The 56,493-nt window shown below is 66.4% G+C and carries 54 protein-coding genes (1 of these 54 only partly in view); 31 read left to right on the top strand and 23 right to left on the bottom strand.

Features of this window, described 5'->3' with window-relative positions:
- A protein-coding gene (astD, locus tag VGO20_RS21675; protein ID WP_327504468.1) for a succinylglutamate-semialdehyde dehydrogenase crosses the window boundary here: on the top strand, positions 1-193 show its final stretch. Its footprint begins 1,286 nt before the window's first position; only the last 193 of its 1,479 coding nucleotides appear in the window; the start codon falls outside the window, past its left edge; its stop codon occupies positions 191-193.
- The gene (gene astB, locus VGO20_RS21670) at positions 190-1,536 is read left to right on the top strand and encodes an N-succinylarginine dihydrolase (protein WP_327504467.1); all 1,347 of its coding nucleotides are present in this window, start codon (positions 190-192) and stop codon (positions 1,534-1,536) included. The genes astD and astB overlap by 4 nt, the downstream gene beginning before the upstream one ends.
- 55 nt (positions 1,537-1,591) lie before the next feature.
- On the opposite strand, the gene VGO20_RS21665 is transcribed toward astB, so the two are convergent.
- From VGO20_RS21665 to VGO20_RS21630, 8 genes are all read right to left on the bottom strand, one after another.
- Positions 1,592-2,086 carry an Lrp/AsnC family transcriptional regulator gene (locus tag VGO20_RS21665; protein ID WP_327504466.1) on the bottom strand — a complete coding sequence of 165 codons (495 nt, stop codon included), beginning with the start codon at positions 2,084-2,086 and terminating at the stop codon, positions 1,592-1,594.
- Between the two features lie 5 nt (positions 2,087-2,091).
- Positions 2,092-3,225 (bottom strand): succinylglutamate desuccinylase/aspartoacylase family protein, encoded by a 1,134-nt coding sequence (locus VGO20_RS21660; protein ID WP_327504465.1) that lies wholly within the window; start codon positions 3,223-3,225, stop codon positions 2,092-2,094.
- Positions 3,226-3,383: 158 nt separating this feature from the next.
- Positions 3,384-5,597, bottom strand: coding sequence for an anthranilate synthase component I (locus VGO20_RS21655; RefSeq protein ID WP_327504464.1), 2,214 nt, complete (start codon positions 5,595-5,597; stop codon positions 3,384-3,386).
- Between the two features lie 37 nt (positions 5,598-5,634).
- Positions 5,635-6,642, bottom strand: a complete 1,008-nt coding sequence (ilvC, locus tag VGO20_RS21650; RefSeq protein WP_327504463.1) for a ketol-acid reductoisomerase — start codon at positions 6,640-6,642, stop codon at positions 5,635-5,637.
- Positions 6,643-6,714: 72 nt separating this feature from the next.
- Positions 6,715-7,017, bottom strand: a complete 303-nt coding sequence (locus VGO20_RS21645; protein ID WP_327504462.1) for a hypothetical protein — start codon at positions 7,015-7,017, stop codon at positions 6,715-6,717.
- Positions 7,018-7,500: 483 nt separating this feature from the next.
- The gene (locus VGO20_RS21640) at positions 7,501-8,775 is read right to left on the bottom strand and encodes a TRAP transporter large permease (protein WP_327504461.1); all 1,275 of its coding nucleotides are present in this window, start codon (positions 8,773-8,775) and stop codon (positions 7,501-7,503) included.
- Positions 8,776-8,785: 10 nt separating this feature from the next.
- Positions 8,786-9,328 carry a TRAP transporter small permease gene (locus VGO20_RS21635; protein WP_327504460.1) on the bottom strand — a complete coding sequence of 181 codons (543 nt, stop codon included), beginning with the start codon at positions 9,326-9,328 and terminating at the stop codon, positions 8,786-8,788.
- A 121-nt stretch (positions 9,329-9,449) separates the two neighbouring features.
- On the bottom strand, positions 9,450-10,424 hold the full coding sequence (locus tag VGO20_RS21630) for a TRAP transporter substrate-binding protein (RefSeq protein WP_327504459.1): 975 nt from the start codon (positions 10,422-10,424) through the stop codon (positions 9,450-9,452).
- 558 nt (positions 10,425-10,982) lie between these two features.
- Here VGO20_RS21630 and VGO20_RS21625 point away from each other — a divergent pair.
- From VGO20_RS21625 to VGO20_RS21615, 3 genes are all read left to right on the top strand, one after another.
- Positions 10,983-12,074: an SDR family oxidoreductase gene (locus VGO20_RS21625; RefSeq protein WP_327504458.1), complete on the top strand. Its 1,092-nt coding sequence runs from the start codon at positions 10,983-10,985 to the stop codon at positions 12,072-12,074.
- Positions 12,075-12,168: 94 nt separating this feature from the next.
- Complete coding sequence (ilvD, locus tag VGO20_RS21620; RefSeq protein ID WP_327504457.1) at positions 12,169-14,022, top strand: dihydroxy-acid dehydratase; 1,854 nt, start codon at positions 12,169-12,171, stop codon at positions 14,020-14,022.
- Between the two features lie 525 nt (positions 14,023-14,547).
- Positions 14,548-15,714 carry a zinc-dependent alcohol dehydrogenase gene (locus tag VGO20_RS21615; protein WP_327504456.1) on the top strand — a complete coding sequence of 389 codons (1,167 nt, stop codon included), beginning with the start codon at positions 14,548-14,550 and terminating at the stop codon, positions 15,712-15,714.
- 54 nt (positions 15,715-15,768) lie between these two features.
- Here the strand turns inward: VGO20_RS21615 and VGO20_RS21610 are convergent, their stop codons facing one another.
- The 6 genes from VGO20_RS21610 to VGO20_RS21585 all read right to left on the bottom strand — a co-directional run bounded on the left by VGO20_RS21610 (position 15,769) and on the right by VGO20_RS21585 (position 21,003).
- Positions 15,769-16,416, bottom strand: a complete 648-nt coding sequence (locus VGO20_RS21610; RefSeq protein ID WP_327504455.1) for a hypothetical protein — start codon at positions 16,414-16,416, stop codon at positions 15,769-15,771.
- 131 nt (positions 16,417-16,547) lie between these two features.
- Positions 16,548-17,180 (bottom strand): hypothetical protein, encoded by a 633-nt coding sequence (locus VGO20_RS21605; protein ID WP_327504454.1) that lies wholly within the window; start codon positions 17,178-17,180, stop codon positions 16,548-16,550.
- A gap of 14 nt (positions 17,181-17,194) precedes the next feature.
- Positions 17,195-18,160, bottom strand: coding sequence for an enoyl-CoA hydratase-related protein (locus VGO20_RS21600; protein ID WP_327504453.1), 966 nt, complete (start codon positions 18,158-18,160; stop codon positions 17,195-17,197).
- A 5-nt stretch (positions 18,161-18,165) separates the two neighbouring features.
- Positions 18,166-18,753 (bottom strand): gamma carbonic anhydrase family protein, encoded by a 588-nt coding sequence (locus tag VGO20_RS21595; RefSeq protein ID WP_327504452.1) that lies wholly within the window; start codon positions 18,751-18,753, stop codon positions 18,166-18,168.
- Positions 18,750-19,790 (bottom strand): acyl-CoA dehydrogenase family protein, encoded by a 1,041-nt coding sequence (locus tag VGO20_RS21590; protein ID WP_327504451.1) that lies wholly within the window; start codon positions 19,788-19,790, stop codon positions 18,750-18,752. The genes VGO20_RS21595 and VGO20_RS21590 overlap by 4 nt, the downstream gene beginning before the upstream one ends.
- A 22-nt stretch (positions 19,791-19,812) precedes the next feature.
- A complete protein-coding gene (locus VGO20_RS21585; protein WP_327504450.1) occupies positions 19,813-21,003 on the bottom strand; it encodes an acyl-CoA dehydrogenase family protein in 1,191 nt (396 codons plus the stop codon).
- Between the two features lie 265 nt (positions 21,004-21,268).
- On the opposite strand from VGO20_RS21585, the gene VGO20_RS21580 reads away from it, so the two are divergent.
- The 10 genes from VGO20_RS21580 to VGO20_RS21535 all read left to right on the top strand — a co-directional run bounded on the left by VGO20_RS21580 (position 21,269) and on the right by VGO20_RS21535 (position 31,060).
- Positions 21,269-22,027 carry an SDR family NAD(P)-dependent oxidoreductase gene (locus VGO20_RS21580; RefSeq protein ID WP_327504449.1) on the top strand — a complete coding sequence of 253 codons (759 nt, stop codon included), beginning with the start codon at positions 21,269-21,271 and terminating at the stop codon, positions 22,025-22,027.
- A 73-nt stretch (positions 22,028-22,100) separates the two neighbouring features.
- Entirely contained in the window at positions 22,101-23,666 is a 1,566-nt protein-coding gene (locus VGO20_RS21575) for an acyl-CoA synthetase (protein ID WP_327504448.1), read from the top strand.
- Between the two features lie 325 nt (positions 23,667-23,991).
- Positions 23,992-25,587 (top strand): class I adenylate-forming enzyme family protein, encoded by a 1,596-nt coding sequence (locus VGO20_RS21570; RefSeq protein WP_327504447.1) that lies wholly within the window; start codon positions 23,992-23,994, stop codon positions 25,585-25,587.
- A 31-nt stretch (positions 25,588-25,618) separates the two neighbouring features.
- A complete protein-coding gene (locus tag VGO20_RS21565; RefSeq protein ID WP_327504446.1) occupies positions 25,619-26,545 on the top strand; it encodes a fatty acid desaturase family protein in 927 nt (308 codons plus the stop codon).
- A gap of 77 nt (positions 26,546-26,622) precedes the next feature.
- Positions 26,623-26,901 carry an acyl carrier protein gene (locus VGO20_RS21560; protein WP_327504445.1) on the top strand — a complete coding sequence of 93 codons (279 nt, stop codon included), beginning with the start codon at positions 26,623-26,625 and terminating at the stop codon, positions 26,899-26,901.
- A complete protein-coding gene (locus VGO20_RS21555) occupies positions 26,898-27,791 on the top strand; it encodes an alpha/beta fold hydrolase (RefSeq protein WP_327504444.1) in 894 nt (297 codons plus the stop codon). The genes VGO20_RS21560 and VGO20_RS21555 overlap by 4 nt, the downstream gene beginning before the upstream one ends.
- Positions 27,792-27,802: 11 nt before the next feature.
- A complete protein-coding gene (locus VGO20_RS21550; RefSeq protein ID WP_327504443.1) occupies positions 27,803-28,771 on the top strand; it encodes an alpha/beta fold hydrolase in 969 nt (322 codons plus the stop codon).
- A 57-nt stretch (positions 28,772-28,828) separates the two neighbouring features.
- Positions 28,829-29,578: a 4'-phosphopantetheinyl transferase family protein gene (locus tag VGO20_RS21545; RefSeq protein WP_327504442.1), complete on the top strand. Its 750-nt coding sequence runs from the start codon at positions 28,829-28,831 to the stop codon at positions 29,576-29,578.
- Between the two features lie 72 nt (positions 29,579-29,650).
- Positions 29,651-30,181, top strand: coding sequence for a hypothetical protein (locus VGO20_RS21540; RefSeq protein ID WP_327504441.1), 531 nt, complete (start codon positions 29,651-29,653; stop codon positions 30,179-30,181).
- Positions 30,182-30,238: 57 nt separating this feature from the next.
- The gene (locus tag VGO20_RS21535) at positions 30,239-31,060 is read left to right on the top strand and encodes an IS5 family transposase (RefSeq protein WP_327504440.1); all 822 of its coding nucleotides are present in this window, start codon (positions 30,239-30,241) and stop codon (positions 31,058-31,060) included.
- Here the strand turns inward: VGO20_RS21535 and aroA are convergent.
- The 3 genes from aroA to VGO20_RS21520 are packed head-to-tail and all read right to left on the bottom strand — an operon-like array spanning position 31,050 to position 34,064.
- Complete coding sequence (gene aroA, locus VGO20_RS21530) at positions 31,050-32,297, bottom strand: 3-phosphoshikimate 1-carboxyvinyltransferase (RefSeq protein WP_327504439.1); 1,248 nt, start codon at positions 32,295-32,297, stop codon at positions 31,050-31,052. The genes VGO20_RS21535 and aroA overlap by 11 nt on opposite strands.
- Positions 32,298-32,310: 13 nt before the next feature.
- A complete protein-coding gene (locus VGO20_RS21525) occupies positions 32,311-33,678 on the bottom strand; it encodes a 3-phosphoshikimate 1-carboxyvinyltransferase (protein WP_327504438.1) in 1,368 nt (455 codons plus the stop codon).
- An 11-nt stretch (positions 33,679-33,689) separates the two neighbouring features.
- A complete protein-coding gene (locus VGO20_RS21520) occupies positions 33,690-34,064 on the bottom strand; it encodes a RidA family protein (RefSeq protein WP_327504437.1) in 375 nt (124 codons plus the stop codon).
- A 672-nt stretch (positions 34,065-34,736) separates the two neighbouring features.
- On the opposite strand from VGO20_RS21520, the gene VGO20_RS21515 reads away from it, so the two are divergent.
- Both VGO20_RS21515 and VGO20_RS21510 read left to right on the top strand, forming a co-directional pair.
- A complete protein-coding gene (locus VGO20_RS21515) occupies positions 34,737-35,678 on the top strand; it encodes a DMT family transporter (protein WP_327504436.1) in 942 nt (313 codons plus the stop codon).
- Between the two features lie 66 nt (positions 35,679-35,744).
- Positions 35,745-36,632 carry a LysR substrate-binding domain-containing protein gene (locus tag VGO20_RS21510; RefSeq protein ID WP_327504435.1) on the top strand — a complete coding sequence of 296 codons (888 nt, stop codon included), beginning with the start codon at positions 35,745-35,747 and terminating at the stop codon, positions 36,630-36,632.
- 57 nt (positions 36,633-36,689) lie between these two features.
- Here the strand turns inward: VGO20_RS21510 and VGO20_RS21505 are convergent, their stop codons facing one another.
- The 3 genes from VGO20_RS21505 to VGO20_RS21495 all read right to left on the bottom strand — a co-directional run bounded on the left by VGO20_RS21505 (position 36,690) and on the right by VGO20_RS21495 (position 38,991).
- Entirely contained in the window at positions 36,690-37,913 is a 1,224-nt protein-coding gene (locus VGO20_RS21505; RefSeq protein ID WP_327504434.1) for an NAD(P)/FAD-dependent oxidoreductase, read from the bottom strand.
- A 14-nt stretch (positions 37,914-37,927) separates the two neighbouring features.
- Entirely contained in the window at positions 37,928-38,251 is a 324-nt protein-coding gene (locus tag VGO20_RS21500; RefSeq protein WP_327504433.1) for a 2Fe-2S iron-sulfur cluster-binding protein, read from the bottom strand.
- Positions 38,252-38,436: 185 nt separating this feature from the next.
- Positions 38,437-38,991: a cupin domain-containing protein gene (locus VGO20_RS21495; protein ID WP_327504432.1), complete on the bottom strand. Its 555-nt coding sequence runs from the start codon at positions 38,989-38,991 to the stop codon at positions 38,437-38,439.
- A 441-nt stretch (positions 38,992-39,432) separates the two neighbouring features.
- On the opposite strand from VGO20_RS21495, the gene VGO20_RS21490 reads away from it, so the two are divergent.
- From VGO20_RS21490 to VGO20_RS21435, 12 genes are all read left to right on the top strand, one after another.
- On the top strand, positions 39,433-41,028 hold the full coding sequence (locus tag VGO20_RS21490; protein WP_327504430.1) for an amino acid adenylation domain-containing protein: 1,596 nt from the start codon (positions 39,433-39,435) through the stop codon (positions 41,026-41,028).
- The gene (locus VGO20_RS21485) at positions 41,025-41,285 is read left to right on the top strand and encodes an acyl carrier protein (protein ID WP_327504429.1); all 261 of its coding nucleotides are present in this window, start codon (positions 41,025-41,027) and stop codon (positions 41,283-41,285) included. Before VGO20_RS21490 ends, VGO20_RS21485 begins: the two co-directional genes overlap by 4 nt.
- 32 nt (positions 41,286-41,317) lie before the next feature.
- On the top strand, positions 41,318-42,226 hold the full coding sequence (locus tag VGO20_RS21480; protein ID WP_327504428.1) for a chlorinating enzyme: 909 nt from the start codon (positions 41,318-41,320) through the stop codon (positions 42,224-42,226).
- A gap of 18 nt (positions 42,227-42,244) precedes the next feature.
- Positions 42,245-43,024, top strand: a complete 780-nt coding sequence (locus VGO20_RS21475) for a thioesterase II family protein (protein WP_327504427.1) — start codon at positions 42,245-42,247, stop codon at positions 43,022-43,024.
- 10 nt (positions 43,025-43,034) lie between these two features.
- Positions 43,035-43,718, top strand: coding sequence for an RraA family protein (locus VGO20_RS21470; RefSeq protein ID WP_327504426.1), 684 nt, complete (start codon positions 43,035-43,037; stop codon positions 43,716-43,718).
- 14 nt (positions 43,719-43,732) lie between these two features.
- Positions 43,733-44,710, top strand: a complete 978-nt coding sequence (locus tag VGO20_RS21465) for a branched-chain amino acid transaminase (protein ID WP_327504425.1) — start codon at positions 43,733-43,735, stop codon at positions 44,708-44,710.
- The gene (locus tag VGO20_RS21460) at positions 44,707-45,504 is read left to right on the top strand and encodes a thioesterase II family protein (protein ID WP_327504424.1); all 798 of its coding nucleotides are present in this window, start codon (positions 44,707-44,709) and stop codon (positions 45,502-45,504) included. The genes VGO20_RS21465 and VGO20_RS21460 overlap by 4 nt, the downstream gene beginning before the upstream one ends.
- Before the next feature lie 12 nt (positions 45,505-45,516).
- Positions 45,517-46,827, top strand: coding sequence for a 2-isopropylmalate synthase (locus VGO20_RS21455; RefSeq protein WP_327504423.1), 1,311 nt, complete (start codon positions 45,517-45,519; stop codon positions 46,825-46,827).
- 97 nt (positions 46,828-46,924) lie between these two features.
- Positions 46,925-48,286 carry an LLM class flavin-dependent oxidoreductase gene (locus VGO20_RS21450; RefSeq protein ID WP_327504422.1) on the top strand — a complete coding sequence of 454 codons (1,362 nt, stop codon included), beginning with the start codon at positions 46,925-46,927 and terminating at the stop codon, positions 48,284-48,286.
- Positions 48,287-48,389: 103 nt separating this feature from the next.
- Entirely contained in the window at positions 48,390-49,592 is a 1,203-nt protein-coding gene (locus VGO20_RS21445) for a ThiF family adenylyltransferase (RefSeq protein ID WP_327504421.1), read from the top strand.
- A gap of 270 nt (positions 49,593-49,862) precedes the next feature.
- Positions 49,863-51,185, top strand: a complete 1,323-nt coding sequence (locus VGO20_RS21440; protein WP_327504420.1) for a cation:proton antiporter — start codon at positions 49,863-49,865, stop codon at positions 51,183-51,185.
- Entirely contained in the window at positions 51,175-51,669 is a 495-nt protein-coding gene (locus VGO20_RS21435; protein ID WP_327504419.1) for a GNAT family N-acetyltransferase, read from the top strand. Before VGO20_RS21440 ends, VGO20_RS21435 begins: the two co-directional genes overlap by 11 nt.
- Before the next feature lie 60 nt (positions 51,670-51,729).
- On the opposite strand, the gene VGO20_RS21430 is transcribed toward VGO20_RS21435, so the two are convergent.
- Complete coding sequence (locus VGO20_RS21430; protein WP_327504418.1) at positions 51,730-52,743, bottom strand: alpha-ketoacid dehydrogenase subunit beta; 1,014 nt, start codon at positions 52,741-52,743, stop codon at positions 51,730-51,732.
- A gap of 2 nt (positions 52,744-52,745) precedes the next feature.
- Positions 52,746-53,978, bottom strand: coding sequence for a thiamine pyrophosphate-dependent enzyme (locus VGO20_RS21425; protein ID WP_327504417.1), 1,233 nt, complete (start codon positions 53,976-53,978; stop codon positions 52,746-52,748).
- A gap of 151 nt (positions 53,979-54,129) precedes the next feature.
- Between VGO20_RS21425 and VGO20_RS21420 the strand changes: the two genes are divergently transcribed.
- Positions 54,130-54,594, top strand: coding sequence for an Lrp/AsnC family transcriptional regulator (locus tag VGO20_RS21420; protein ID WP_327504416.1), 465 nt, complete (start codon positions 54,130-54,132; stop codon positions 54,592-54,594).
- A gap of 506 nt (positions 54,595-55,100) precedes the next feature.
- On the top strand, positions 55,101-55,952 hold the full coding sequence (locus tag VGO20_RS21415; RefSeq protein ID WP_327504415.1) for a LuxR family transcriptional regulator: 852 nt from the start codon (positions 55,101-55,103) through the stop codon (positions 55,950-55,952).
- A gap of 16 nt (positions 55,953-55,968) precedes the next feature.
- On the opposite strand, the gene VGO20_RS21410 is transcribed toward VGO20_RS21415, so the two are convergent.
- On the bottom strand, positions 55,969-56,493 hold a 525-nt coding region (locus VGO20_RS21410), incomplete at its 5' end, for a putative sulfate exporter family transporter (RefSeq protein WP_327504414.1).

The raw sequence follows: 56,493 nt of genomic DNA, 5'->3' as shown, positions 1-56,493 counted from the left end.
CCGCGCCGGGATCGTGAACTGGAACCGGCCGCTGACCGGGGCTTCGAGCGCGGCTCCCTTCGGCGGGATCGGCGCCAGCGGCAATCACCGGCCGTCCGCCTACTATGCGGCCGACTACTGCGCCCACCCCGTCGCCTCGCTGGAGGCCGGGTCCCTGCCATCCCCGGCGGCCATGAAAGGAGTGCGCCCGTGACCGCGCAGGAGGTGAACTTCGACGGATTGTCCGGCCCGACCCACAACTACGCGGGCCTGTCCTACGGCAACGTCGCTTCGGCAGGGAACGCGCGCAGCGTCTCCAACCCGCGCGCGGCGGCGCGCCAGGGGCTGGCGAAGATGAAGGCGCTGGCCGACCGGGGCTTCGCGCAGGCCGTGTTGCCGCCGCATGAGCGGCCCTTCGTGCCGGTATTGCGCGCCTTGGGCTTTGCCGGTGCCGATGCGGCGGTGGTCGAGGCGGCGTGGCGGGCCGATCCGAATCTGGTGCTGGCATGTTCTTCGGCTTCCGCGATGTGGGCCGCGAACGCCGCGACCGTGTCGCCCGCCGCCGACACGGCCGACGGGCGGCTGCATGTCACGCCTGCCAACCTCGCGGCGATGGTCCATCGGGCGATCGAGGCGCCGGTGACGGCGCGGATCCTGCGGTCGGTCTTCGCGGACGAGCGCCGCTTCGCGCATCATCCGCCGTTGCCGGCCCTGGAAGCCTTCGGGGACGAGGGGGCCGCGAACCACACGCGCCTGTGCGCCGGCCATGGTGACCCGGGGGTCGAGCTGTTCGTCTACGGCCGGCGCGCCTTCGGCGCTGGGCAGTCCAAGCCGAAGCGCTTCCCGGCCCGCCAGACGCTGGAGGCCTCGGCCGCGGTCGCGCGGCGCCACGGCATCGGGGCGGAACGCGCGGTGTTCGCCCAGCAGAACCCGGACCTGATCGATGCCGGCGCCTTCCACAACGACGTCGTCGCGATCGGCAACGGCCCCGTGCTGTTCCACTACGAGGGGGCCTTCGTCGATACGCCCGGCGTCGTCGAGGAGGTGCGGCGCAAGCTCGCGGACCAGGCCGAACTGACCGTCGTCGAGGTGCCGGCGGCGGCGGTGCCGGTGGAGGCGGCGATCCGCAGCTACCTCTTCAATTCCCAGCTCCTGACCCTGCCGGACGGGACCGGCATGGTCCTGGTCCTGCCGGAGGAGAGCAGGGAGGAGCCGAGCGTCGCAGCCTATCTGGAAGGGCTGCTGGCATCGGGCGGTCCGATCCGCGAGGCCTTGCATTTCGACCTGCGCCAGAGCATGCGCAATGGCGGCGGCCCGGCCTGCCTGCGCCTGCGGGTCGTGCTGAACGAGGCGGACCGGGCGGCGGCGAACGGAGCCGTGTTCCTGGACGACGCGTTGCATGCCCGGCTCGCCGGCTGGATCGACCGGCACTACCGCGACCGGCTGGAAGCCGACGACCTGCGCGACCCGGCGCTGCTGACGGAGGGCCGGGTCGCGCTGGACGAGTTGACGGGCATCCTGGAACTGGGGCCGGTCTACGATTTCCAGCGGGAATGACGGGACCGTTCGACGGCTTCCCGTCCTGGCGCGGCGGATACGCGGCGGGGTCGTGCTACGCCTCCGGCTCGACCAGCTTGTCCAGCGGATATCCCGCGAAAGCCTTCGTCCGCTCCAGTACGACGTGCCCGACGAACTTGGCGACGCCGAGCCCGGAGTCGATGATCCGTTCCGACAGCTCGTAATAGTGCCGGATGTCACGACAGACGATGCTGAGCGTGTAGTCGAAGGGGCCGCTGATCTTGTACGCGGCGACGATCTCGGGAATGGCGCGGATCGCCTCGGCAAATCGGCGGAAATCCTCCGGCCGGTGGTTCTCCAGCGTCACTTCGGCGAAGACCCGCACGTTGGAGCAGATGAGGTCCAGGTCGATGTCGGTACGGTAGCGGCGGATGCAGCCCGACGCTTCCAGCCGCTTCACCCGCTCCAGGCAGGGGCTCGGCGAAAGGTTGACCAGGCGGGCGAGCGCAAGGTTGGTGATCCGCGCCTGGGTCTGCAGCGCCTGGAGGATCTTGAGATTGGTCCGGTCGAGCCGGAACGTGCCGGCCATCGTGCTCAGTCCGTAAGCAGTTTGCCCGAGCGGCCCGCCAGCGGGACCGCGCCCGCCACCTTGCACACGACGTCCCCCGGCCGGGCGAGGCGCGTCGCCACGCGCGCGAACAGGATGCCGTCGGTGCGGCTCGCAAGCGCCGAGCGCGCGCCCGTCATGGGCTCCGTGACGTGGCCGACCACGTCGCCCGCCCGGATTTTCGCCCCCGGCTCGGCAACGAAGCTCAGCACGCCGGCGACCGGCGAGCGCACCGTGTCGACGCCTTCGAGGGGGCTGGCCTCGCACCGGGCATCGGGTAGCGGTCCCGGATCGCCGGCCACCGCGCCGCGCCGCTGCAGGAAACGGAACAGGTTCAGCGCATCCGCTTCGGCCAGATCGTCGCGCACGTCGCTTTCGCCGCGCAGCTCGACCGTTGCCGACAGGCAGCCTTGCGCAATGGGCTGCCGGGGGCCGAAGCGCTTCGACAAGGCGACCCAAGGCCTGGAGAACGCCTCGTCGAAGGGGTCGCCGCCCGACACCTCGGCCAGCAGCACGGCTTCCGCCCCGAGCTGGCGGGTGAGGTCGTCGGCGTCGGGCCAGCAGGCGGTGCTGGTGTAGACATGCATGACGGCCTGATTGTCGCAATGCAGGTCGAGCACGATGTCGGCACCGAGCCCGAGCCCGTAGAGCGTCCGGCGTAGATGCTCGCCCTCGTCCACGGCGTCGCCGCCGGCCGCCTCCCAGCAGGCGCGCAGCGCCTCGCGCACCAGGACGACGTTGGCGGCGGCGTCGCTGCCGAGCCGGCCGTCCAGCCAGGCGGCGGCCGCTTCGTCGTGGTTGGGGAAGTGGCGGTTGAAATTGCGCCCGTTCGCCAGTTCGAAACGCCCGACGTGATGCGCCATCAGGTGCTGGTCGAGGCCGATCGGGTTGGCGACCGGCAGGACCGTGATCCCGCCCACGACCTTTCCCCGGGCATCCGCATCGTCCAGCAGCCGCATCAGATGGTGCAGCACCAGCGCGCCCGGCAGTTCGTCCGCATGCAGGGCCGCCTGGAGATGGACGTGCGGACGCCGGTCCGGAGCACCGTAGCGGTGCAGCGTCAGCGCCCGGCGAGTGCCGAGGCCGGCCGCCGGAAGCGGGATCTCGATCGTGGACTTCATGGGCGTGCTCCCGCCGGCGGACAAAGGTGACGGATGCCCACGGCATCCGTCACGACGTTGGTCCATCCTGGCGGGCTCGGCGTCAAGCCACAACTTTCTCGACGCCGCCTACGACGCGGGTGAAACCGGCCCGATGCGGGCGACCCCCGAAGGCCCGCTCAAGCCTGGCATGCGGGCATGTCCCGGTCCCGCGTGCGTTCCGCCGGGTTTCGGCGCGCAAGGCCGGACATGACGTTGGCAATGATGCGATAGCCGATGTCGTCCGCGGCGGTCATGATCGACTCGGGGTGGAACTGCACGCCCGCGACAGGCAGGTGCTCGTGCTCGAGCGCCATGATGACCCCGTCGCGCGAGCGGGCGGTCGGCAAAAGGACCGACGGCAGCGTCGTCGGGTCGGCCTGGAGCGAGTGGTAGCGGCCGACGGTGAAGCGCTCGGGGAGGCCTGCGAACAGCATCCTATGGTCGCTGATCTCGATTTCCGCCGGTTTGCCGTGTTGGGGTACCGGCATGACGCCGAGCGTTCCGCCGAACGCCTCGGCAATTCCCTGCATGCCCAGGCATACCCCGAATACCGGGATGCCGCGATCGACGCAGGCTCGAATCCCGTCCGGGACGCCGAACTCCGACGGGTTGCCCGGGCCCGGCGAGAAGACCGCGAGGTCCCATTCCTCTCCGGCGAGCGCGCCCTGTACGACGTCGTGCCGGAGTACCGCCATCGATGCCCCGGTCGCCCGGAAATAGCTCGCCAGCGTGTGAACGAAGCTGTCCTCGCAGTCGACCATCAGGATGCGCTTGCCGCGATGCGCCTCCACGCCGAGCCAGGGCGGTGGGCGCCGGACCGTGCCGGGGCCGGCGCGGACCGCCGCCAGCGTCGCGCGCAGCGCCTTCGCCTTGGTCGTCGTTTCCTCCTCCTCGGCCACGGGGTCCGAATCGGCGAGCAGCGTCGCTCCGACCCGGATTTCCGCGGTCCGGTCCTTGAGGCGGATCGTTCGCAGGGTCAGTCCGGTGTTGACGTTGCCGTCGAAGCCGAGCCAGCCGACCGCCCCGCCGTACCAGCGCCGCGCCGTGCGCTCGTGGCGCTCGATGAACGAGATCGCCGCGCGCTTGGGTGCCCCCGTCACCGTCACCGCCCAGGCATGGGACAGGAAAGCGTCCAGTGCGTCGCAGTCCGGCGACAACGTTCCTTCCACGTGGTCGACGGTGTGGATCAGGTGACTGTACAGCTCGATCTGCCGCCGCCCGATCACCCGCACCGAGCCGGGCAGGCAGACCCGGCTCTTGTCGTTGCGGTCGACGTCGGTGCACATCGTCAGCTCGGCCTCGTCCTTGCGCGAGTTGAGCAGGGTCCGGATGTGCTCGGCGTCCTCGATCGCGTCGCGGCCGCGCTGGATCGTGCCGCTGATCGGGCAGGTCTCGACCCGGCTGCCGGTGACGCGGACGAAGATCTCGGGCGAGGCGCCGACGAGATATTCGCCGTCGAGGTTGAGCAGGAAGGTGTAGGGGCTGGGGTTGATGCGGCGCAACGTATCGAACAGGACCGAGGGGGCGGCATCGCACGGTTCGTAGATGCTGCGGCTCGGCACGACCTCGAACAGGTCGCCCCGCTGGAAGAACGCCTGTGCCTGCTCGACCAGGGCCGCATACTCGCCGGGCTGGAAATCGCCGGGACCGGGCAGGGTGCGCGGCATCCGGCCACGGTAGTCCCGTACCGGACCGGTACGCGGCAGGCCGGCCGTCGACCGGCCTTCGACGGCGAAATCATAGTCGTAGCGGATCGCACGCTGGCGCTGGTGGTCGACCACGACGAGGCTGTCCGGCAGGTAGCCGGCATAGTCGCGCTGATCGTCCGGCCTGTCCCGCAGCCCGCCGATCGGCTCCACCTGGTAGATCAGATCGTAGCCGAACGCACCGTACAGCCCGAGATGCTGATCTTCCGGACTGGCGAAAACCGCGAGCACGGTGCGCAGGACGCTGAACACCGAGGGCTGGCGCGTGCGTGCGGCCTCGTCGAACGGTGCCGTCGGCGCGATCACTTCGCCCTCGATCGCGGTGGCGCCGACGGTTGCACGCCCGACATGGGGATGTGAAACGATCGCGGGGCGCAGGGCCGCGAGCAGCACCTGCCCGCGCTCGTTGGCCGCCGACAGCACGAAGCGGCCCGCTCGCGTCGTCAGGTGGAGCGGCGGGTCGATGAAACCCATCGCCCACCGGCCGTAACGGTTGGGATACTCGTAGTCGCTGCCGAGCAGGACGCCGCAATGCTCGTCGAGCGCCCGCATGATGCCGTCGAGGGCGCCGGCGAAGGTGAGCTCGGTCGCGGTCCGGGTCACCTGGATGTTCCCGGCGGTCTCATAGGCGAAGGATTCCGTCATGAACGCCCCCAGTTGCGGTGAAGGAGCGGAGCGCGGTTCACGCCTTCGGCGCGTTTTCCGCGATCCATGGCATCATCGCCCGCAGCCGTTCGCCGACCTCCTCGATCGGGTGCTCGGCGGCACGGCGGCGCATCGCCTTGAAACTGGCTTGCCCGGCGGCGTTCTCGAGTACCCATTCGCGAGCGAAACTGCCGGACTGGATCTCCTCGAGGATGCGCTTCATCTCCTGGCGCACGCCCGGGCCGATCAGGCGGCGGCCGCGGGTATAGTCGCCGTACTCGGCAGTGTTGGAGCAGGCCCGGCGGGTTCTCGCCATGCCGCGCTCATACAGGAGATCGACGACCAGCTTCACCTCGTGCAGGCATTCGAAATAGGCCATTTCCGGTGCATATCCGCCTTCGACCAAGGTCTCGAAGGCCGACAGGATCAATTCGTTGAGACCGGCGCACAGCACCGTCTGCTCGCCGAAAAGGTCGGTCTCGCACTCTTCCTTGAAAGTCGTCTCGATCACGCCCGCGCGACCGCCGCCGATCGCCGACGCATAGGACAGCGCGATCTCAAGCGCGTTGCCCGATGCGTCGCGATCCACCGCGACCAGGCACGGTACCCCGGCGCCGCGCAGGTATTCCGAGCGGACCGTGTGTCCAGGCCCCTTCGGCGCGATCATGAATACGTCGACCTCGGGCCGCGGCTCGATCAGGCGGAAATGGATGTTGAAGCCGTGGGCGAAGGCCAGCGCCGCCCCGTCCTTCAGGTTGGGGGCGATCTCCTCCGCGTAGACTTTCGCCTGCAACTCGTCGGGGATCAGAATCATCAGCACGTCGGCCCAGCCCGCCGCCTCGGCCGGCGTCATCACGGCGAGGTTGGCCGATGCGGCTCCTTCAGCCGCTGCCGAGCCCGGTCGCAGCGCCACCGCCACCTCTCGCACGCCGCTGTCGCGCAGGTTCTGCGCATGCGCCCGGCCTTGGTTGCCGTAGCCGAGGATGGCGACTTTCCTGCCCTTGATCACATTCACGTCCGCATCGCGATCGTAATAGACACGCATGGGGCTACCAGTCCTTCTGGAGCCGGCCGGCAGCCGGCATGGGTGAAAAATTTCAGCGTGGTTACAATTCCGTCAGCTGGCCTGCTCCACCCGAGGGGCCGACCGGCATGGCAGCCGGTGCAGATGGTCGGTCGGCACGCCGCCGACGACGGTCTTGAGCTGCGGGTCGCCTCGCCGGTCGCGTTCGACCTGGACGAGCGCGGTCTCGCCGGCATCCTCGACGATGAAGACGTCTCCGCAGGCATCCATGCCTGCTCTGATGCGTGCGGCGACTTCGCGGCTGGACAGAACCCAGTTGTTGCCGCCGAGATGGGTGATTTCGGCGGCGGCGCCTCTGTGGCGCCTTGCAATCCACGTCACTCGATGAGCCTGCATGTCGATTCTCCGCATCTGCGGGCGACCCGTCCCACGCCCGATCCCTGGCCGAACGGAAGCGGTGCCGCCCGTCGTTTCCAACGGCGACCGTCTTGACTTGCAGTCACGGCACGAGACTTGCCGGGCTTCGGCATCCCGATGCCGGAGGCACGGGGCCGAAGCGCGCATCTTCAGATTCCGCTCGGGTAGGCGCCCGAACGGCGCGGCGCATCTTCGTGTTGCCACGCTCCCCGATGCGACGCTGCCGGAACCCTTCTTAAGAGAGTACTATTGCAGCAATTTCACAGAAACAATCATACTCTCTGCGCAACCCATTATGTCAAGTTCATATGAACGGAGACAGGTTGCCAAGCGGACATGATTCGCGTCCGGGCGCGAAGGCGCCCATGGTTCGCGTCCGGGCGCCAAGGCACCCGGCACGCTGGAGCCCGCCAGCGGCAGGGTGTCCAGCGGCAAGGCGGCGCGGCGGACGCCGCGCCGTCGTCAGTAGACGAGATTCCGGAAGAACAGGGAGACCGACGGGAAATACGTGATGATCGCCAGGCAGCCCACGATCACGAGCACGAACGGGACCAGATGGGAGATGACACGGTCCAGCCCGATATTGCCGACCTGGCAGGCGGCGAAGAGATTGACGCCGAAAGGCGGCGTGATCATGCCCATCGCGAGGTTCACGATCATGATCAGGCCGAAATGAACGGGATCGACACCGAAATGGATGGCGACCGGCGCCAGTATCGGCGCCAGCACGATGATCGCCGCCGAGGTTTCGATGAACATGCCGACGAGGAACAGGAACACGTTGACCGCCAGCAGGAACTGCCAATCGGCACTGATGACGCTCGAGATCCACTGCCCGGCAATAGCCGGCACGCCGGCTTGGGTGATCAGAAAGCTGAACAGGCCCGCCGCGGCGATGATGAACATGATGATGGCGGAGGAGATGACGGATTTGCGGAGCACCGGCCCGAGATCGGCGATACCGATCGTGCGGTAGATGCCCATGCCGACCAGCAGCGCATAGAAGACCGCGACGACCGATGCCTCGGTGGGCGTGAACACGCCCTGGTAGATGCCGCCGATGATGATGACCGGCATCAGCAGCGCCAGGCTCGCATGCTTGGCTGCCGGCAGAATGCCGAGCTTGCCCTCGCGATCCTCGCGGCCCCAGCCTTTCACCCGGCAGGTGATGTAGACGTACAGCGTCAGCGCGACGCCGATCAGGATGCCCGGACCGATGCCGGCGATGAACAGTTCGCCGATCGAGACCTCGGCCGAAACGCCGTAGAGGATCATCGGAATGGAGGGGGGGATGATGACGCCCAGCTCCGCCGACGTCGCCTGCAGCGAGGCGGCAAAGCCGCGCGGATACCCGTGCGCGAGCATGGCGGGGATGATGATGGCGCCGATCGCGAATGTCGTCGCGACGCTCGATCCCGACACCGACGCGAAGATCATGCAGGTCAGCACGCAGGAGCAGGCGAGCCCGCCCTGAAGGCCGCCGACCACCGATTTGGCGAACTCCACCAGCCGCCTGGATATGCCGCCGGCCTCCATCAGGTTGCCGGCCAGGATGAAGAAGGGGATCGCCATCAGCGGGAAGCTGTCGATCGACGTCACCATCTTCTGGGCGACGACGACCAGGGGCAACTGAGTGAACAGGGCCACGCCGCCGATCGAGGCGACAGCGACGGCGACGGCGACGGGTACGCTGAGAGCGAGCAGCAGCACCATCGCCATGAGCATGAAGCTGGTCATCGGTGATGCCTCAGATCTCGAAGAGCTCGCGGTTCGTCGGTACCTTGCCTGCCCCCACGGACTCCCGCAACTGCTCGACCGTTCGTGCGAGCAGGCCGATGATCGCGAGCGCCGCCCCCGTCGGGGCCGCGGCATAGACGATCGAGATGGAAAGAGGCAGGCCGGTGAACGGATTGTAGACGCCAGCAAGCGTCTGGAACTGGACGCGTTGCGCCATGTCGATCCCGTACCAGACCAGGACGAGGAGAACGCCGAGCGACGTGCCGAAGATGATCATCACCAGCAGCGCGCGCGCGCCGCCGCGCAGCCTTTCGATCACGTAGTCGACGGACATCAGGGCGCCGGTGCGGAAAGCGACCGCGACGCCCAGATAGACCATCCAGATGCTCAGCGTGCGCGCGACGACCTCGGACCAGGTGGACGGCTGCTCGAACAGAAACCGGGTCACGACCTGGTAGAACGAGACGCAGCTCATGAGCGCGAGAAGCAGCATCGCGACGCGCAGGGTCCAGCGCATGAGGAAGCGTTCCAACGTCGACAGGGCAGCGGCCAAGCCTCGGTCCTCCGGAAATTCGGGTGTGCGGGCGAAAAGACGCGCCGGTCCAGGAATGGACCGGCGCGGATACCGGCGGATGCCGGCGCGCCTGCCCCTCGGGCTGCGCGCCGGACCGGCTTCAGGGCCGGTAGTTGCGGATTTCCTCGATCTTGGCCGGATCGAAGGTCTTCGCATACTCCGCGAACGCCGGCGCCAGGGCCGCTTCGAACGCCGCACGGTCGACGTCGGTGACGATCTCCATGCCGCGGCTCTGCAACTCGGCGATGCCGTTCTGCGCGTCGTCGTAAGCCTTCTTGCGCATCGCCTGGGCGGCTGCCTTGCCGGCCTGCTTGAACCAGTCCTTCTCCTCGTCGCTGAGGCCGTTCCAGACCGCGGGCGACAGGATCACGAGGGCGGGCGAATAGACGTGCTGGGTCAGGGACAGGTACTTCTGCACCTGGTCGAACTTCGCCGACAGGATCACGCCGATCGGGTTCTCCTGGCCGTCCACCGTGCCCTGCTGGAGGGCGGTGAACAGCTCGGGGAAGGCCATCGGGGTCGGCAGCACGCCCAGCGTGCGGAAGGCCGTCATGTGCACCGGGTTTTCCATGGTGCGGACCTTGAGGCCGGCGGCATCTTCCGGCGTGCGAACGGGGCGCAGATCATTGGTGAGATTGCGGAACCCGTTCTCCGCCCAGGCCAGGGCGATCAGGCCGTGCTTCGGGAACTCGTCCAGGATGGCGCGCCCGATCGGGCCGTCGAGCACCGCATGGGCATGGGCGTAGTCCCGGAACAGGAAGGGAATGTCCGTGATCAGCGTCTCGGGAACGAAGTTGCCGACCGGGCCGGTCGAGGTCATCACGACGTCGACGGTACCGATCTGCGCGCCTTCGACCATCTCGCGCTCACCGCCGAGCGCGTTCGCCGGAAACTGCCGGATGGTCCACTTGCCGTTCGACAGACGCTCCAGCTCCTCGCCGAACGCGGTCGCCGCGGCGCCGTAATGCGAAGTGGCGGGCAGCGAATAGCCCACTTTCAGTTCTTCGGCCATGGCCGAGGTGGTGGCGAGGCCGAGGCCGATCACGCCGGCGAGTGCGACTTTCTTGAGAAACAAGATTTCCTCCCTTTAACTCGAAATGGGCAGTTCGGAACGGATGATGCGCCGGGCCGAAGGCATGGGCGGTGGCCGTGAAAAAGGCACTGCTCCCGGCGGGCCGCAACGTTCGGCGGTCTTGAGCTGCTCGGAATGTTCATGGCTGGATGCGGGCGCGATGACATGCCGGAAAGCGGTCGCGGCCGTTTCCCTTCGTCCATCCCAACCCTATGGTTGCCGGAACCGGCGGTCCGGTCATGTCCCCCCCGATGCAGCTTTCGCCCGTTTATCGTTGCAACCTGCGTACGCGGCAGGTCGTGACACTCTGAATGCCACGTTTCCGGGCGTTTGCGCTAGTCTCGGCATTCGCGGCTGGCTCGTCAAGCAACGTTCGCAAAACTCTCTCAAACGTTCGTTACATTCGAGACGATCGAACCGGCCGGTCCCGCGGGTCCGGGTACGATTCCATGAACCCTGCGGCGTGGAAGCGACATTCCGGTCCTTTGAGCTGCGAGATAAATTGCGTTCTTTGAACAATAAGAATGAACTATTCTCGGAACGTAATGTCCGGGAGCATCGATGATCATCGTCACGGGAGCGACGGGCTTCGTCGGCAGCCGCCTGTTCCACCGGCTCTCGGTGGAACGCGGCGACCGCGAGGTCGCAGCGGTGGTTCGTGCAGCGAGTGATGAAGCCGCCGCCGCGCGCCTGGCCGGCCAGCTGGCCTCCGCCGCGGCGGCCGACGGGGATGCGTCCGGACCGATGCGCCGCCCGCTCGCCTTCGCCGGGGACGTGATGCGCCCGATGCTCGGCCTCGGCCCGGAAGCGCTGGCCGCGCTGGAACGACGGGGCGTGGGGGAGATCTGGCACGCCGCGGCGAATGTCAGCTTCACCGACCCGGCGGACGAGGAACTGGTGGCCGAGAACGTCGAAGGTACGCGGACCGTCCTCGACCTTGCGGCGCATCTCGGCGCCGCGAGGGTGGTCTACGTCTCCACGGCCTATGCCGCGGGTCTGGTGGACGGCCCGGCACCCGAGGCGCTGCACGATCCCGGGCGGCGCTTCCGGAATGCCTACGAGCGTTCGAAATGCCTGTGCGAACAACTCGTCGCCGAGACTTGTACCCGGCGGGGTATCGACTTCCACATCCTCCGGCCGAGCATCGTGATCGGGCCGAGCACGACCTTCGCGACGGGTGGCGCGCGGTTCGGCCTCTACGGGGTGCTGGAGATGCTGCGCCGGGGCGTCCGCGGCGCGGAGCGCCCGTTGCGCGTCCGTTACGATCCCGAAGCGACGCTCAACCTGGTGCCGATCGACTGGCTGGTCGAGGCCATGATCTCCACGCAGCGCCTGGATCGTGCCGGAGCGGTCGTTCATCTCACCACCCCCCACCCGACCAGCCTCGGGGCGGTCCGGCACGCCTTCGTGCGGCGGACCGGGGCTCCCGTCCCGATCCCCGTCACCGATCTGCCGGCCGATGCCACGTCGGCCGAGCGCCGGTTGGATGCACAGCTTTCGCGTTTTCATCCCTATATGAGTGGGCGACAGGACTTCGAATCCTCGTTCTTCGAAGGGCCCGAATTGACGGCGGCGATGATCGACGGCTACGTTGGCGCCTTTCTGGACGAGGTGGCGAATGCCGGAAAACACCGCCGCGCGGCGGCCCGGTGATGCGACAACCAGACCTTGTGCCCTGTGCCGGATTGACCTAGGACTTGCTCGATGAAGACGTGGTTGGCCTAGGACTCGTAAGAGGAGAGGAAGCATGCCCGCCTATCGTTCCCGAACGACGACCCATGGCCGCAACATGGCCGGTGCCCGCGGCTTGTGGCGCGCGACCGGAATGACGGACGCGGACTTCGGCAAGCCGATCATCGCGGTCGCCAACTCGTTCACGCAGTTCGTGCCCGGGCACGTGCACCTGAAGGATCTGGGCCAGCTCGTCGCCCGGGAGATCGAGAAATCCGGAGGCGTGGCGAAGGAATTCAATACGATCGCAGTCGACGACGGCATTGCCATGGGCCACAGCGGCATGCTGTACAGCCTGCCCTCGCGCGAAGTGATCGCCGATGCCGTCGAGTACATGGTGAATGCGCATTGCGCGGACGCCCTGGTCTGCATCTCCAACTGCGACAAGATCACGCCGGGCATGCTAATGGCGGCCCTGCGCCTGAACATTCCGACCATCTTCGTTTCGGGCGGGCCGATGGAGGCCGGACGGATTATCAAGGACGGCAAGATCCGCGGCCTGGATCTCGTCGATCCGATGATCGCCGGCCCGGACCCGAAGGTCTCGGACGAGGAACTTCTGGAGATCGAGCGCTCGGCCTGCCCGACCTGCGGCTCCTGCTCGGGCATGTTCACCGCGAACTCCATGAACTGCCTCGTCGAGGCGCTCGGCCTCGGCCTTCCCGGCAACGGCACGGTACTGGCGACGCATGCCGACCGCAGGGAGCTGTTCCTCGGCGCCGGTCGACGCATCGTCGAGATCACCAAGCGCCATTACGAGCAGGACGATGCCTCGGTCCTGCCGCGCAGCATCGCGAATTTCGACGGCTTCGAGAACGCGATGACGCTCGACATCTCGATGGGCGGTTCCACCAACACGATCTTGCACCTGCTGGCTGCCGCCCATGAAGGCAAGGTGCCCTTCACGATGAAGGACATCGATCGCCTGTCCCGGCGCGTACCCCACCTGTGCAAGGTGGCGCCCGCCACCGGCGACGTCTACATGGAGGACGTGCATCGCGCCGGCGGGATCTACGGCATCCTGGGCGAGCTGGACCGGGCCGGGCTGATCCACCGGCACGTAGGCACCGTCCATGCCCCGACCCTCGGCGAGGCGATCGATCGGCTGGACGTGCTGCGGACGGACGACCCGGATGTGCGTCGCTTCTATTGCGCGGCACCGGGCGGCGTGCGCACCACCCAGGCCTTCAGCCAGGAGAAGCGGTACGCGGAGCTCGATCTCGATCGTTCCAAGGGGGCGATCCGCAACGTCGAGAACGCCTTCAGTCGGGACGGCGGCCTCGCCGTTCTCTACGGCAACCTGGCCGAGGACGGCTGCATCGTTAAGACCGCGGGCGTCGCCACGAACCTGCTGACCTTCCGGGGACCGGCGCGCGTGTTCGAAAGCCAGGATGAGGGGTGCGCGGGCATCCTGGACGGCCGGGTCAAGCACGGGGACGCCGTAGTGATCCGCTACGAAGGGCCGCGGGGCGGGCCGGGCATGCAGGAGATGCTGTACCCGACCAGCTACCTGAAGACGCGCGGCTTCAAGGAGAGCTGCGCCCTGATCACCGATGGCCGCTTCTCCGGCGGCAGCGCCGGGCTCTCCATCGGCCATATTTCCCCCGAGGCGGGCGAGGGTGGCCTGATCGGCCTGGTCGAGGACGGCGACATCATCGAGATCGACATCCCGAACCGTTCCATCCGGGTCGTTCTGGACGATGCGGAGATCGCGCGCCGGCGCGAGCGGATGCAGGCCAGAGGCGAAATGGCATGGCGTCCGGCCGACCGCGACCGTCCCGTCTCGGTGGCGCTGCAGGCCTATGCCGCCCTGACCACCAGCGCCGCCCGCGGCGCGGTGCGTGACGTGGAGCAGCTCCGCCGCCGCTGACCGGAACGGAAGCCGGGAGCCGGCCGTCCGCGGCCGGCTCCCCGCGGCCATGCCGATACTGGGGATGATCGGCTGGTTCGTCGTCCTGTCGGGCCAGCAGGCGGCGAATGTCGTTTTCCGGCGATGCGTCTTCGGGGCTGCGTCGGCATCGTGATGCCCGCACCGCTCGGTTCGCTGTCGGCGCCACCGAGCGGGGCGGGCGCCTGGGAGCCGGGGCGATCCTGCTCGGCGCCGCGGGCATGGCGCTCGGTTGGGCGCCCCATGGGCGGAACCGTCCTGTCGCCGCTGCTCTTCCGGACGAATGAGCCGGCCCCTGTCCGGATGATCCTCCATCCCTCCTGCCGGGTGTCGGCCGGCCGGCGGAGGGTATATCGGGCACGAGGGGAAGATCGGGCGACGACGCCTGTTGTCGGGAAACCTTTCCGCGCGCAGTACCCGCGGCATCGGCTGCGCGTGGCCGCATTCACCGGCCCATGTCCCTGCGGGGCCGGTGGATCACCTCGAGACCTTCCCAAGGAGACGGCGATGAGAGCGCTTTGCTGGATGGGCAAGACGGACGTGCGGGTCGAGAACGTTCCGGACCCGACGATACTGAACCCGCGCGACGCGATCGTCCGGATCACGTCCACCGCCATCTGCGGTTCCGACCTGCACCTTTACAACGGTTTTATCCCGACCATGCAGAAGGGGGACATTCTCGGCCATGAATTCATGGGCGAGGTCGTCGAGGTGGGCAAGGAGATCAGGAACCTGAAGGTCGGGGACCGCGTCGTAGTGCCGTTTCCGATAGCCTGCGGCAGCTGCTTCTCCTGCGAGCACCACCTCTACTCGGTGTGCGAGAACTCCAATCCGAACGCCTGGATGGCCGAGAAGATGTGGGGTTATTCACCCTCGGCCATCTATGGGTATTCGCACCTGCTCGGCGGCTACGCCGGCGGGCAGGCCGAGTACGCGCGGGTCCCCTACGCCGATGTCGGACCGATCAAGGTGCCCGACGGGATGTCGGACGACCAGGCGCTGTTCCTGTCCGACATCTTCCCCACGGGCTACATGGGCGCCGAGAACTGCAACATCCAGCGCGGCGACACGGTTGCGGTCTGGGGCTGCGGCCCGGTCGGCCAGTTCGCGATCCGCAGCGCTTTCCTGCTCGGGGCCGAGCGGGTGATCGCCATCGACCGGTTTTCCTACCGGCTCCGCATGGCCGAGCAGGGCGGCGCCGAGACGATCGACTACGAGGATACCGACGTCCACGAAGCGCTGAAGGAGATGACCGGCGGCCGGGGGCCCGACGCGTGCATCGATGCCGTCGGCATGGAGGCTCACGGGCTGGGGGTCGTCGCCGCCTACGACCGGGCCAAGCAGGCGATGATGCTGGAGACGGACCGGCCGATGGCGCTGCGCCAGGCGATCATGGCCTGCCGCAATGGCGGTACGGTTTCCGTGATCGGGGTCTACAGCGGCTTCGTCGACAAGTTCCCCATGGGCTCGGTGGTGAACCGGTCGCTGACGATCAAGGCCGGGCAGGCTCACGTACATCACTATCTTCGCCCCTTGCTGGAGCGGATCGAGAAGGGGGAGATCGATCCCAGCTTCATCGTCACGCACCGCCTGAACCTGGACGAGGCGCCGCTGGGCTATCAGCTCTTCTCCAAAAAACAGGACGAGTGCATGAAGGTGGTTCTGAAGACATAGGTGCAAAAAGGCGGCGCCGCCCGGGGTGTCCCGGGCGGCGCCTTCCGTCACAGGCTACTGCGGCTGGCCGCTCTGCGTGGCCGAACCGCCCTGGCCGGTCGTCGGCTGGCTGCCGCTGGAACCGGTCGAGCCGGTGGCCCCGCCGCTCATGCTCGGGTCGATCATCATCGTGATCTGATCGCCGCTGCGGGTGGTTCCCGCCGCCAGATAGGCCGCATCCAGGATCTGGACGTTCGTGAAGCCGGCCTGCGTCAGGTCATCGCGGATCTGCTGCTGGTTCCTCAGCGCCGTCTGGTCCGCGGGCGCGGCGCCGGTCGTGGCTCCGGCCGTGGCTCCGGCCGCTTCCGGGGCGGGCGGGTCGACGACGAAGGTGACCTGCTCGCCTTCCTTGGTCATCGCGCTGACCAGGTACGCCGCGTTGAGGGTCCGGACATCCTCGAAGCCGGCCTCCTTCAGGGACGTCTCGACCTCTTCGTAGCTCCGGGTCGAAACCTGCTGGTTCCCGCTCTGCTGCGCCTGCTGGCCTGCGCTCTGCTGGCCTGCGCTCTGCTGGCTGGTGCTCTGCTGGCCGCTGCTCTGCTGTGCCTGCTGCTGGCTTCCGCTCTGCGGGGGCTGCTGTGTGCCACCCTGCTGGCTCTGGGCAAGAGCCACCGAAGAGACGGACATCGTCAGAGCAATGGCCGGTACGAGTAGTGCACGCATTGCGTACCTCCCTTTGGGTTGCCGTGGAGGATACCCGCCCGGGGGGCGGGTTATCGGAGAGGGTCAACAGCAACGGAAGGGAACCGTTTCGAGAATGATTCGGTGGCGGGTCCGCTGGCCCCGCGGCCGCTTCAAGCGGCTGCGAGCACCAGCATGCGGGCACCGGCGCGGGTGAGACGGCGGGGCGGGAGCCAGGGGTCGGCCGAGAGGGCGATATCGGTTCCGTCCTCGATGATGCCCGCCCTTTGCAGGCGCCTCAGGCTGGCCTCCAGTTCCGCGGGCGGCGCCCAGGCGGCGGTCTCCCGGCCGAGGGCCGCCCCCAGCCCTTCGGCCGTTCCCACGGCGTCGCAACCGACGACCCGGGCGTAGAGGGCGGCCAGCCGCCAGTCGATCGGCCGGAGCGCCGCCACCCGGTCGATCCATGCCTCGTCCAGGCCGGCCCCCGCGCCCTCGACGACGAGTGTCGCCATGCGATCGAGATCGGTGCCGGCTTCCCGGCGCAATGCGGCTATGGCGGCGTCGGCGAGCCGCTGGAGGTGCCGAGGGTCGGGTGCCGCTTCCGCCTGCCGGCGCTGCCGGCGCAGGGCGGCGAGGAACGCGGTCAGCCGTTCGCCCTCGACGAGCCGGAAGCTGCGGCTTGCGAGATCGAAGTGGAACGCTTCGCTGGGCAAGCTCGACAACCCGGCCTCCGCTGCGACGCCGACCGCATGGTCGAGCGCTTCGGCACCTCCTCGGGAGTGGTGGTCGGCCTGGGCGTGGATCACGCTGTCTCTCCCTGTCAGGACGGATCCCCGGACAGCGGCGTGCCGCAGGTACCGCAGAACCGGTGGTGGGCGGGAAGCTGTTTGCTGCCGCAGTTCGTGCAGCTCGATGTCGGGGCGCCCCAGGGGAATTCGGGCGAACGGTCGGCAGCCGCCTTCTCCCGGAACTCCATGTGGGCGACGGGGCGCTTCTCCAGGAAGGCGCGCATGCCCTCGAAGGTCTCGGTGGAGCCGCTGTGTATGGCCAGCCAGTCGCCGGCATGGGCGGCGGTGATGCCCCAGACGAGTTCCTTGAAGAAGTTCGTCTGCGTCTTCGTATACCGGGTGGATTCCGCGAACTTGTTGGTCAGCTTGTCCACCAGCCGATCGACCGCCGCATCGAGTTCGGCGCGCGGGACCACCTCGTTGATGAGGCCCCAGTCCATCGCCTTCTGCGCAGGAATGTCTTCGCACAGAAGCAGGATTTCGCGAGCCCGCCGGTCGCCGACGACCAGTGGCAGCCATTGCGTGACGCCGATCGCGGCGACGCTGCCGCGCGCGGTGCCCGCCTGACGGATCACGACGTCGTCGGCGGCGACCGAGAGGTCGCATGCCAGGTTCAGCTCGTTGCCGGCGCCGAGCACGAGCCCGTTGAGGCGCGCGATCGTCGGTTTCCCGAGGCGGACGAGGCGCGTCTGCATCGCGATGAACTCGCTGATCCACTTGAAGTAGTCGCGCGGGCGCGTGCAGAGTTCATAGTGCTCCTTCAGGTCGGCGCCGGCGCAGAACGCCCGGTCGCCCTCGCCGGTCAGGACCACGACCGCGACGTGATCGTCCCACTCGGCATCGCGCAACGCTTCCGAGATCTCGCGGAAGGCGACGAGGTCGATCGCGTTCAGCGCCTGGGGACGGTTGATCGTGATCGTCGCCTTCCAGCCGGTCTTCTCGTACCGGATGCTGCGGAAGTCGAAGGTTTCGGGTTTGCTGCCCTGGATATGCGCCATCGTCGTCACACGCTTCTATGGGGGGATTGGGATCCGGAAGACCCGGGATGGGGCGGCAGCGGTACGAGCGTCGCCCGATAGCGCCGGCCCAGGTCCACGTACATGTCGGCCGCGAGCGCCAGCAGTTCGCGATCCCGCTCGCGCACCGGACGCTTCACCGCCGCCGGCGAGCCGATCACGAGGCTGCCTTCGGGAATCTCCATACCGGGTGGTACCAACGCGTTCGCGGCGACCAGGCTGCCGGCGCCGATCACGGCACCGTCGAGCACGACCGCACCGGTCCCGATCATCGCCCCGTCGCCGACGGTACAGCCGTGCAGGCGCGCGCCGTGTCCGATCGAGACCCGCCGGCCCAGTACGACGGGCCGGCCGTGGGGAAGCGAAGGCGGGTCGCAATGCATGATCACGCCGTCCTGGATATTGGACTCCGCGCCGATCCGGATCGCGTTGTGGTCGGCCCTCAGAACGGCCCCGAACATCACCGTGACGCTCTCGCCGATCGAGACCTGGCCGATCAGGCGGGCGTCGGGCGCGATCCAGGCGCTTGGATCGACCTCGGGTTCGTGGCCTTCGAAAGCGAAGAGGTTGGTCACGTCAGGGTCTCCGATGTGTCGTCCCAGCATTGCTCGGCCGTGCCGAAGGCGATCCGCAGCGCCTGCTGGCGCCGCAGCCCGAAATGCAGCCCGCGATCCCAGGTCAGGCCTTCGCCGCCGAAGATCTGCACGACGCGGTTGGCGACGCGCGGCCCGGTCTCGCAAGCGAGGCCCTTGGCCCGCGCCGCCATGGCACGGTCGGGAGCACCCGAGGCGGTGGGTGCCGCCGCGGCCGCGTAGACGAGCGAGCGCAGCAGTTCGATCTCGCACAGCATGTCGGCACATGCGTGGGCGACCGCCTGGAACGAACCGATCGCAACGCCGAACTGCTTTCGCCGGCGCGAGTACCCGGTCGCCAGCGCGAGCATGAGGTCGGCGACGCCCAGCATCTCGGCCGCGGCCAGAAGCCGGCCGAGCGCCTGGATCTCCCCAAGCAGTGCGGCCGTGGCGCTTGCGTCCGCGATGCGGCGGGCGGCGGCCGGCGGAGCGATGCGCAATCCGAAAGCCGGCCGCGCCGGGTCGAGCCGGTCGCGCTCCAGCCGTTCGACGCCGGGCTGGTCGAGGGGCATCAGAAACAGCGCGGGCCCGGCTTGCGTGCGCGCCGTGATCAACAGTTCCGTTGCATCGCCGGGGTCCTCCACCAGGATGCACTCGCCGTCCAGAACCGCCTCGCCGTCGGGCCCCGCGACGGCGACCGGCATCTCCTCGGCGGAGCCGTCGCCCGCGACGCTGATCGCGATCCCGGCCGGACCGGCGACCGCCACCCGCGGGTCGCGGGCGAGCCAGCCGGCCAGCAGCGCCGTACGCGGAGAGACCGGTGCGAAGGCGCGCCCGGCCTCTTCGGCGATGAGAGCGGCGCGCAGGAGCGGTTCCTCCGCCTGCCAGACGCCGTCGACCAGGTCGCGGAAGCCGTCCGGCGGGAGACGGTGTTCCGGAGCGGCGGCAATGCGCTGGACCGGCGCATCGACCGTGCCCGCGAGCATCCGTGCGACGGTGTCCTTGAGCTCGTCATGGGTGGCGAGCAGTCCGAGGCGCATGGGAGTATCCGATCCGTTGGGGTCAGCCCGCCAGCCGGAGCACGCGGCGGGCAATCGTGTTGCGCTGGATCTCGCTGGTTCCGCCCTCGACCGAGGTGCCCTTGGCGCGCATGAAGGCTTCCCGCCAATGACCGAACCAGGTGTCGTCCTCGACATGGCCGCCGATCAGCATGCGGGGGCCCTCCAGATGGAGGGCGAGCTCCGTCAGTTCCTGGCTCAGCTCGCTCCAGAGCAGTTTCTCCGTCGATCCGGCCGCCCCATCGATCTCGCCCGCCTCGATCTCGGCCGTCATGCGGTAGGCGAGATACTTGAGGGCCTGTAGCCGCGCCTCGGCTCTCGCGAGCCGGCGGCGCAGATGGCTGTCGTCGAGCAGGAAGCGGTTGCCGCCACGCGCCGCGGCCTGACGGACCATCTTGCCGAACTGGACCTGCAGGTCGACGATCCGGACCAGGGAGGTCGAACCGCGGGCGGCCGCCATGGCGGTCAGCACCACGGACCAGCCGCCGTCCGGCGGGCCGAACAGGGCGGAGGCCGGGACACGGACGTCCTCGAAGAAGACGTCGTTCTCTTCCGCCTCGCCATTCAGCATCGCAATCGGGCGGACGGTAATGCCCGGAGTGTCGAGCGGTACGATCAGGCAGCTCAGGGATCTGTGCCTGAGCGCCGGGTCGCCGGTGCGCACGAGCACGGCGGCGTGGGTCGCGAACTGGGCCCAGCTTATCCAGCGTTTGCGCCCGTTTATGACGAAGGCGTCGCCGTCGCGCTCCGCCCGGGTCGCCACCGCCGTCAGGTCCGAACCGGCGCCGGGCTCCGACCACGCCTGGCACCACACGTGCTCGCCACTCATGATGCGCGGGAGGTAATGGCGTTTCTGCGCCTCATCGCCCCACCGCATCAACGAGGGCGCCACCAGCTCGATGCCGACCCAGTTGGCGACGGGAGGCGCCTCGGCGGTCGCCATCTCCTCGTGGAAGATCAACTGCTCGACCGAGGTGAAGCCCCTCCCGCCGTACTCGACCGGCCAGTGCAGGCCGATCCAGCCGCCTTCATGCAGGCGCTTGTGCCACGCGTGACGGAATTGAAACCGATCGTCCAGCCGGCGGGGTTCCGCCCGCCGCCCCTCGGTCCAGCCCTCTGGGAGGTTGTCGGCGAGCCACGACCTGACGCGCCTACGAAACTCCCGCTCGGCCGGTGTCTCGGTCAGATTCATCATCCCTCTCCCGTGGCCTCTCGCCGCTGGCGTCGGTAACGAACGTCGGATGCCGCCAACTGTCGAGCGATGACCGGCTTGAAATTTTACCCATCATACTGAGTTATTTGTCAAGGCTTGTTGGGAAATCATATTCGCCTATCCTGGAGTGGGTTTTGGTTTCTATTGCGTGCTCGAAGGCCGATTGGATCGGATTCGGTGTCGCAAACGCTCCATGGCGCGTACCGAATCATCGTGGTCGATGGGTGCCGACCGGGAGGATGCCGACATGGGAACCAGGTTTGAGCATCGTGTCGCGGTCGTCACCGGCGGGGCCGGCGGGATCGGCCGGGTGATCGCCGAGCGTCTCGCGGCCGAGGGAGCGGCGACGGTGGTCGCCGACCTGGATGGCAAGGCGGCGGCCGACCGTGCCGCGAGGATCGGAGGCCGGGTGCTCGGGCTGCAGGTCGACGTGACCGACGCGGCGTCGGTCGAGACCATGATGTCCGCGGTCGACGCGCTCGGCGTGCCGGACATCCTCGTCAACGCCGCCGGCATCGCCCGGGACGTCCCGTTCCTGGAAACCGATCCGGCGTTGGCGCGCCGCATGCTGGACGTCAACCTGATGGGGACGTTCCTGTGCGGCCAAGCTGCGGCCAGGAGGATGGCCGCGGCCGGCGGCGGCTGCATCGTGAACATCGCTTCGGTTTCCGGCCAGCGCGGCAACGCCGGCAGGGCGGCCTATGGCGCCTCGAAAGGCGCGGTGATCGTCCTGACCCGGGTCATGGCCTTGGAACTCGCGCCGCACGGCATCCGCGTGAACGCGGTGGCTCCCGGACCGGTCGAGACGCCGATGGTGGCCGCCATGCACACGACGGGTTCGCGGGAGCGCTGGCTCGAGGAGATCCCGATGCGCCGCTATGCCTCGGCCGAGGAGATCGCCGGCCCGGTGCTGTTCCTGGCATCCACGGAGGCCTCGTACGTCACCGGGCACGTCCTCAACGTCGATGGCGGCTTCCAGGCCGCGGGGCTTCGTGCGGCGCCGTGACGGCGGTGCCGCTGGCGCCCGGGCGGGGCCGGCCGGTATACTCGTCGCGAAGCCGATCGGAAGGGGTGCCGTCATGCCGTCCGCGATGAACCTGGGACGCCTGCTGTCGGACACGGCGCGGCGCCTGCCGGACCGGATCGGTTTCGTGAAGGGGGACCGGAGCCTGACCTGGCGGGAACTCGACGACCGGGTCAATGCGGTCGTCGAGGGCCTTCGGCGCCGCGGTCTCGCCAAGGGCGACCGTGTCCTCGTCCATTCCCGCAACGGGCTGGAGATGTTCGAAAGCCTGTGGGCCTGCTTCAAGCTGGGCGCCGTCTGGGTCCCGACCAATTTCCGCCTGACCCCGCCGGAGGTCGCGTGGCTGGCCCGGTCGAGCGGGGCCAGGGCCATGCTCTACGACGTCGGCTTCGACGCCCATGTCGCCGCCGCCCGGGCCGACGGCCCGTCGCTCGATCTCGTCGTCTCGATCGGCGCGCCGCGCGCGGGGGAAGTGGCCTACGCGCAGCTGCTCGAGGACGGCGCCGGGGCTCCGGACCGTCCCGAGGACGTGGCCTACGACCATCCTTTGTGGTTCTTCTACACCTCGGGCACGACCGGCCGGCCCAAGGCAGGCGTCCTGACCCACGGGCAGATGGCGTTCGTCGTCACCAACCATCTCGCCGACCTGATGCCCGGCATCACCGAGGAGGATGCCAGCCTCGTCGTGGCGCCTCTGTCGCACGGCGCCGGCATCCATGCGCTGACCCAGGTCGCCCGGGGTGCTCGCAACGTGCTGCCGTCGGGCGATCGGCTGGACCCCGGCGAGGCCTGGCGCCTGGTCGAGGAGCATAGGGTCACGAACATGTTCACGGTCCCGAGCATCGTGAACATGTTGGTGGGGGATCCCGCCGTCCACCTCCATGACCACGGCTCGTTGCGCTACGTGATTTACGCCGGCGCTCCCATGTACCGCGCCGACCAGAAGCGGGCCCTGGAGACGCTGGGGCCGATCCTGGTCCAGTATTACGGGCTCGGCGAGGTGACCGGCAACATCACGATCCTGCCGGCCCGGCTGCACGCCCTGGACGACGACGATCCCAATGTCGGGAGTTGCGGCTATCCGCGGACCGGCATGGAGATCGCGGTCACGGACGACGACGGACGCCGCCTCGCCCCGCGCGGGACCGGCGAGATCTGCGTGCGCGGGCCGGCCGTCTTCGCCGGCTACCACGACAACCCCGAAGCCGATGCCAAGGCATTCCGGGACGGCTGGTTCCGGACCGGCGACATCGGCTACCTGGACGAGCGCGGCTTTCTTTTCATCACCGGCCGCGCCTCCGACATGTACATAAGCGGCGGCTCCAACGTGTACCCGCGCGAAATCGAGGAGGCGATCCTGACCCATCCCGCGATCCGGGAGGTCGCCGTGGTCGGTGTTCCCGATCCGAAATGGGGTGAGTCCGGCGTCGCCGTCTGCGTCCTCGAGCCGGGCCGGGATTGCACGGACCGGGACGTGCTGGCCTGGATCGACGGCAAGCTTGCCCGCTACAAATGGCCGAAGACGGTCGTGTTCTGGGACGAGCTGCCGAAATCGGGCTATGGGAAGGTGCCGAAGTCTCTCGTCCGCGAGCGGCTGGCGGAGAGTGCCGGCACGCCGTGAGTCGCTGGAAAGATTTCAGCGCTTTCATGTGAGCGGTGAGCGTCTCCCGGTCCGATGGTCCGCATTGTGTTGCGGATCACGCGGGATCCCGCGAAATTCCATTGATACGTATGCGCATGAACGGTTCATCATGATGAATCGGCAGTTACCGTTTGCATGTCTATCCATCAACGTCATAAGGTTATTTTTGTGCTTTTTGCGGTCAGAATATGCTGCGCCGGCCTGGCGCTTGCGAACGCTGGCGGCGCGTCGGGGCCCTGTGGGGCCATGGCCCGGGGAGTTCGGCGGCCGGGGGCGCGGGCTTCCCATACAGGAGGAAGGTTGGATGAAGGAAACAGACGCCTACCCGACCGAGATCACCAGCATGTATGCGCTGGTGAAACGTGCGAGCGACCTGTACGGGAAGGACACTTACGTGATCCCCACCGAACGCGGGCTCGACGAACTCACCTTCGACGACCTTCACGAGTTCACGTGCAAATACGCGGACTTCCTGGACGAGCAGGGAGCCGGCGTCGGGGAGGGGGTGGCGAGCGTTTTCCACAACTCCTCGCTGGCGTGCCTGTTGTTCGTCGCCACGATCGCGGCCAACCGGGTCTACGTGCCGTTGAACCCGAAGATGGGTGAGACGGAGGTTGCGCACATCCTGCGCCAGACCAAGCCGGCGATCACGATCCCGCATGCCGAGTTCGCCCCCCGGATCGGCAAGATCGAGAACACCGGCAAACTTTTGCCCGTCGCCGACGAGGTCGCCTTCATAAAGGAGATCCTGGCGCGTCCCGGGCGCGAAGGGGCCGTGCCCGATTTCGGCGCGGAGAACATGGACAGGGCGGCCGAGGTGGTGTTCACGTCGGGATCGACCGGTTTGCCCAAGGGGGCGGTGCTGACGCATGGCAACCTGCTGCGCAATGCGCACGGCATGGCCGCCATCTTCAATTTCGAGCGGGCGTCGCGCTTTTTGACGGCTTGTCCGCTGTTCCACAACTCCGGCCAGCTCTTCACGACGTTGACGGCGCTGTGGTGCGGCGGCCGCCACGTATCGGTGCGCAGCGACTTCGCGATGCTGCGGTTCTGGAACATCGTCGACCAGTACGAGCTGCAGTGGTCGCTGGTGATGAACGCCTTTCTGGCCCTGCTCGTGCAGCGTCCCGAAATGCCCAAGAAGGGCACGATGAAGGGCATCCTGTCGGGCGGCTCGAAGCTCAAGCTCGACCTTGCCGACGGCTTCGAAGACAAGTTCGGCGTTCCCGTCTATCAGTGTTTCGGCCTGACCGAGACGACCTCCATCTCCACCACCGAACGGCCGGGCCGGTCGCCGGCGAGCCGCGGCTCCGCGGGCAAGCCGCTGCCCGGCTGTCGCATCCGCATCGTGATGGACGGCAAGGACATGCCGCCGGGGCAGGAGGGCGAAATCCTGATCGCCGGCCAGCACCTGTTCTCGCACTACATCAACCTGCCGGAGGTCACCGCGGACAAGCTCAGGGACGGCTGGCTGCACACCGGCGACCTGGGCTACGTCGACGAGGAGGGCCATGTCTTCATCGTGGACCGCCTGGACTCGATGATCCATGTCGGCGGCGAGAACGTCTATCCCAGCGAGATCGAGAACCTGAGCACGTTGCTGTCCGGTGTCGAGGATGTCGTCGTCACCTCCATCCCCGACAAGATTCTCGGGGCCGAGCTGGTGATGGTCTACAAGGCGCAGGAGGGGCAGAAGCCCAACCCCGCGAGCTGGTCCGACATCCTGGTTCAGCACCTCAGCACGTTCAAGATCCCCAAGCGCCGCGTGTCGGTCGAGGAACTCGGCCTCGACGCGATTCCGCGCGCGGCCAACGGCAAGCTGCTGCGGGCGACGATCCGGGACGCGGTGCACGCGAAGCTCGCGCCCGCTCCCGGCCGATCCCCCGCTCCTCGGACTTGAGCCCTGACCTTCGGCACAGGAGGCCGGAAAGATGAAGCTGATGCCTCTTTTCACGCTCGTCGGCTGGACGTTGTTCGGCTACGCCGCCATCGAGACCTGGAACGCAGGTTTGTGGTACCTCACGATCGTTTGCGTCCTGGGCGCCGGCGTCTGCGCGAACTCGACGTTCTTGACGCTTCACGAGGCGGTGCATTTCCTTCTGTCGCCGAACCGGCGCTGGAACAACCTCGCGGGCGTCCTTTCGGGGACGCTGACGCTCACGCCGATGAACCTGTACCGGGTCGTCCATACCTCTCATCACGGCATGATCGGCACCGAGCGGGACCTGGAGTTCTGGCCCTACGTCAACATGAACTCCAAGCGCTGGCACCGCGTGCTCGCGGCCGTCACCGAGTTGACCGTGGCGCCGCTCTACTACTTCGTGATGTTCAGCCGGGCGCTGATGAAGGGCCAGATGGCCCCTCGCGCCCGTGCGAGGTGCTGGCGCGACCTCGCCCTGATGATCGTGGCACTGTCGGCGGCGCTCCTCGTCGTCGCGGCCAACGGATGGTGGGTCGAATTCGCGATCGCCTACGCGATCCCGATGACGTTGGCCGCCAACATGCAATCCTGGCGGCGGCTGACGGAGCATGTCGGCCTGTACGGCGATGACCCGCTCAGCCTGACCCGGACGATCATCCCCAGCAACCCGCTGGAACGGTTCTATTGCCTGGTCATGATGAACGAGAACTACCACGCGCCTCATCACAAGAAAGCGACGATCAAGTGGGTGGACCTGCCGGAGGAGACGATGGCGATCTACCAGGCACGGGCAGATCTCCGTCCGCTTTTCTTCAGCACCTATCTCAAGGCGTTCCCGCACATGCTGAAGGAACTCGGAGACCCGCGCATAGGTAGGCAGTGGGCCGGCGAGAAGCCGAAGTCGCCCGCCGCCAGCCCGGCCGCGAGCGCCGCCTGAGCTTCCGTTATCCGAGCTCCGGACGGCGCAGGCTCCTCCGGTTCGGTATCCTTCCACGAGATCGAGGAAAAGAGGACATGTCGGAGAAGATTCGCGAACTGTTGCGCAAGGCCGTCCGGGAAAGCTCGTCTCACGGTCCGGACGTCCAGTTCCGGGACGACACGCCGATCCTGGCCGACGGGATCATCGACTCGCTCGGCATCTTCAGCGTCATGACCGAGCTGGAGACTGCGTTCGCCTTCACCTTCCCGCCGGAGGAGCTGGTCGCCGACAATTTCCAGTCGGTCGACACGATGGAGACGCTCGTGCAGCGGTTGATGGCATCCGGCGCGATTGCCAGGGAGACGGTCGAATGAGTGGCGCGGAGCGGCGCATCCACACATTCGACTGCCGGCGCGGCAGGCCGCTGTCCTACGTCGAGGCCGGGTCCGGGCCCGACCTCGCGATCGTCAATGCCTACGGCGTGTCGTCGAAGTTGTGGGACCGGGTCGTCGACCGGCTGGCGCGGGACTACCGCGTGATCCTGTGGAACATGCGCGGCTTCACCCCCAGCGAGTACGATCTGAAGTTCACGATAGCCGACCACGCCGACGACATGGTCGAGATCCTCGACCACGCCGGGGCGCGGCGGATGCATGTACTGGCCTATTGCAGCGGCACCAAAGTCGGCCTCGATGCCTGCGTGAAGCTGGGGCAGCGGGTGCAGTCGCTGTCCTTCGTCGGCGGCAACTTCTGGCCGCTGGCGGGGTACGGCCCCATGAACAGCCGTTTCGCCACCAACCTGCATAAGCTCGGGCAGATGGTGAAGAAGCGGAATTTCATGGCGCCGATCGTCGTGACCATGATGACCGGCAAGGCGTCGGCCCTGCCCATGGTGGCCGAGAACCTCGCCCTGATCTCGAAGGAGTACCGGGACCTCGTGGTGGCTCCTTTCGCCTCCAAGGGCGCGGTCCTTACCTATGCCGATCTCGTGGTGAACTACTACGAGGTCGATGCGACACCTTATCTCGACCGGGTGACGGTGCCGACCTTCGTCATCGGGGCCGGGGCCGACGCGATCGTGGACCCGGAACTGTCGCCGGCCGCCGCCGCCCGCATCCGCGGTGCCGAGTACGTCGCCGTGCCCGAATTCAACCATTTCTGCATGATCGAGGCACCCGACGCCTTGTCCGAACTGGTCGCCGGCTTCCTTGCCCGGACAGGGGCCGGCGACGTCGCCGCGACGCCCATCCAGGGCACCGCCTGAGGCGCGCCGGAATGGATGGGTCTCCGATCGGGGCTTCGACGCCGCGGGTCGTGGAATGGGGGCTCCTGCTGGAACTGGCGCTGTCGCGGCTGGTCCGGCGCCGCATCGACGTGGGTGGGCATCGGATCGCCTATCTCGACCGGAGGTCTTTCTCGTCCCGGGCCACGGACGCCTTGCCGATCGTCATGCTGCATGGGCTCGGGGGCGACAAGCTGAACTGGGTTCGCTACGCCCGGCACCTGACGCGCCGCTACCGTACCGTGATCCCGGACCTGCCGGGCTTCGGGGATAGCAGCCGCAACCCCGCCCTGACCCACTCGATCGACAACCAGGCCGACTGGCTGGCGGCATTTCTGGACGCGCTCGGCATCCAACGTGCTCATGTCGCCGGGAACTCGATGGGCGGCCACGTCGCCACCCGCTTCGCGGTGCGTCATCCCGAACGGGTCGCCACGCTGATCCTCCACGCTCCGGCGGGGACGGCCGGAGCCGGGCCGCCCTACGATCGTGCCGGGATGCGGCATGGCCAGCATCCTCTGGAGGTCCATTCGCCCGAGGACTTCGACACGATGATGCGCTGGATCTTCGTGCGGCCGCCGCTGCTGGTCGGGCCGGTCTACCGTTACTTCGCCGCAAGGGCCGTCGCCGAGAGGCCGTTCTCGGAGAAGGTCTTCCGGGATATCCAGGACCGGGAGCGGGGCAACGCGCTGATCGAGCCTTCGTTGCCGGGATTGGCCATGCCGACCTTGGTGATCTGGGGAGATACCGACCGGCTCCTGGATTGCGGGCAGGCCGGGATCTACGAGCGGCTGATGCCCGATGCGAAGGCGGTCGTGCTGAAGCGCTGTGGCCACCTGCCGATGGCGGAGCGCCCGCGGGAGACGGCCCGGCTGACCCGCGATTTCCTCGCCCGGGTCGCCGAGGCGGCGCGGCCGGTCGCCGGAGGCGCCGTTCCGGAAGGGTTGATCGGCGGGGCGTGAGCGGCGTATTGCGGGCTTGCCGCGGCCCGGGCCGGGGCCCGGAACCCGGAGCGTGACATGGTGAGCGACATCCTCCCGCATCATTGGGTCCCCGCACGCGGCGTGGCGCCGCTGGACGAGGGGGTGGTCGACGTTTGGCGGGTCGCGATGCCGGCATGGCGTCACAGCCTCGGGGCGCTTGCCGTCCACCTGGATGCCGACGAGCGTCAGCGCGCCGCCGCATTCCACTTCGAGAAGGACCGCAACAGCTTTGTGCTCGCGCGCGGCGTGCTGCGGCACCTGCTCGGCCGCTACCTGGCGGTCCCGGCGGCGGCGGTTCGTATCGGCACCGGCGGCCATGGCAAGCCCGAGGTCGAGGGGCCGTTGGAGTTCAACCTGTCCCATTCCGGCGAGCTCGTGCTGATGGCTTTCGCCTTGCGGCGGCGGGTCGGCATCGACGTGGAGCGCGTCGAAGCGCGCATCGACCCGCTGGGCCTGGCACGTGGATTCTTCGCACCGGGAGAAGTCGCCACGCTGGAGGCGCTGCCGCAGGAGCGGCGACTCGATGCTTTCTTCGCTTGTTGGTCGCGCAAGGAGGCTTGGCTGAAGGTCACGGGGACGGGACTGTCGTTCCCGTTGCGTGACTTCGAAGTCGGCTTGGAGGCCGGCTCGGTCGATGCGTTGCACTCGGTCGAAGGGTCGCAGGATGCGGCGTTGCGCTGGCAGGTTTCGGACCTGGAGGTCGGGTCGGGATATCGCGCGGCGCTCGCCACCGAAGGACGCGGCGCCCGACTGCGTCTTTGGCATGCCGATCCACTCGCCGTGTAGGCCGTTCGGCACGCATTACATTGGACGGGCCAGCTTCGTCGGGGTAGGTTGGGCGTCGGTCCATCCGATGGTATGCTTCGCGTGCAGCCGTCCGTATCGCGTCTCGTCGCTTTCCCGACCGGTTTCGTTCTCGCCGAGGCGCTCCTCAGGCTGACCGTGCCGCCGGCCCGTGCCCTCGCTGCGGCGCGGCGGCTGGCTCCATACGGAATGAGCCATCCCGAGCCCTGGGCGGTTGCCGGGCTATCCATCGAGGAGGCCGAGCCCCTTCGGGCGCTGCCGCTGCTGCTGCGTCGGGCAGGCGATGGGAGGAACCGGTTGACCCTGCTGTGCGTCGATCCGGCCGGTCGCCTGCTGCGCGAGGAGATGCTGTCTCTTCGCATCGACGAACCGCCGACGCGATTGGCCGACCACCTTGCCTGTTCCGCCGCATTCGCCGGATCGGCTGCGACGTTGGCGATCCGCACGTTTGCGGATGCCGAAGTTCCCGTCCCGGGTGATGGGGACCTGTACCTCGCTCTCGCCGACGCGATGGCGGCTCGAGGCCTGGACCTCGTCGGCTATCTTGCCGTCGCGCCGGGCGGTCACGTCCGTTTGCGCCGCTAAGTGCCCGTTTGAAAATGAGGTTTTGCCTGTTTTCCGTGTGTATGAGGGAGGCAGGCGATGTGGACGAAGGCGCATCGAGTTCGGCAGGCCCGCCAGGAGCAACGCTCCCGTCGGTATCCGACGGACCTGACGGACACGGAATGGATCGTGATCGGGCCGTTGATGCCCCGTCCGGCAAAGCGGGGGCGGCGGCGACGCGTCGACCTGCGCGAGGTGCTCAACGCGATCCGCTATCTGGCGCGCACGGGCTGTGGCTGGCGCATGTTGCCCAAGGACTTTCCGCCTTGGCAGACCGTCTATTGGTGGTTCCGGCGCCTGGTACGCCGTCTGTTGTTCCGCACCATCCATGATCTCGCGCTCATGCTCGACCGGGAGCTGGACGGCCGGGCGGCAAGCCCGAGTGCGGCGATCCTCGACAGCCAGTCGGTCAAGGCCCCAGGCGCGCCGCCGCGCGGCTTCGATGCCGCCAAGAAAGTGACCGGCCGCAAACGCCACATCGCCGTCGACACCGACGGCCGCCTGCTGATGGTCCGCCTGACCGCGGCCGATCTTTCGGATTCGGCCGGCGCCCAACTGATCCTCGATGCCCTGCACAAGCGCTGGCCCTGGCTCAAGCACCTGTTCGGCGACGCCGCCTATGATCGCGGGCGACTGCTGGACAAGGCCGCCTTCCTCGATTTCACCGTGGCGGTGATCCGGCGCCTGACCGATCAGAAAGGCTTCAAGGTGCTGCCTCGCCGTTGGGTGGTCGAGCGCAGTTTCGGCTGGATGGTCCGCTGGCGCCGTCTCGTGCGCGACTACGAGGCCCGCCTCGATGTCTCCGAAGGCATGATCTACGTCGCCATGAGCAGCTTGTTGCTCAGGCGAATCACAACCTGAAGGAGATGATCTTCATTTCCAAACAGGCACTTAGAGCAATCGCGGACATTGCCATAATAACTCCGTGGTCAAAATGGCTATCAATTGAAGAACCTCCCGGGACGCCATGGGGCGATCCATGAATAATTAGCGAATCACGCGTCTCGTTGGTTTTTATACCAGCCTTCATGAGTTCGGAACGGAAGTCGCTTATTCTATCGCACTCCTTGTAGCGGACATGTTCAATGTTGTAGAATCGGCTGGTGCCATCAGCGAAAGCGGCGAGAGATGCGAGTGCCAACACGGCGTCGGGTGCCTTCGAGCCATCGAAATCCCGCGCGCGGAAGGTTCCACCTCCTCGAACCCGAATGCTCTCATTGAGGGTTTCAATCGAGACGCCGATCTCGCGCAGGTGGTTGAGTACCGCGCCATCGCCAAGCTCTTCTTCGCTGAAACCTGTTAAAAGTACATCAGAGTCGACCATGCTTGCCACCGCAAGCAATGCGGCTGTACTAGCGGGGTCTGAACCGACCCTATGGGTTGTTGGTGAATATCTCTGCTGTCCCGGCATGTAAAATCTGCGCCACGTTCTATCGACTTGGACGTCTATCCCCGCGTGCTTTAGAACGGAAACTGTTGTACTCACCATAGATTTAGCCACAATCTCATCCTCTACCGCAATTAGGAGAGGTTGGTCGAGTAGCCCACCAAGATAGAGCAGGCCGCTTAGAAACTGAGAGCTTCTGCGGCATGATATAGACGTTTCTCCGCCTCGAATCTTGCCGCCATTTAGCAGAATTGGCAGTTGGCCTTCGTCGCCATGCGCCTCGTAGGTGACGCCTAGCTTTTTCAAGGAGTGTAGCATTTCAATGTTGGCCCGTTTGCCGAGAGAGTCTGTAAATGACGTCTCAAAGCGAACCTGATCGAGAACAGCCGTGATGCCAAGGAGCAGGCGCAGTACAATACCTGAATTTCCCGGGTTTAAGGTAACGCCACTCTGGAGTTTGCTTCGACCGATGCCGTCCACAATTACTGTGCCGTGATCGCCCGAGATTGTTGCGCCCAGCACGCGCAACGCGTCAACCAGCGCACGAACATTGTTGCTTGGGGCGAGGTTGACGACGTAGCTACGGCCTTCGGCGAGCGCCGCCGCGAGAATGGCCCGGGTGGAGGAGCTTTTCGATGCAGGAAGCGTAATGCTTCCGTGGAGCTCCCTAGTGGGGTGAATTTCCAACTCCGGTGGAAAAGAAGAACGCATGATGGCTACTCCGTCAGTACTCAATGGCGAGGTCGTCCTTGACCAGGGACTCGGCATTGCACCTGCAGCGTTCCCTCGGAAACGCGAGCCGCTCGACGGTCTCTAGGAAGTTGGGGTAGCCGTCGTCGAGGTACTCCGCGCCGCGGATGTGCGTAGGCGCCCTCGCCCCAAGCGACGCTATATACAGGCCTGCGAAGACGCGATGATCCATAAAGCTTTCAAGTTCCCTTGCGCCGGGTGGTGTTTGGCGGCCGTAGGTTGCGAACCCATCGACTGCGCCCTCCGGAGTGAAGATTGGCTCAATAACGCAGCCCATACGTCGTAGTTGATCAATCACCACGCTTAGACGTTGGCACTTGTGATTGTTGATGTGCCCTGCGCCTTTAACGGTAACCGAGCCCTCAACAAAAGGAGCTGAACCAGCGAGTAAGGTTATCACAGTCGGAATGTTCCGGCCGTCGATATCTATATCGAATTCTGACGGCCATGCTCGAGATATGATAAGCTCTTTCTTATCAGTACTGTACTCTAGGGAGAGCCCAAGCTGTCTTGCGATATTCAAAAAAATGTTTTCGCTATTCATTTCGGAAAGGATGTAATTGTCTACTGTGATCTCTGCCTCCCTCGCTACGAGAGCGCAACTACTAAGATAAGAAAGAGCAGTTAAATCGGAAGGTATCATCATCTGCACCGGCTCGTACGCTTGCTGGGGGATGCGGTAGCGGAAGCCATCCCGCCTCACTGCGACGTTGCGTTTGGCCATGAGGTCGAGCGTAAGTTCAATGTAACTTTCACCAACGGGATGAGTATGCAGCAGACCAATCTCAACGGGGCGGTCAGCAAGTGGCGCGACCATTAGCAGTGACGACAAGAACTGAGAACTTTGCGATGCATCAACCGTTGTTCTACCGCCGAACGATTTTGCGCCACGCAGCCTTATGCGGAGCGCGCCAGGGTCACTGACATTTTCGAACTCTGCTCCCAGGTCATTTACAAAACTAAGGAACTGCAGTACAGGGCGATTTTTCATCGCCTTATTGCCCTCAATGATCGTATATCCATCAGCAAGGCAGGCGAGTGCGGTTACGGTGCGGAACATGAATGCGGAGCCTGAGCAGGTGAGTGGGATTTCAGGCGCGCGAAGTCGGCGTCCTACACCGCGCATCACCAGTCGTTCTGCTGTTTCCTCCATGACGTTAAGCCCGAATAGCCGCAATGCCGAGAGCAGCCTAATTGTTTCCGCTGACCAAGATGGCCTGAAAATTACGGTTTCGCCGTCGGTTAGTAGGCCCAGAATCAAGGCTCGTTGCATATGAGGTTTCGATGATGGGACGGTTGCGTGGCCTGACAGGCGTCTTAACGGTGTATGAAGTGTAGTCATTATCCTCTCCGTCAATTCGCTACAATTGCGACCGCACCTATTTCCACAAGAAATTCTGGCCTCACCAGGGAGTTTACGACGACCGTGGTGTTAACTGGTCTAATTTCATCAAAAAATTCTTTGTGTGCTTTAGCGTAGTCGTCGAAATGTTCGATGCTAACGAGATGGGTTGTTGTGCAAGTTACATGTTTTATGTTGGCGCCAACGTCCTCTAGAGCTTTCCGCATTTTTTTGATGATAAAAAGTGTCTGCTCGTAGGCGTTGCTGCCCTGTGGCATGCCCGTACCGTCGGCAGCTACTGTGCCGGCGACGAAGATAATGTCATTTACTCGCACTGCGCGCGCGTAGCCGATTTGGCCTTCCCAAAGTGAAGGACTGAAGGCCATTGTCCGTAGTTGTTAATCAGTCGAAAACGCGACACTCACGGTATCCTCCATTTGTAGGAAATTTTCTCCGTCGTCTTTCGACAACGAGAAGAAATTACTCTCTACATGTGAATGGAAGTTTGGCGGCGTATGAACTATAAAATTCGATATGCACGATATTATATTTTGCATTATAATGCTGCATTATCAGAAATTGTTAGGGAAATGCTTCTGGCGGCGAGGGCGGCGACTGGGGATCTGGAAAAAATAATATAATATTTTTCTGTATTAAGGGGGGTGTTCTTTCTGTTCTCAACGTTCGGTTCTGGAGTGGTCGAGTTTAGTGAGATCAGCCATCTGGTGATGCGCATCGCTCGCTGCAAGAACGTTGATTGTTGATGCTGCGAGTGCCTATTACGTAGTTTAGGAAGGGGCGTTCGTGCCGACGCGATGTGCGTTGGTTTCCGTTATCCGGACGTATGGGAATACTCTTCATTGAGAAGCCATAATGTGAAATGCTTTGTCGTGACATAGGAAATTCAAATGAGCGCGCTGCATTGGAAGGCACATCCTGATGATAGGCGTATATGGCTTTTTAGGCGGACTAAACGCACCATTTAGTTAAAATAATTTGCTGGATTTGTGCGCTTCGACAATAGTGGTTTGCAGTCGGAAATTTCATGGATTGTTGTCATGACGCCTGAGCGAAGAAATTCACTTGATTTTGTCGCGATAGCCGCGATGGTAGTTATATGTTTAACTTGGGGCGGGCAGCAGGTCGCTATAAAGCTTGCGAACGAGGGAGTGCCGCCGATTTTCCAAGCGGCCTTGCGGTCATGTGGTGCATTGATTTTGGTCGGTGCGTGGAGCGTATTGCGGGGCGACAGAATTTTCGCCAGGGATGGCACCTTAATTTATGGAATAGTTATAGGCACTCTGTTTTCTGCAGAATTCATTCTTCTGTATGTAGGGTTAACTTACACTAGCGCTTCCCGCAGTGTGGTTTTTCAGTACGCCTCGCCGTTCTTCGTTGCTATCGCGGCACATGTCCTCATACCTGGGGAGCGTATCCGGCCAACATCGGCGGTAGGGCTTGCCTGTGCTTTCATGGGACTTGGGATTGTTTTTTCTGAAGCATTTAGGCTGCCCGACTCCGATGAACTCGTAGGCGACGTCATGGTGCTTGGTTCCGCCGCGTTGTGGGCGGCCGTCACCATTATCATCAAAGTAAGTCCTCTCGCGCGGATTAGCGCAGGGAGAACTCTATTTTATCAGTTGTCGCTTTCTTCCGTCATATTGTTTGCGGTGTCCTATTGGGTGGAGGATAGGGAGTCTATGAATTTCCATGCCCTGGTTGTCGGTGCTTTGCTCTACCAAGTTGTTGTGGTTGCGTTCCTGAGTTACTTGGCTTGGTTCTGGATGGTTACCGTTTACCCGGCAGGAAGGTTGTCGGCGTTCTCGTTTTTGACCCCGCTATTCGGAATGCTGCTCGCAAGTGTGATCTTAGGCGAGGAGATTACGGCTGCGCTCGGATTCGGTGGGCTCTTGGTTGCGGTTGGAGTTTACCTCGTCAATCGGGAGCCGCGCGGCCTGGATCGTCCAGCCCGTGTCCGCCTCGGCCGGCGCAGTTCGTAACGTCGCCGACGGAGAAACGGATTTCTCGTGGGACGCGCGTCATCCGCCGCCATTATGATCGGCGGAATGGCGTACAAAGTTCCGTATCTAGCACTCAAGGCGTTCGTGGAGGTGGTGAAGCGGGGCAACATGTCCGGCGCCGCGGCGGCCCTGGGCGTGACCGTCGGTGCGGTAAGCCAGCAGATGAAGCTTCTGGAGCAGCGCTTGGGAACGATCCTGCTGCACCGCTCCGGAGGAGGCATCAGACCGGCCCCGGACGGCGAGAAGCTCTATGCATCCCTAGTCGGCGCTTTCGAGCAGATCGATGACGCTGTCGATGGCGCCAAGTCTGGGGCCGAGAAACCAAGGCACCTGAACATTACTACGACCGCGTCCTTCGCAGCGGGATGGTTGGTTCCGCGCCTCGATCAGTTTCGTCAAAGCCATCCCAACGTCGAGATTTCCATAGAATCCTCCACGAGATTGGTCGACTTGCGGGCCGAGAAGACCGACGTGGCGATTCGGTATGGACAGGGCAGCTATTCCGGACTCGATAGTTTCTTGCTGTTGCAGCCGGCGCTGGTACCCATTTGCCGTCCTGGACTGTTTGCAGGATCAGTGACCGACCCGGCGGATTGCCTGAACGCCCGCCTGCTCCAGGAGCCTGCGAGAGCCAACTGGCTACGTTGGTTCCGTTCTCAAGGTATCCATGACGAACGAGCGGCACTCGGGCCCGTGTTCTCGGACGATCTGCTGCTGATCAAGGCGGCTGCGGCAGGGCAGGGCATCGCCCTCGTTCACGACATTTACTTGGAGCCCGAGTTGTCGACCGGCGCCATCGTGGTGCCCATCGACCGCCGTTGCGCCGCGCCGTACGCCTACCACTTCGTCGCATCAGCGGAGGCCATCAGGCGTCCGGAGGTGGCCGCATTCATGACATGGCTGGTCGGAGAGGCAAGCGCCCGCACTGAATGAGGCGCGGCGGGGGCCAGGGTTTCTGCGTGCCCGCCGGTCAGGGAGTTCCCGCGAGCATCAGCTCCCGATGAGCAACTTCAGGTCGATGCTCTCGTCCGCGGCTTGTTCAGCGGTCAGAGGCCTCCCTGCCGCCAGCAGGCGCCGCGCCGCCATGTGATCGGCCGGGCGGTTGACCGAATCGACCGCGATCAGCCGGCCGTCGCGGAAATGGAACAGCGAGAAGCGCCCCTGGTCGGCCGATCCGCGCAGGGCCGAGCGGTCGGCGCCCTGGGACAGGCCGGCCATCTGCAGCTTCACCTCGTACTGGTCGGACCAGAACCACGGCACCGCGTCATGGGGCGTCGGCGTCCCCATGGCCGACCCGGCTGCCGCCCGCGCCTGGTCGAGCGCGTTCTGGACCGATTCGAGCCGCAGCGGCCGGCCGGCATGGACGTTCGGGTGGCGCGTGCAGTCGCCGGCCGCGACGATCGCGGGGTCCGCCGTCGTCGCGAACCGGTCGACGAGGATCCCGTCGTCGCAGGGCAGCCCGCAGGCCTGCGCGATCTCGGCATTGGGAACGGCGCCGATGCCCACCACGACGAGATCCGCCCCCAGCGTCCGTCCGTCGTCGAGCGTGACCGACCGGACGCGACCCCCCGTCCCGTCGATCGACCGCACGCCGGTCCGTAGCGCCAGCCGGACGCCGCGCGCGCGATGGACGCCGGCCAGGAACTCCGAAACCGCGGGCGGCAGGGCGCGCGCCAGCAGGCGGTCCTGCGCCTCCACGACGGTGACGGCCCTGCCGGGGCCGACCAGGGCGGACGCGACCTCGAGCCCGATGAAGCCGCCGCCGACCACCACGACCTCGCCCGCCTGCGCCGCCACGGCGCGCAGCCGCTCGGCGTCGGCGAGCGTGCGCAGGGCAAGCACGCCGTCGAGTCCGGCGCCCGGCACTGGCAGCGGGCGGGGGCGGGCGCCCAGCGCGAGCGCGAGGCGGTCGTAGCGCAGGTGCCGGCCGTCGGCCATGGTCACGACGCGGTCGATGCGGTCCACGGCCGTGACCCGCGTGCCGAGCACGAGGTCGATGGCGGCGTTGCGGTAGAAGGCCTCGGCGCGCAGCGGCAGCATCGCCGCCGTCGTCTTCCCGGTCAGGAAGCCCTTGGACAGCGGCGGCCGCTGGTAGGGGGGCTCCTCCTCCTCGCCGACCAGGCGGATCGGCCCGTCGAAGCCGCGCTCGCGGGCGGATGCCGCGATCTGGACGGCGGCATAGGAGCCGCCGACGACGACGAGGCCGTCCGGCATCGATGCCGCCGGCTTCAGTACTGGGTGTCGGGCATGTGGACGACCAGCCCGTCCAGGGCCGCCGTCACCGCGAGCTGGCAGCTCAGGCGGCTGGTGGGGCGGCGTTCGGCGGCCACGCCGCTCAGCAGCTCGCCCTCGATCTCTTCGGGCGGCGGCAGGCGCGCGGCGAAGGCCTCGTCGACGTAGACATGGCAGGTCGCGCAGGAGCAGCAGCCGCCGCATTCGGCTTCGATGCCGCCGATGTCGTTCTGGACGGCCCCGAGCATCACGCTCGTGCCCTCGGGGACGTCGACCCGGGTCTCGGTTCCGTCCTTCTGCACGTAGACGACGATGGGCATGGTGATCGACCTCGCGTGCCGGCCGCCACGGGCGCGTGGCGGGCCCGGCGTCTCCATTGTTGGCGAAATTAACCGAATGATAGTGTCGGTATTTCTTGCCTGCAAATGGAAACAATGCTGCCGGCGGTCGATCGGGGAAGGTGGGCCGGCGGCGCGCAGCCCGTGCGCCGCCGGCCGGTCCCGTCCTATTGGGCGCTCTGCCCGGGCGTGGTCCCGGGGGAGGTGTCCGCCTGGGCCTGGGCCTCGCGCGGGTCGTTCGCGGGGTCGACATAGGTGATGTCGAAGGGGGCCGCCGCCTGGATCTCCAGCACGAAGCCCTCGTCCCCGGCCCAGACGTAGTGGGTGTGCCCTTCCGGCAGGAAGATGTAGGTGCCGGCCGGCAGTTCCGTCGTCTGCGCCTCGTCGGCCTCGTCGCCCATGCCGTACCGCATCGAGCCGGAGACGAGGGTGAGGTTCTCGGCGGTCGGGTGCGAATGCGGGGCCACGTAGTAGCCGGCGGGAACCCGCAGGCGCATCGCGAAGGTGCCGTCCGTGCCGCCGGGATCGCCGCGCAGCACGGCGATCTCGGCCCCGGGAGGCAGTCCGGGAGGGGCGGGCTGCCACTCGAGCTGGTCCGGCGTCAGGAACTCGTGTTCTCCCGCCGCCTGTCCGGGCGCGGGCGTCTGCGCGGATGCCGGCAGGGCGGAAAGGGCGGCGGAAAGGGTGAGTGCTGCGGCGGTCACGAATGCGATGCTCCTCATGGTGCCTCCTCCTCGTGAATGGCCTTGGGGCAGGGGTGCCGGCAGGAGCCGCTGCCGGCGGGCGGCTGCAAGCTTCAGCCTAGCCCCGCTTCGCGTGGTGCGTTCCGGGGCAACGGTGCATTGGTCGTAAGGGCGTGCGGGGCCGGCGCGGCCCGGACCCCGCCGCGTCGCCGGACGACAATTTTCCAGTAATTGAAAGTTTCACCGGAAGCGTCGCGCGGTGCGGCTGCGTCAACCATGAAGATGGCCGCCACCCAAGGGCCTGGGCCGTCCGGCGCCCGAAGATCGGGATAGAATCGCCTTAATCTACCGTCTGCCAGTTCTGACAGTTTCTGCGTCCGGGTCATACTTATAACATGCCGGGAAATCAAGCAGACGTGTCCGGACGATAAATAGTCTGGACAATATAAACTGAATTACCTTTAAAGAGGGTACCGGCGCATGCGCCAACACGTCATTGAAGCCCTCCGGGCTCATGCCCGGACCAGCCCGGCCAAATGCGCCCTGTCCGATACGCGCGTCGGCATCGATTACGCTGCCCTCGACCGTTTCAGCACCCGCTTCGCGATGCATTTGCGTGAGCTCGGGTGCGGGTCCGGAGACCGCGTGGCGATGGTGGCACCCCGCCGCGCCATTCTGGTGGCGGCGATCCTGGGCACCTTCAAGGCGGACTGCGTCCACGTCCCGCTCGACCCGCGCATGCCGGACGGGCGGCTGCAGTACATCCTGGGCGACGTCGCGCCCGCCGTCGTGATCACGGAACCGGACCTGCGCGACGCGGTCGCGGCGCATGTCCCCGCGGGCACGACGATACTGATGGTGAGCGACCTCGAACGGCTGCTCGCGCAGGACGAGCCGGGCGGGGCCGGGGGCTCGCCCGAACCGCAGGCCGTGCCGCTGCCCGAACCGCGGCTGGATGGCGTCGCGTACTGCATCTACACGTCCGGTTCCACGGGGCGCCCCAAGGGCGTGCTGATCGAGCATGGCAGCATGGCCGATTTCTTCGTCGGCACCCGCGAGGTGTACGACGTCACCGCGGACTCGGTGTGCGCCAGCTTCTCGCCCCTGAACTTCGACGTCTACCTGATGGACATGCTGTTCCCGCTCTACCAGGGCGCGCAGCTGCACGTGTACGACGACGTCATCGTGCCGGACCTCGTGTTCGAGACGATCCGGGCCAACGCCGTGACCCATTTCTCCGCCTGGGGGATGATGCTCGGCCTCATCGTCCAGGCGGCCGATTTCGACGCCGCTCCGCTGCCGCACGTGAAGACCATCCTGAGCGGCACCGACGTGCCGGACATCAAGACGGTCCAGCGCTGGCTGAGGAAGGTGCCCGGCGTCCGGGTGATCAACGCCTACGGGCCGACCGAATGCACCTGCGCCGCGACCGCCCACGTGATCCGGGAGATCGAGCCGGACCGCCAGCAGCTCTACCCGATCGGCAAGCCGCTCGCGCATGCGCGGGTCTTCCTCATCGACGACCAGGGCGGGCGCATCGACGCGGCCAACGTCCCCGGCGAGCTGCTGATCGGCGGGTCGCAGGTGATGAGGGGCTACTGCAACATGCCCCAGGAGACGGCGGCCAAGGTGATCGAGTTCGAGGGGGTCCGCTGCTACCGCACGGGCGACGTCTGCACGTACCTGGAAGACGGCAGCCTGTTCTACATCGGTAGAAAGGACAACGAGGTGAATATCGGTGGTTACCGTGTCCACCTCAACGAAGTCCAGCGCGTGATCAACAGTGTACCGCACGTGCATGGCTCCGAGATCGTCCTGCTCAGCTCCAAGTATGGAGAAAGCGTGCTGGCGGCAGGGGTCCTTCTGGAAAAGGGTCGGAAGTTTCAGATCGATCGGCAGATCGAACTGATCAGGAAGCGCCTCGTGGACGAGCTGCCGAGCTACATGGTCCCTCGCTTCATCGAGGTCCTGGACGAGTTCCCGCAGCTGTCGTCGGGGAAGACGGACCGCAAGGCGCTCCTGTCGATACTCGACAATCACATGAATCGCCAAAATCAGGAGGTGGTAACCCCATGAAGACCGAAGCCATGTTGGCTCAGATCCTGGAAGACGTGATCGGGGTCAAGAACGTGAACCGCGACACGCGCTTCCTGGACATCGGAGGTAACTCGCTGAACCTCGTCCAGGTCCTCAAGCAGGTCAAGGAGAAGACCGGCGTCACTCCCCCGCCGCGGGTCTTCTTCGACAAGACGGACTCCACGGTCGCCGCCATCAGCGCAGCGATCGACGCTCAAATGGAGCACAGCCGGTCGACCGTTTCGGCCGCCGACTGAACGTAGTTCTAGTCGCAATCAGGAGAATTCAAATGCAAAAGAACTTCCATCTCTCCGAGACGGAGAAGGACTTCTTCTACCAGAACGGCTTCGCCGGGCCGTTCACGCTGTACGAGCCGGAAGAGATGACGGAGGTCTGGGAACAGACCCGCATGGACCTCCTGGACACGAGCACCGCTCCGTTCCCGAACAGCAAGCTGAACTACGACCGGCACCTCGACCTTCCGCAGCTGAACAAGGTCATCAGCCATCCGAAGATCGTGGACCGCGTCTCGAGCATCCTCGGCCCGGACGTGCTGAGCTGGCGGACGGAGTGGTTCCCGAAATACCCCGGTGACGAAGGCACCGACTGGCACCAGGCCGAGAGCTTCGTCGAGTTCGAAGGCACCGAGAAGCTGGTCCCGACCGCGCCCGAGGAAGGCCGGCCGTGGGAGCTGACGGCCTGGATCGCGATGACGAAGACCACCAAGGAGAACGGCTGCCTCAAGCTGATGCCGAAGAGCCACCGGACCTGGTACTTCGACGAGAAGCGCAACATCAAGTTCGAGCCGGAGAACTTCAACAAGCGCGAGCTCGATGACGGCACGAAGTCCGGCTTCTACGGCTACGACTACGAGAAGCTGAAGCTCGATCCGAACTGGAAGCCGGAAGAGAAGAACGCGGTCCACATGGAAGTCCAGCCGGGCCAGTTCTTCATCTTCACCTCGCGGTGCATGCACGGTTCCAATCCGAACAGCAGCAAGGACTCCGTGCGCTTCGGCTGGGCGACCCGCTTCGTCCCGACCCACGTGAAGGTGTATTCGGGCCAGGAGTCGTTCCACCACTTCGGCGAGACCCTGCCGCTGGACCGCTACTCCACGATCCTGGTGAAGGGCGAGGACCGCTACAAGCACAACCGCGTTCGCATGCCGATGTCGGCGGCGATGGCTTCGGTCGCATAACGGCAACGCGAGGCCCAAGTGGACACGAGTTCTCCCTGGTTCGTCTTCTGCACCGAGCAGAGACGGCGTGACGCAGAGTTCCGCTTGTTCTGCTTTCACTACGCAGGCAGCGGCGGCTCCATCTTTCGGCCTTGGACGAAATGGTTGTCCGATCGGGTCGATCTGGTGGCGGTGCAGTTGCCGGGCAGGGAGAACCGTCTTGACGAGCCGCTCCTGCATTCCATGGAGCACGTCACGACGCCGCTGGCGGATGCGCTGCCCCCGTTGCTGGACAAGCCCTTCGCGTTCTTCGGGCACAGCTCGGGGGCGGCGATCTGTTTCGATCTCGCCAGGGTGCTCCGGCAGCGGGGGCTGCCCCAGCCACGGCTGCTGGTCGTGTCGGGCCAGAACGGCCCGCAGGTCAGGCCTCCGGTGATCAGGCACACGCTCTCCGATCCAGAGTTCATTGAGATCCTGCGCGGCTGCAACGGAACGCCGGAGGTCGTCTTGAAGAACCCGGCGCTGCTGGAACTGCTGCTGCCGCGCATCCGCGCCGACGGCGCCGTGTACGAGACCTACCGCTACGAGGAGCAGGCGCCGCTGGACTGCCGCATCGTCGTCTTCCACGGCCTGGAGGACGGCATGGTGGACAGCGAGGGGCTTGCGGCCTGGCAGGCCGAGACGCGGCACAGCGTCGACCGCTGCGGCTTTCCCGGCGGCCACTTCTTCCTGCACGACGCGGAGGAGGCGGTGGTCGCGCGGATCAATCGCGAGCTCGATCCGTACCTGGCGCGCGGACCCGTTCCGGCCGGAGAATAAAGGTGGAGATATGGCGCAGTGGAATGAAGACGAAGAACTGTTCGCGCTGATCCGGACGGAGCTCGCGACCTGTCCCGTGAGCGACGTGATGGAGCAGCTGGGTTTCCGCTTCCCGATGCTGCCTCCCGAGATCCGGCCCCTGCGCGGCGACATGGTCATGGTCGGGCGCGCGATGCCGGTGCAGGACGACCCGCCGGTCCCGTACGGCAGCCCGGACCGGTTCGACGCCAGACCCTTCGGGCTGCTGTTCGAATCGATCGAGGCGCTCCGTCCCAACGAAGTCTACATCGCGAGCGGCGGGCCGATCCAGGCCGCGCGCCTGGGGGACATGCTGACCCTGCGCGCCCGCGAGCTGGGCGCGGCCGGCGTGGTGATCGACGCCCATGTCCGCGACGCCAACGCCATCCTGGCGCTGGGAATTCCGGCCTTCGCCCACGGCACCTACGCCTACGGCCTTCAGCGCCGCCACAACGTCGTGGACTACCGCTGCTCGATCAGGATCGGGGAGGTGAGGATCAGGCCGGGCGATCTGATCTTCGGCGACGGGGACGGGGTCTGCGTCATCCCGCGCGAGGCCGAGGAGGAGATCGTCAGCCGGGCGATCGAGAAGAACCGGCTCGAAAGGAAAGTGCGCGCCGCGATCGAGGACGGTCAAAGCGTCGTCGACGCCTTCAAGAAATACAGCGTGATGTAAGGGGGATCGGTCTGATGCGAGCGGACTACATCTGGATGAACGGAGAGCTGCGCCCCTGGGACCAGGCCCAGGTCCACGTGCTGAGCCATGCTCTCCACTACGGGACCAGCGTGTACGAGGGGCTTCGGGCGTACGAGGTCGCCGAGAAGGCGGCCATCTTCTGCGGGCCCGAGCATTTCGAGCGGCTGCTGTACAGCTGCAAGGTCCTCCGCTGCCCGTCGCCGTTCACGGTCGAGCAGTGGATGGACGCGGCGGCGCGGACGCTGCGCGCCAACCGCCAGCGCAGCGCCTATATCCGCCCGCTGGTCTTCCGCGGCACCGGCACGATCGGCATCGACGGCAGGAAGTCCTCGGCCGAGGCCATCCTCGCGGCGGTGCCCTGGGGGACCTATCTGGGCGAGGAGGCGCTCGAGCACGGCGTGGACGTCCAGGTCAGCAGCTGGCGGCGCGGCAGCCCCGGCGCCGGAACTCCGCTCGCCAAGATCGGCGGGCAGTACGTCAACAGCCAGGCCATCGCCATGGAGGCGCACGACAACGGCCTGCAGGAGGGCATCGCGCTCGACGCCAACGGCTACGTCAGCGAGGGCAGCGGCGAGAACGTCTTCCTCGTCTACAAGAACGAGCTGTTCACGCCGCCGATCAGCAACAGCATCCTGAGCGGCATCACCCGCGGCTGCATCAAGACGATCGCGAAGGACCTCGGCTACACCGTGACCGAGACGGCCATCCCGCGCGAGATGCTGTATGCGGCCGAGGAGATCTTCTTCACCGGCACCGCGGTCGAAGTGTGCCCGGTCCGCTCGGTGGACAGGCTCCAGGTCGGCAACGGCGGGCGCGGCCCGGTCACCAAGGCGATCCAGGACGTGTTCTTCGGCATCGTCAGGGGCACGCACGCCGACAAGTGGGGCTGGCTGACCCCCGTCGACATGGCCGTCGACATGGCCGCCGATGCGGCCGGCGACGCACCCGCGCCCGAGCGCGTGACCGCATGACCGCGGTTCTGCAGGAGCCGGCGTCGCCGTGGCTGGTCGGCGGCGCCAAGGACCCCGGGCGTGTCCGGATGCGTCTGTTCTGCTTCCACTACGCCGGCGCCACGGCCTCGATCTTCCGCTCGTGGCAGGACGCCCTGCCCGAGACGGTGGAGGTCCTGGCGGTCCAGCTCCCCGGCCGCGAGTACCGGTTCTCCGAGCCGCTGCTCACGGACTCGAAGCAGATCGCGGCGGCCCTCGTCGAGGACATGCTGCCGCTGCTGGGCAAGCCCTTCGTGTTCTTCGGCCACAGCATGGGCGTGCTCATCGGCTTCGACGTGATCCAGATCCTGCGTGCGCGGGGTCTGCCGCAGCCCGAGCTGCTGATCGCGTCCGGCCGGAACGCGCCGCCCTTCAGGTGGCGGGACGCCGGGCTCCAGACGCTGCCCGACGACGAGTTCATCGCCACCGTGCGCGACTACAGCGGCACGCCGGAGTCGCTCCTGGCCGAGGAGTCGCTGCGCGAGCTGTGGCTCCCGCGGCTGCGCGCCGACCTGACCGTGTCCGCGCTGTACGAATACGCCGAGCAGCGCCCGCTGGAGTGCCCGATCGTGGTGCTGATCGGCGAGAAGGACGACCTCGTCACCGAGGCGGGACTGCAGGGCTGGCTGACCGAGACGACCGGCGGGGTCCAGTTCTTCCACTATCCCGGCAATCACTTCTTCTTGCACAGCGTTGAAGAACTCGTGCTCGCCAAAGTGCGTACCGAACTTGAAGAACAGTTGGCGCGACAGAAGCATTCGCGACGACAGGCGTGATGGAGGATAGCGATGACGACCATCAACGGCACACCGACCGACGACATGCAGGGGAAACCTATGGATCTGCTGCGCAACGCGCCTGATCTGGTGCGTATCTTCGACACTACTCTGCGTGATGGCGAACAGAGCCCCGGCGCTACCCTGACGGCGGACGAGAAGCTGGAGATCGCGCATCAGCTGGCGCGCCTGGGGGTCGACATCATCGAGGCCGGGTTCCCCGCGTCCAGCCCGGGTGACCTCAGCGCGGTGCAGCGGATCGCGGCCAGCGTGGGGCGGACCGCGCGCACGGACAAGCACGGCGAGCCGGCCGAGCCGCCCACCATCGCCGCGATGGCGCGGGCCAACCGCGGCGACATCGACCAGGCGTGGCGGGGCGTCAGGGACGCCAGGCATCCCCGCATCCATATCGTGCTCGCCACCAGCGACATCCACCTGGAATACAAGCTGCGCAAGACGCGCGCCGAGGTGCTGGAGATGGCGCGCCAGGCGGTGACGCATGCGCGCAAGATGTGCGACGACATCGAGTTCAGCCCCGAGGACGCGACGCGCAGCGATCCCGAGTACCTGGCCGAGGTGCTGACGACGGTGATCGACGCCGGCGCCACGACCCTCAACATCCCGGACACGGTCGGCTACACGACGCCGGACGAGTACGGCGCGCTGATCCGCTTCCTGCGCCAGCGCGTTGCCAGGGCCGATGACGTCGTCTGGAGCGTCCACTGCCACGACGACCTGGGACTGGCCACCGCGAACACGCTGGCCGGGATCGCGAACGGGGCGCGCCAGGTCGAGGTCAGCATCAACGGCATCGGGGAGCGGGCCGGCAACGCCTGCCTCGCCGAGACGGTGATGGCGCTGCGCACGCGCAAGGCCCTGTTCAACCTGGATACCAACATCACCACCCAGGAGATCTGCCCGACCAGCAGGATGGTGAGTGCGTCGACCGGCATGCTCGTCCAGCCCAACAAGGCGATCGTGGGCGCCAATGCCTTCGCCCACGAGGCGGGGATCCACCAGGACGGCATGCTCAAGAACCGGCGGACCTACGAGATCATGGATGCCGCCGACGTGGGCCTGGACGAAAGCCGCCTCGTGCTCGGCAAGCACAGCGGCCGCAACGCGCTGCGCGCGAAGCTGGAGAAGCTGGGCTACAGCGTCGGCGGCGACGAGCTGGACCTGGTGTTCAAGAAGTTCAAGGACGTCGTCGACAGGCAAAAGGTCATCGACGACGCGCAACTGCAGGCGCTGTGCGCGGAACTGTCGCTCTCGACGGATGTCCGGCCGAAAGCCCGCCTGGATGCCGAAAGCGTGCAGGCGTAAGAGGAATCGCCCTTAAGATCCTTGGTCCGATCGTTTCCGCCGGTCGGGCGATCTTTTGGGAGGGTCGAGATTCCTCCGTGTTGAAGGAGCGTTTTTCATGAGCAAGCGACGCATACATTTCGGTGTCATGCTGCAGGGTGCAGGCACCAACATGAACTCCTGGAAGCACCCCAGCGTGCCTGCCGACGCCAGCGTCAACTTCGACTTCTACGTCGAGAGGGCACGCAAGGCCGAAGCGGCCGGCATCGACTTCGCGTTCATCGCCGACGGGCTGTACATCAACGAGAAGTCGGTCCCGCATTTCCTGAACCGGTTCGAGCCGATCGCGCTCCTGTCGGCCCTGGCCACGATGACCTCGAAGATCGGGCTGGTCGGCACGATGTCGACCTCCTACAGCGATCCCTTCACGGTCGCCCGGCAGTTCGCCTCGATCGACGCGCTGAGCGGCGGCCGGGCCGGATGGAACGCCGTGACCTCGCCGCTGGAGGGCTCGGGCAAGAACTACAGCCGCGCCCATCCCGACCACAGCCTGCGCTACGAGATCGCCGAGGAGTATCTCGAGGTGATCAAGGGGCTGTGGGACAGCTGGGAGGACGACGCCTTCATGCGCGACCGCGCGACCGGGCGCTTCTTCGATCCCGCCAAGATGCACCGGCTGGACCACAAGGGCCGCTTCTTCTCGGTCGAGGGCCCGCTCAACATCGCGCGCTCGGCCCAGGGCCAGCCGGTCGTGTTCCTGGCCGGGTCCTCGGACGAGGGCATCCGCCTCGCCGGCATGCACGCCGACGCCGTGTTCACCAACGGCGGGACCTTCGAGGAGTGCCGCACCTTCTACCGCCGGGTCAAGGACAGCGCCGTGGCCCATGGCCGGCACCCGGACGACGTCAAGATCTTCCCCGGCATCGGCCCGATCGTCGGCGCCACCGCGGAGGAGGCGGAAGCGAAGTCCCGTGAGATCCGCGACCTGATGTCGATCGAGGACGCGCTGGCCTATCTCAGCCACTTCTTCGGGCAGCACGACTTCACGGCCTATCCGCTCGACGGCCCCTTCCCCGACGTGGGCGAGGCCGGCAAGGACGGCTTCCGCTCGACCAGCGACAACATCAGGCGGCTGGCCCAGGAGCGTGGCTGGACGCTGCGCGAGACCGCGCTCGAGACCGCGACGCGGCGCGTGCATATCGGCACGTCGGAAGGGCTGATCGGGACCGGGGAGATGGTCGCGGACGAGCTGATCCGCTGGATCGACGGCGGGGCGTCCGACGGCTTCATGCTGGGCTTCCCGGTCGTGGGCTTCGGGCTGGACGACTTCGTCGAGCACGTGCTGCCGGTGCTGGCGGCGCGCGGGTACCACGATGCGGTCCTGCCCGGCACCACGCTCAGGGACCATTTCGGGCTGCCGTACCGCGAGAGCCGCTATGCCGGGGCGGGGCAGGCCGCCGAGCTGCAGTCCGCCGAGTAGCGGCCGGCCGCGGGCACGACCAGACGAACGAACAAACAAAACAAACAAATAAACAAACAAATAAACAAACAAACGAGCGAACCGAGGCAAAGGGGGCGTAGGGATGGTTGAGAACGCACGCATGCTGGAGCGGTCCATTCTGGGCGCGCTGCAGCCGGAGGGCGGGGGGGTCGCGTCGGGCGCCCCGCAGGTGATCCTTCCGGCGGACCCGGACGCGCGAGCCCGGCTCGCGCGGTTCCGGGAGGCGGCGGGGCGGGTGGTGGACCTGTTCGACCCGCTGCTCATGGAATGGATGCTGGTGCTGAACCCGCACTACAAGCTCGACGCCGCACGGCTGGAGGCGCGTCTTGCGGAGTTCCGGCGCGAGTACCTGGCCGGCCGCGAGCCGGAGGACGCCGGCAGCTGGGTTCTCTACGCCAACGGCCTGCTCCTGCACCTGCTCGAGCCGGAGCACCAGTACCTGCTCCGGACGTCCCGGAACATCGGCCTGTTCACGGCCGAGGAGCAAGGGCGTGTCCGGCAGGCGCGGGTCGCGGTCGCCGGGCTCAGCGTGGGCGGGATGTGCGCCACCACGCTGGCGATGGAAGGCGTGACGCGCTTCTACCTGACCGACTTCGACAAGCTCGCGTGTTCGAACCTGAACCGCCTGGCATCGTCGCTGTCGCGGGTCGGCGTCGACAAGACCGACATCGTCGCCGAGAAGATCTGGGACATCGATCCGTTCGCCGAGGTCGTCGTGGCCCCGAACGGATACGGCCCCGGCAGCGACGGCGAGCTTTTCCGGGAGGGGAGCAAGCCGGACGTCCTGATCGACGCGATGGACAGCATCGAGGCGAAGATCGCCGTGCGCGAGGCCTGCCGCCGGCACCGCGTGCCGGTCGTGTGGATGATGGACATCGGGGACGGGCTGGTCCAGATCGGCTCGGAGCGCTACGACCGCGACGGCTCGTATCCCGCCTTCCACGGCCGGATCGCGGACATGGAGCGCAGGCTCGCCCGGCCGCTCGACTATGTCGAGAGCCTCCTCAGCATCATCGACGTCGACCATCTCCCCCACAGGTTCGCCGACAGCTTCGACCGGGCCTGCAAGAGCGAGTGGCCCGGCATCTCCCAGCTCGCCGGCACGGTCTCGATCGCCGCCGGCGCGATCGCGCGTACCGCCCGGCGGATCCTGATGGACGAGGACGTGACGCCCGAGTTCTTCATCGACGTCGACGAGAAGGCGGACCCGGCATACGGCGCGCACCACGCGAGCGACCATGCCCGGACGCGCGAATTCATGAAGGGATTGGGCCTCATGGACTAGGTCCGCGGACATCCGCCGCAACCAGGCCATGAAGGCCCCAATTGGGACGAAGCCCGGGAGCGACGCGACAGCTCGACCCGAAGACGGGCGCCCGAACGGACGCCCTGACGACGGACGCCCCGACGGACGCCCCGACGGACGCCACGGACCGCTGATGCCCGCGTGAACGGGGCCCGGTCGCGGCTGCCGCGCGACCGGGCTTTCTCCTTCCTCCGGACTTCACGGAGGAAAACCGCTTTCCGTTCCTGCGCAAATCACCGGTGAGGCAGCATGACGGCCGACCTGATCTTCCTTCTTCAGGCCTTTGTGATCATAACCGTCCCGTTCGCCCTTTCACGCGCGTTGCGACTGAGCGGCATGGTGCCGATCGTCGTGATCCAGATCCTGCTCGGGATCGCCCTCGGCCCCTCCCTGTTCGGGCGGTTCGCGCCGGAGGCGTACGGCATGCTGTTCAATCCCGACACCCTGCGCCCGCTCGCGGGGGCCGCGTCCATCGCGGTGCTCTTCTTCGGCTTCATCACCGGCCTGCACTTCGATACCGACAGCTTCCGCGGAAGGGGCGGCGCCTTCGCCGCGATCGCGGCGGCGAGCGTCGTGATCCCGACCGGCCTCGGGGTGCTGGCCGGCCTCTACATCGGCACCCGCCATCCCGAGACGCTCGGGGCGCGGGGCGACCTGTTCGTGTTCGCCGCGGCCATCGGCATCTGCCTGGGCGTCACGGCGCTTCCGGTCCTGGGCGCCATCCTGCGCGAGATGGGCCTGCTGGGCCAGAGGATCGCCGGCGTCGCCCTGGGCATCGCCGCCGCCAACGACGCCGCGCTGTGGCTCCTGCTGGGCGGCCTGATGACGGTGGTGGCGGGGGGCGTGCCGACCCAGCTCGGCATCCTCTTGCCCCTCCTGGCGCTGCCGGTCTACTTTCTGGTCATGGTGCAGGTGGTGAGGCCGCTTCTCGCGCGGGTGGTGTCGGCCCTCATGCACGACGGCACCATGGGGGAGGCGGCCCTGGTGGTGGTCGGCGCCGTCGCCATCGGGTCGGCCGTGGTCACGGAGATTCTCGGGCTGCACTACATCTTCGGAGCCTTTCTCGCCGGCGCGATCATCCCGCGCGAGCTGCGCCAGCCGATCCTGGACCGGCTGGAGGTCATGACGATCGCCGTCCTGATGCCCTTCTTCTTCATGCTGACCGGGCTGCGCACCCAGATCGACCCGTCCTCTTCCGTCTTCCTCGAGATCCTGGTGGTGACGACGGTCCTGGGCGTGGTCGGCAAGGTCGGCGGGACGGCGCTCACGGCCGTCTTCTTCGGAGAGAAATGGTCGTCCGCGCTCTGCCTCGGCACCCTGGTGCAGACCAAGGGCCTGATGGAGGTGGTCGTCCTGACGGTTCTGCTCGAATACGGCATCATCTCGATCACCGCGTTCTCGGCGCTGACGCTGATGGCCGTCATCAGCACCGCGCTCGTGATGCCGCTGTCGCGCCTCTTCCTGCCGCGCGCGAAGAGCGAGGCGCTCGCGCGGAGCGAGCGGGAGTTCCCCAACATCGGCGCCGCCGGCCGCGGCGCAGTGCGACCGCACGGAGGATACCATGAGGGCTGAGGTCGACCGACCGGTCCGCGACACTGCCGTCGAAGTGAACCTGGAGGCGCCGACCAGCGCCGACGGGCGCTGGTGCCTGGATGCGTATTTCCGCGAGCTCGCGGAGCGGTTCGAAACCGGCTTCGATCCCGCCAGGAGCAATCCCGCCCGGGACGAGGAGATCACTCCCCCGGCGGGCTTCTTCGTCGTCGCCAGGCTGGACGGCCGCCCCGTCGGGTGCGGCGCGCTCAAGCGCAAGGACCGGACGACCGCCGAGATCAAGCGGATGTGGACCGACAGGTCCGCGCGCGGGCGCGGCGTCGCGCGCAAGGTGCTCGAGACGCTCGAGGCCATGGCGCGGGAGTTCGGCATCACGACGCTCCACCTCGAGACCAACCGGACGCTGGCGGAGGCGCAGGCGCTCTACCGGAAGTCGGGATACCGCGAGGTCGAGGCCTTCAACGACGAGCCCTACGCCCATCACTGGTTCGAGAAGAAGCTGTAGGCTCCGGCTCGGGGTACCAGGGGGCCGGCGTGCCCCCGGGCCCCCGCTTCCGGCCGGCGGTCACCGCTCCAGGGTCAGGCGCATCCCGGCGGCGACGCGGTCGGGGCCGATGAAGTAGTCCCATTCGAACGCGTGCGGGTAGGGCGTGTCGTAGCCGCAGACGCGCTCGACGGGTGCTTCCAGATGGTAGAAGCAGTGCTTCTGGACCAGCGTCGCGAGTTCCGCGCCGTAGCCGCTGGTCTCGGGCGCCTCGTGCACGACCAGGCACCGTCCCGTCTTCTTCACCGACGCCACGATGGCCTCGAGGTCGAGCGGCACCAGGGTCCGCAGGTCGATCACCTCGGCGTCGATCCCGCTTTCCTCGGCGGCGGTCACCGCCACATGCACCATGGTGCCGTAGCACAGGACCGTCACCGCGTCGCCCTCGCGCACGGTCGCGGCCTTGCCCAGCGGGATGGTGTAGTAGCCTTCCGGCACGTCGCTCGCGGGATGCTTCGACCACGGGACCACCGGCTGGTCGTGATGGCCGTTGAACGGCCCGTTGTAGAGGCGCTTCGGCTCGAGGAAGATCACGGGATCGTTCATCTCGATGGCGCTGATCAGCAGGCCCTTGGCGTCGTAGGGCGTCGACGGGATCACGGTCTTCAGCCCGGCTATGTGGGTGAACAGCGATTCCGGGCTCTGGCTGTGGGTCTGGCCGCCGAAGATGCCGCCGCCATAGGGCGTGCGCACGGTGATAGGGACGGTGTAGCCGCCCGCCGAGCGCCAGCGGATCTTGGCCGCCTCCGAGACGAGCTGGTCGTAGGCCGGGAAGATGTAGTCGACGAACTGGATCTCCAGCACCGGGCGCAGGCCGTAGACGGCCATGCCGATGCCGGCGGCCACGATGCCCCCTTCGGAGATGGGCGTGTCGAAGCACCGCGTCATGCCGTGCTTCTTCTGCAGGCCGTCGGTCACGCGGAAGACGCCGCCGAAATATCCCGCGTCCTCGCCGAAGACCAGGACCTTGGGGTCGCGCTCGATCATCACGTCCATGGCGGAGTTGAGCGCCTGGATCATGTTCATGTTGGCCATGGTCAGATACCCATCTCCTGGCGCTGGCGCCGGTGCCGCCAGTCGGACTCCTCGAACACGTGGTCGAACATCGCGCGCGCGCTGGGCTTCGTGCCGGTGTGGAGCGTGCCGATCGCTTCCGCCTCGCGCTGCAGCGCCCTGACCTCGTCCTTGGCCTCCTGCTCGTAAGCCTGGTGGCGCTCCTCGCTCCATTCGTCCAGCGCGACCAGATGCCCCTTCAGCCGCTGGAGCGGATCGCCAAGCGGCCATGCCGCGAACTCGTCCGCGGGGCGGTAGCGCGTGGGATCGTCGCTGGTCGAATGCCCGTGCGCGCGGTACGTCACGAACTCGATCAAGGTCGCGCCGTGATTGCTGCGCGCGCGCTCGGCCGCCCACTGCACGGCCGCGTAGACCGCCAGGAAGTCGTTGCCGTCCACGCGCAGCGACGGCAGCCCGACGCCGACCCCGCGGGCGGCGAAGGTCGTCCGCTCGCCGCCGGCGATGCCGGCGAAGCACGAGATGGCCCACTGGTTGTTCGAGACGCTGATGATCACCGGCGCGCGGTAGACGCTCGCGAACAGCAGGCCGGTATAGAAGTCGCCCTCCGCGGTCGCGCCGTCGCCGAGGAAGGTGGCCGCGATCCTGTCGTCGCCGGAATAGGCCGCCGCCATCGCCCAGCCGACGGCCTGCGGGACCTGCGTCGCCAGGTTGCCCGACATCGCGAAATAGCCGAATTCCGGGAACGAGTAGTGCAGGGGCACCTGCAGCCCGTGCAGCTTGTCGGCGGCGTTGTTGTAGACCTGGTTCATCATGTCGATCAGCGGGCAGCCGCGCGCGATCAGCAGGCCCTGCTGGCGGTACGACGTGAAGCACATGTCCTCGTCCGACAGCGCCATGGCGTGGGCGATGCCGATCGCCTCCTCGCCCAGCCCGCGCATGAAGAACGACGTCTTGCCCTGGCGCTGCGCCTGGTGCATGCGCTCCTCGAAGGCGCGGTCCAGCACCATCAGCCGCAGCGCCCTGCGCAGCGTCTCGGGATCGAGCCGCGGGTCCCACGGCCCGACCGCCCGGTGATCGAAGTCGAGCACGCGGATCAGGTCGTAGGCCAGGTCGCGCATTTCGGCGGGGTCCGAGGCCGTGTCCGGCCGGCGCACGCTTCCCGCCTCGGGGATCTCGAGGCGGCTGAAATCGGGCGTGTCGCCGGGCCGGGCGGCGGGGACCGGGATGTGCAGGCGAGGCTTCGACAGGTTCTGCAAGATTGAACTCCGGCTTCGCTGAATCAGGCCGAACCTGCGGGTGCGGCAGGGTCGGCAACGCTCGCACCTTTCCGAAGGAATGTGTTTGCCAAATTGCCAGGGTTTGCCACCAGGAATAGGATGTCGTCCTAATTCACGCCCGTGCAAGAGGATGAAATTGGCAATCGACGCCTTCGACCGCAAGATCATCAGGATAATCCAGGCGGAACCCGACATCGCGATCCATGCGCTGGCCGAGCGGGTCGGCCTGTCCCACACCCCGTGCTGGCGCCGCCTGAAGAAGCTGGAGGAGGGCGGGGTGATCAAGGGGCGTGCGGTGCTCCTGGACGCGGACGCCCTGGGCCTGCCGATCGCGGTCTTCGCGCATATCCGCATGAAGGCGCACGACGAGGACACGCTGGAATCGTTCGAGGAGGCGGCCCGGTCGCGGCCGGAGATCGTGGAGTGCTTCTCGATGAGCGGCGAGGCGGACTTCCTGCTGCGCATCGTGATGGCGAGCGTCGCCGACTACGAGATCTTCCTGAAGAAGGTGCTGGTGCACATGCCGGGCGTCGGCTCGGTCAATTCCAGCTTCGCCCTGAAATGCGTGAAGTTCACGACCATGCTGCCGGTCTGACGGCATCCTGGACCCGATCGGGCGCGGCCCCTGCCGCTGCCGCCGCCCGATCCGGACGCGTCCGTTCCCCGCGAACGTCGATGCTCGTCCCGCGCGACTTTCCGGTCTGAAAACAACGACCGCGCCTCGCGCCCGCATCCTAGAGTATTCTTGTGAATTAAAGCGAATGCCTTCCTAACCGGGAGGCAAGAGTTGTGCTCGATATTATGCATTCTGGAGCATTCATCTAGGTGAGAGCTAATCTCTACCGGATAAGTTGGGTACACCTGTCGTTGTTAACAGGTGTTGTGAACTATTGAATGGGGTTAGGCTTCCCGGCAGATCCTAATATGACAAGAGCTGTTCCGATGTTGGTGGCCGTTTTATTTGCCTTTTCTTGGGCATGCGAACGCATGTCCGAATAACCCGCCATGCTCCGCGTTCGTGGTTCTCGCGAAATGTAGCGGAAATGCCGACGGAATAAATAACCGGCCTGCGTGCGCCGAGGGCGACAGGGAGAGCTGATCATGACGCAAATGCTGGAATCCATTGCGACCTACCGGAAATCCAAGCACGACATAAAGCACGCAATATATTTGTTAAAAAATGTCGATAATCTCGCGGATCTCTATGAGGCTTTGGAGTACCTCACGTTCTGCTCCTATATCGATAATTTCTTTTTCTTCGCAAGCTATCCAACTTTGCCGGGTGCGACGACAGTCGTCGTCAGCAACCTGCCAGAGCAATGGTGCAAGCTCTACGAGCAGCTCGACTACGCCCAGATCGATCCCGCCGCGCGCCACTGCCGCACCCGCGTCACGCCGACGCTGTGGTGGACGGAAGCGAACTCCGACCCCGCCCCGCGCGATCAGCAGACCACCTCCTTCATCGAGGAGGCGCGCGGCTTCGGGCTGCATTCCGGCGTCAGCTTTCCCATCCACGGCTCCGGCGGGGCCTGGGGAATGCTGAGCCTGAGTTGCGAGCAGGAGTTGGAGGACAGCCGGCCGAGGCTGGAGCGGTCGATGCCGTACAACCAGTTGTTGAGCGGCTACGTCTTCGAGGCGGCGACCCGCACGGTCGTGCCGAAGCGGTCGGCGGACGGCCAGGAACTGACCGGCAGGGAGATGGAGTGCATCGCCTGGTGCGCGGAGGGCAAGACGAGCTGGGAGATCTCCAAGATCCTGGGCATCTCCGAGCGGACCGTGTTCTTCCACATACAGAACGCCTCGCGCAAGCTGGGCGCGTCCAACCGCATCCAGGCCGTGACCTTGGCGATGCCGCACATCAACTGGACGGTCGCCAGGCATTCCTCGCCGCATCGCGTGATCCGCATGTGCGGCAAGGACCAGTGCGTCGAGCAGGTCAGGAACGCGACTTAGCCGGGCCGCCCGGTAGTCACGGCCCCGGGAACCCCATCCATACCAGCAGCCACGAGGCCAGCAGCACCGTTTCCGCCACCACCAGGATCGCCGCGCGCGGGCCGACGGCGAGCAGCCCGCCGATGGTCGTCCTGATGCCGAAGGCCACCATGGCCGTCGTCAGGCACCATGCCGCGGCGGCGGAAAGGGCCGTCCGGACCCCGTCCGGAACGGCCCCGGCGCTGGTGAGCAGGACCAGCGCCGCGAAGCCCACGAGGAAGGGCGGGACCATGCGCAGGGACCGCCCCTTCACGCCGGTCGAGAAGGCGGCGGCCAGAAGCAGGGCGATCGGCGCCAGCAGCGCGACGCGCAGGAGCTTGGTCACCGTCGCCACGTCGCCGGCCTCGGTGCTGACGGAGTATCCCGCCCCGACCACCTGCGCGACGTCGTGGATCGCCCCTCCCAGGAAGATCCCGACCTCGCGGTCCGACAGGCCGAACGACAGCGCGATCCAGGGATAGGCGATCATGGCCAGCGTGCTCAGCGTCGTCACCGCGACGAC

The sequence above is a fragment of the Arenibaculum sp. genome (assembly GCF_035998295.1).
Classification (GTDB): domain Bacteria; phylum Pseudomonadota; class Alphaproteobacteria; order Azospirillales; family Azospirillaceae; genus DASYHS01.
Note: the sequence above shows the minus strand (reverse complement) of the source record. Positions and strands in the feature narration are given on the sequence as shown.

Coding starts and splice junctions, on each gene's coding strand:
- VGO20_RS21435 (WP_327504419.1), top strand. CDS start 51,175: ATGAGGGCTGAGGTCGACCGACCGGTCCGCGACACTGCCGTCGAAGTG.
- VGO20_RS21665 (WP_327504466.1), bottom strand. CDS start 2,086: ATGGCCGGCACGTTCCGGCTCGACCGGACCAATCTCAAGATCCTCCAG.
- VGO20_RS21420 (WP_327504416.1), top strand. CDS start 54,130: ATGAAATTGGCAATCGACGCCTTCGACCGCAAGATCATCAGGATAATC.
- VGO20_RS21660 (WP_327504465.1), bottom strand. CDS start 3,225: ATGAAGTCCACGATCGAGATCCCGCTTCCGGCGGCCGGCCTCGGCACT.
- VGO20_RS21565 (WP_327504446.1), top strand. CDS start 25,619: ATGAAGCTGATGCCTCTTTTCACGCTCGTCGGCTGGACGTTGTTCGGC.
- VGO20_RS21465 (WP_327504425.1), top strand. CDS start 43,733: ATGCGAGCGGACTACATCTGGATGAACGGAGAGCTGCGCCCCTGGGAC.
- VGO20_RS21535 (WP_327504440.1), top strand. CDS start 30,239: ATGTGGACGAAGGCGCATCGAGTTCGGCAGGCCCGCCAGGAGCAACGC.
- VGO20_RS21440 (WP_327504420.1), top strand. CDS start 49,863: ATGACGGCCGACCTGATCTTCCTTCTTCAGGCCTTTGTGATCATAACC.
- VGO20_RS21590 (WP_327504451.1), bottom strand. CDS start 19,790: ATGCGCCTCGGACTGCTCGCCACCCATGACGAGCTCAAGGACACCGTC.
- VGO20_RS21645 (WP_327504462.1), bottom strand. CDS start 7,017: ATGCAGGCTCATCGAGTGACGTGGATTGCAAGGCGCCACAGAGGCGCC.
- VGO20_RS21470 (WP_327504426.1), top strand. CDS start 43,035: ATGGCGCAGTGGAATGAAGACGAAGAACTGTTCGCGCTGATCCGGACG.
- VGO20_RS21480 (WP_327504428.1), top strand. CDS start 41,318: ATGCAAAAGAACTTCCATCTCTCCGAGACGGAGAAGGACTTCTTCTAC.
- VGO20_RS21600 (WP_327504453.1), bottom strand. CDS start 18,160: ATGGCGCATATCCAGGGCAGCAAACCCGAAACCTTCGACTTCCGCAGC.
- VGO20_RS21585 (WP_327504450.1), bottom strand. CDS start 21,003: ATGATGAATCTGACCGAGACACCGGCCGAGCGGGAGTTTCGTAGGCGC.
- VGO20_RS21450 (WP_327504422.1), top strand. CDS start 46,925: ATGAGCAAGCGACGCATACATTTCGGTGTCATGCTGCAGGGTGCAGGC.
- ilvC (WP_327504463.1), bottom strand. CDS start 6,642: ATGCGTGTCTATTACGATCGCGATGCGGACGTGAATGTGATCAAGGGC.
- VGO20_RS21415 (WP_327504415.1), top strand. CDS start 55,101: ATGACGCAAATGCTGGAATCCATTGCGACCTACCGGAAATCCAAGCAC.
- VGO20_RS21545 (WP_327504442.1), top strand. CDS start 28,829: ATGGTGAGCGACATCCTCCCGCATCATTGGGTCCCCGCACGCGGCGTG.
- VGO20_RS21520 (WP_327504437.1), bottom strand. CDS start 34,064: ATGGCCTTCAGTCCTTCACTTTGGGAAGGCCAAATCGGCTACGCGCGC.
- VGO20_RS21455 (WP_327504423.1), top strand. CDS start 45,517: ATGACGACCATCAACGGCACACCGACCGACGACATGCAGGGGAAACCT.
- VGO20_RS21485 (WP_327504429.1), top strand. CDS start 41,025: ATGAAGACCGAAGCCATGTTGGCTCAGATCCTGGAAGACGTGATCGGG.
- VGO20_RS21500 (WP_327504433.1), bottom strand. CDS start 38,251: ATGCCCATCGTCGTCTACGTGCAGAAGGACGGAACCGAGACCCGGGTC.
- VGO20_RS21615 (WP_327504456.1), top strand. CDS start 14,548: ATGAGAGCGCTTTGCTGGATGGGCAAGACGGACGTGCGGGTCGAGAAC.
- VGO20_RS21560 (WP_327504445.1), top strand. CDS start 26,623: ATGTCGGAGAAGATTCGCGAACTGTTGCGCAAGGCCGTCCGGGAAAGC.
- VGO20_RS21555 (WP_327504444.1), top strand. CDS start 26,898: ATGAGTGGCGCGGAGCGGCGCATCCACACATTCGACTGCCGGCGCGGC.
- VGO20_RS21460 (WP_327504424.1), top strand. CDS start 44,707: ATGACCGCGGTTCTGCAGGAGCCGGCGTCGCCGTGGCTGGTCGGCGGC.
- VGO20_RS21430 (WP_327504418.1), bottom strand. CDS start 52,743: ATGGCCAACATGAACATGATCCAGGCGCTCAACTCCGCCATGGACGTG.
- VGO20_RS21655 (WP_327504464.1), bottom strand. CDS start 5,597: ATGACGGAATCCTTCGCCTATGAGACCGCCGGGAACATCCAGGTGACC.
- VGO20_RS21525 (WP_327504438.1), bottom strand. CDS start 33,678: ATGACTACACTTCATACACCGTTAAGACGCCTGTCAGGCCACGCAACC.
- ilvD (WP_327504457.1), top strand. CDS start 12,169: ATGCCCGCCTATCGTTCCCGAACGACGACCCATGGCCGCAACATGGCC.
- VGO20_RS21540 (WP_327504441.1), top strand. CDS start 29,651: ATGCTTCGCGTGCAGCCGTCCGTATCGCGTCTCGTCGCTTTCCCGACC.
- aroA (WP_327504439.1), bottom strand. CDS start 32,297: ATGCGTTCTTCTTTTCCACCGGAGTTGGAAATTCACCCCACTAGGGAG.
- VGO20_RS21640 (WP_327504461.1), bottom strand. CDS start 8,775: ATGACCAGCTTCATGCTCATGGCGATGGTGCTGCTGCTCGCTCTCAGC.
- VGO20_RS21445 (WP_327504421.1), top strand. CDS start 48,390: ATGGTTGAGAACGCACGCATGCTGGAGCGGTCCATTCTGGGCGCGCTG.
- VGO20_RS21505 (WP_327504434.1), bottom strand. CDS start 37,913: ATGCCGGACGGCCTCGTCGTCGTCGGCGGCTCCTATGCCGCCGTCCAG.
- VGO20_RS21495 (WP_327504432.1), bottom strand. CDS start 38,991: ATGAGGAGCATCGCATTCGTGACCGCCGCAGCACTCACCCTTTCCGCC.
- VGO20_RS21610 (WP_327504455.1), bottom strand. CDS start 16,416: ATGCGTGCACTACTCGTACCGGCCATTGCTCTGACGATGTCCGTCTCT.
- VGO20_RS21625 (WP_327504458.1), top strand. CDS start 10,983: ATGATCATCGTCACGGGAGCGACGGGCTTCGTCGGCAGCCGCCTGTTC.
- VGO20_RS21550 (WP_327504443.1), top strand. CDS start 27,803: ATGGATGGGTCTCCGATCGGGGCTTCGACGCCGCGGGTCGTGGAATGG.
- VGO20_RS21515 (WP_327504436.1), top strand. CDS start 34,737: ATGACGCCTGAGCGAAGAAATTCACTTGATTTTGTCGCGATAGCCGCG.
- VGO20_RS21510 (WP_327504435.1), top strand. CDS start 35,745: ATGGCGTACAAAGTTCCGTATCTAGCACTCAAGGCGTTCGTGGAGGTG.
- VGO20_RS21580 (WP_327504449.1), top strand. CDS start 21,269: ATGGGAACCAGGTTTGAGCATCGTGTCGCGGTCGTCACCGGCGGGGCC.
- VGO20_RS21570 (WP_327504447.1), top strand. CDS start 23,992: ATGAAGGAAACAGACGCCTACCCGACCGAGATCACCAGCATGTATGCG.
- VGO20_RS21575 (WP_327504448.1), top strand. CDS start 22,101: ATGCCGTCCGCGATGAACCTGGGACGCCTGCTGTCGGACACGGCGCGG.
- VGO20_RS21490 (WP_327504430.1), top strand. CDS start 39,433: ATGCGCCAACACGTCATTGAAGCCCTCCGGGCTCATGCCCGGACCAGC.